We start from the raw sequence: 54,619 nt of genomic DNA on the forward strand, positions 1-54,619 counted from the left end.
GCCACCATCAGCGCCTCACCGCCCGGATCCTCGACGATCCGCGCCGCCGTCTCGCCGTCGAGATCGAGCACATAGGCCAGATGCGCGGCAAAGGCCGCCGCGCCGCCGGCGAGCGCGGCATCGACCAGCGACTTCAGCACCGCCGGCTTGAAAGCGGCATTGAGAATGGAGTGATCGCCCTTGCGCACCAGATCCGCGAGGGCGCGGGTCTCGGCCGCGGCGAGCGCTTCCATGCGCCCGCCCTCGTCGAGATCGAGAAACAGCGCGAAAAGCAGCCGCGCGGGCAGCACATGCTGGCGCGCAAGCGGCGCGGCAAGGCCGGGCAGCAGGTCGGCGCGGCCGAGCACGGCGACAAGCCCGTCCTCGTCGAGCGCCACGTCCTTGCGCGCCAGCAAGGTGGTGACCGTGTCGGGCGCGGCGTGGCGAATGAGCGCAACGACGACGGAAGGCTCGAGTTCGGCGCGGCGGGCGACGCAGGCGCGAATGCGCTCCGGCCCGCGCGCGGCGCAACCGATCAGGGCGACGGCGGACAGAGGCCTAGGGCTGGCAAGGGCAAGGGCTGCGACGGGAACGCTGGGGTCGGCGACAAGCTGTTCGAGACAGGCGACGGGCGTCTCCGGATAATTGGCGACGAGACCGGCAATCGACAGCCGCAGCTCGGGCGGCGTGTCGGGCAGAAGCTGGCGGAAAAGCTCGACATAGATGCGCTGCTCGCCCTGGTCATGACCAGAGCGAGACACATAGAGCTCCGTCGCCGCCTGCAGAAGGTGGGACCTGCGCTCGTCGTCCGGTTCCATGGGAAGATCCACGACGCCGTCCATCGCCTTCCTGGAGTGCTCGCCGCCTTCGGCGGCCGGATGCTTCGGTGATTTCGACACGACCGGGCTTGCTTGTGCCACGTTACGCCATACACGCCGGCCGGGTGGGCACGCCCCGGCCAACTGCCTCAAAGTGACACAAAACCGTTAGCGACTTGTTAACCGTGACTCGTTCCTACTGACCTAACGGCAGATAGTTCCTCGTCACCTGCCAGGGTTGGAACCCGGGCCTGCCGCCCGGCTTTCGAGACTCATGGAGGATGCAATGGGTACAGTTCTGATTTTCCATCTCTCCCGTCGTCCCGCGCGCAACATGCTTCGCCCGGGAACACGGCGATCTGAGGGCCGAGGCGAGGTCGTGATCTTTCCCGGCGTGCGCATGGAGCGCCACGGAAGCGACGCGGGCCTTGATCTGGCCGCACGAATCGGGCGCAACAAGGAAAGCGCCCCGCGTCTCGGCGCGGAACTCGACCCGGGCTTTTCGTACTGACGACCCGCGACAGGACCGAAGCCGGGCTTTCGGGGGCTTGAGGCCCGCACGCCGCAGCCCCGCGGCCGGACGCGCCCGGACGGGAAAGATTGAAGGGTGACCACCGCCACGCGCACCGCCCCTGCCGTCTTGCGACCGCGTGCGCCTCGCCGCGCGCAGCGGCTCGCACTTGGCCTCGCAGCCCTGGCGCTTGGTGCCGCGACCGGCGGCTGCCAGCGCCCGACGGGCGACTTCGACCGCGCCGCGCCGTCCGTCGTTCACGACCTGTTGATGCCGGAGGCCGGAGCGCAACTTGCCGCCAACCGCGGCGAACCGGTGTCGCGGTTCAACCTCACCGACGACGAGCGCGAGCTGCGCGAGAGAGGCTGGACGCTGATCCGCCCGCCCTCGACACAGGACTGGATCGAGGGCTCTCGCACCGAATTGATGCGAACCCGGATCCTGCCCGAGACCGGGACCGCCGACCCGGGCCTCTATTACAAGTACCTGCGCTCGGACCGCTACCGCTCCAGCGAGGCGCGCTATGACAAGGTCGCCGCGGACGCGCGCGGCGATGCCGATCTCGTCCCTCCCTTCTGCGAAGTGGCGACACGGGTGACGGCGGCCGACCAGGAGCGCCTCAGGGCGCTCGGCCGGCGTGACATCACCTCGCAAGAGGAACTTGTCGGCGCCCAGGCGCGCGTCTGGGAAAACCGCCGCTACATCGACTGGGCCGGTCAGGCCCTGCGCTACCGGCTGGTGTCCTACCGCAACGCCATCGACTCGCTTGAGGTCGAGACCCCTTCTCATGACAAGGTCTGGGACGCCAATTCCGCCTGGAAGAAACTCGCCGCGGAGGTCGTGCAGCTCGAAAAGGGATGCGACGTCGGCAACCGCTATGGCCAGGAAGAACCGACCCGTCCTTCGCGCATCTACAAGAACTGGGGCACGGAGCGCCCGCCCCCACAGAAATAGCGCAAGCGCGTCGGGGTCCCCTTCATCCGAAGCCGCCGGGGCCCCGCTCCCCGTCGCACATGAGCATTCACCACCAGCTTGAAACGGATCCGGCGGCGCCTTCTGGCGCCGCCGGATGTGTTTTTCCTTGATCGCGAGTGCGGGCGCGCGCGCTCCTCAGGCGACGGCTGCGACCTTGCGGACGAAGTCCTCGACCTGGTTGCGCAGCTGCGTCGCCTGCACCGCCAGATCGCCCGAGGCGGAGAGCACCTGCTCCGCGGCGGCGCCGGTGTCATTGGCGACGCGGGTGACGTCGGAGATGTTCGACGTCACCTCACTGGCGCTGGCGGCGGCACGCGCCACCGCGCCGACGATTTCCTGGGTCGAGGCAGTCTGCTGCTCAACGGCGGAGGAGATCGAGGAGGACGCCTCGTCGATGCGCTGAATGGTTTCCGAAATGCCGCCGATGACGTCGACCGCCCGTTCCGTCGAGGACTGGATCGCGGCAACCTTGTCCGAGATATCGGCGGTCGCCCGCGCGGTCTGGTCGGCAAGCTGCTTCACCTCGGCGGCGACGACCGCAAAGCCCTTGCCGGCCTCGCCGGCCCGGGCCGCCTCGATGGTGGCGTTGAGGGCCAGAAGGTTGGTTTGCGCGGCAAGGCCGGAAATCATCTCGACGACGCCGCCGATCGAGGCGGCAACGGTGCTCAGCTCAGAGACGATGGTAGCCGTTGTCTCCGCCTCGCGCACGGCGCCCTTCGACAGCGCTGCCGACTGATGGACCTGACGTCCGATTTCCGAAACCGACTGACCGAGTTCCTCGGCCGCGCCGGCGACGGAGGCGACATTCTCGCTCGCCTCGCCGGCGGCATGCACCACCGCCTCGGAGCGCGAGGACGTGTGCTGCGCGGTGTCGGTGAGCTGGCGCGCGGTCGCCTCCAGCTCGGTCGCCGCTCCCGAGAGCGTGCCGGTCAGCGCGTCCATCTGGCGATTGAACTCGGAGCTCATCTGAGCGAGCAGCTCGGCGCGCTGCTTGGACGTCTCGGCGGCAAGCGTCGCCTCATGGACATTGACCAGCGAGCCACAGGCACGGATCGCCTTGCCGGTCGCGTCATGCACGATGCCGCCGGTCGCACGAAACCAGCGATACTCGCCATCCGCACACTTCAGCCGGTAGGTCACGTCGTAAAAGGACTTTTTGCCCGGAACCTTCTTCAGCGCACCGCCGAAGGCGGCAAAGGTCGGTGCGACATCATCGGGATGCAGCTTGTCCGACCAGCTCTCGCACTTGTTCGGGAAGTCGGCCTCGGAGGTGTAGCCGACAAGACGGCGGAACTCGTTGGTCCATGTCCACTTACTCTTCGGATGAAGCGCATCCTCGTTGACGAGAACCGCATCCCACAGCCCAACGCCGCAGAAATTCCCGAGAACCTCAATGAGTTCGTCGCTCTTCGACTTCATCCGATTGAACATTCCGCTCTCCATCAGGGCCCTAAAGCGGACCGCTACCTTGCCTCCCGTGCGCACGGGCAACCGACACCGCTTCCGCGATACCAACCGGACACCCGGCCGGATATCCGGCAGATCGTGGTATTTCTCCGAGAAATCCTCGTTAAAACACGCAGCAGGCGCGCACTGATAATCGTCATATTTCTCTAGACTCGTAAAAAATGAAATAACGTAGAGTTTCGATCTGATCTCGGCAGTACCCGCCCTCAGCTGTCGGACACGACTTCCCAGAACAGCCGCGCCTCGCGGTCCTCGATCTCCACGACCCAGATATCGGGATCCATCCGCCGCTCGGACGCCAGGCGCGCCGCGACCGCCTCCCTGTCGCCCTGCGCGATCAGCTTCTCGAACAGGCGCTCGCCGGCGGTCGTCTCGTCGAAGTAGCTCTGCGGGGCCGGACCATAGAGGTCGAGCGTGCCGTCCAGCCTGTCGGCGATCAGGTAGATGGCGCCGGCTTCCGGCGAGCCGCGCGCGGCAACGCTGGCGTAGGCATTCTCGCCGTAGCATCGGCGCACGAGCGCGGAGACCCAGAAGTCGGAGGTCAGTCGCATGACAGAAGGTCCGTTCGGTTTGGCCGCACGCGGAGGATCGCGGCGGGTTTTCGCGCGGACGCAGCCTAGCGGCCCGCCCGCTCCGCGTCACCTTCTGCGCACGCGGTCCAGCTCGCGCTCGAGCACCGGGCCGATCTCGCCGGTGATCGCGAGGCCCCGGTCGAGTTCGAAGCGGCGGATGGCATTGGCGGTCTGCTCGCCGAAGAAGCCGTCCACCGTGATCGGGCCGTAGCCGAGATCGGCAAGCGCCCCCTGCACTTTCGAGATCCGCGCCCGCTCCGCGCTTACGGCGGCCGGGTTCTGCGGCGGCACGGCGGCCCCGCCGCTTGCCGCGATCAGCGAGCCGATGTCGCCCGGTCCCGAGGACGCCGGGGTCGCCGGCGCGGTTTCGGGAGCCGCCGACGACGACTGCCCCTGCTGCGGCGGCAGCGGCGGCACGGGGATCGCGCCACCGGAAACGCCGTCGTCCATCGCCAGGCGGGCCAGCAGCCTGTCGTCGATGGCTCCTGTTTCGGGAATGCCGCGTGCGCGCTCCCAGGCGCGCACGCCGCGCTCCGTCGCAGGGCCGACGAGCCCGTCGAGCGTTCCCTCATACATGCCGAGGCGGCGCAGTTCGATCTGCACTTCGCGGACCAGCTTCTGGCGGCGCAGCGCGGTCGGGTCCGGGGCCTGCTGGCCCACGTCCTGCATCGATACCGGCATATCACGCGTGTGCACCAGCGGGGCCTGATGGCGGGTCGTCTGGAAGAAGGTGGCGTTGGCGACGATCAGCGAGGCGGTCAGCGCCATCACCAGCGTTCCGCCGGCTGCCACCGGATTATCAAGCGCCGCCGCGCCGATCCCCGAGCCCATGCCCATGCCCGTACGGCCGTCGTCGCGCGCCGAGCCGCCCGCCGGGCGTCGTCCCTGCGTCTTCGGGGTCTTCGGGGCGTCGCCCCTGCGGGATCGGCTCATCGTCCGCGCTCCGCGCTCATGCGATGTCCTTCCAGGCGGCGGACGACCTGCCGGCGTCGCTTTCGGCCGCGTCGGAACGGCGCGCGCCCGGATGCGCGCCGCGATTGGCGCGCGCAGTGGTGGTCGACGCCTTCAGCGGTGCGCATGCCGCCGTGCCACGCGACCGGATCGCGCCTTCCGGCAGATTGGGAAGCAGCACGGAGATGCAGGCGCCCTCGCCAAGGCGGCTTTCAATCTCCACATGGCCACCATGCAGGTCGACCAGCGCATTGACCACGGCAAGGCCGACGCCGGCGCCCTCGCGCTCCTCCGACTCGGCCAGCCGGACAAAGGGCTGCATGACCCGCTCGCGGTCCTCGGGAGCGATGCCGATGCCGGTGTCGCGAACGCCGAAGACGAGGCCGGCCGGTCCCTTGCGGGCGAAGACGACGACGCGGCCGCCCTCGGGCGTGAACTTGAGCGCATTCGAGATCAGCTTGAGCGCGATCTGCCGGCAGGCGCGCGGATCGGCAATCGCCGGGCCGAGCTGCAGCGGCATGTCGGTGGCGATGGTCTGCCGACGGGCGGCCGCGTCCGGCTCCAGCGCGCGGCGGCAATCGTCGAGGCAGGCGCGCAGGTCGAAACTTTCGGCATGAAGCGCGACATCGCCCGCTTCCAGCCGCGCCATCTCCAGCATGTCGTCGAGAGATCCGAGCAGGTGGCTGCCGGAACGATGGATCAGGCCGGCGTAGTCGGCGATGCGGGCTTCGTCGAGGCCGGCGCGCGGCATCGCCCGCATCACCTCCGAAAAGCCGAGAATGGCGGAAAGCGGAGCGCGCAACTCGTCGCCGACGGTGGCAAGGAAGCGGGCGCGTGCCTGCAAGGCGTCCGCGGCGGCAGCGCGCGCCGTGTCGCGCTCGGCTTCCGCGACCTTGCGCGCGTCGATATCGCGCAGCGCACAGACAAGCGCCTTGCTCCCGGCGGGCAGACCGGCCAGCGGCAGCAAGGCCGGCGCCGGCGCGGGGTTGCAGTCGAGCGCCACCCAGCCGTAACCCGGACGGCCCGGGTCGCCCGGACGGCCATTGCCCCGACGCAGGCGCAGCTCCAGCGTGCGCGGCCTGCCGTCGGCCAATGTGTCGGAAACGGTCTTGAGGTAGAGCGGGCGGTCGGCGACATGCAGCCGTTCGAAGAAGCGCTCACCCTGGATGTCGACCGGCCCCAGGCCCAGCACCGCACGCACCGAGGGCGTCACCGACTGGAGCCGGCCACCGGAGAGAATCACCGCCACCGCGTCGCCGCGAAGCGCTGCGACCTGCTCGTGCCGGGCTTCCGCTTCCTGCGCCCGCTGGCGTTCCATGGCAAGTTCCTCGCGGGCGCGCAGGGCCAGCAGCGTTCCATAGAGAAGCGCGGCGGCGGTGGCGATCGCGGCGAGCGTCGTGCCCGAGGGCGCAGGACCGACAAGAGCCGGCACGCTTTCGGCGAAGACGGCAAGGGCCGCGAGAAGCGCCAGCGCGAGAGCCAGCAGCGCCATGATCGTGCGCCGCGACCCGGCCAGCACCGCCTCCAGCGGCACCAGCGCCAGGAAGGCAAGCACCGGCGAGGCGAGCCCGCCGGTCATGGCGGCAAGCGCGGCGATGAAGAGGGCGAAGAACCCGGCCGAGACCGCTTGACCGCGCGCCAGTTCGCCGGTGCGCGAGACATACATGGCCAGCGGCAGGTGGGCGGTGAGCCAGGCGAAGGCCAGCGCCAGCGCCGGTGTCGTCGCGCCATGGAAGGCAAGGCTCAGGGGCAGCAGCGCAAGCGCCAGTCCCCCGAGCGCCAGATGGCGGAGAATGAACAGCCGGTGACGTCGGCCGGCCAGCGCATCGCCGGCCACCTGAGGGTGCACCAATCCTTCGAGAAAGCCGCGCGCGAACGACAGCCCGCGCGAAAGGTCCGGTGTCATGTCGGTTCTGTCGGCACCCTTGCCGCCCATCGAAAACTTCATGCCGCGATGGTCACAGGAACGGTTTAAGGAAGCGTGAAACGCGGCGCTGCCGCGGGGCGCCCGAAGACGGGGATACGCTGAATTTCCACGACTTTTCCCCGACGTCGCGGGCTTGCGACAATTTAGATAAAATTTGAATCGAATTTTCGAAAAACACGACTCTAATTTGCCGAAAATGCTGCCTGCTGGCTCAACCGCGCGTTGGAAGGTGCGTGCTAGAGTGACTGCCATGACGGAGATCGACGACCGTTCCGCCAAATGAGAAACGGCGATCGCCTCCGCAGTGACAGGTTATCAAGGGCAGCAAACATGTACTTCCTTCTGAAGTCGGCCTTCTGGATCGGGCTCGTGCTCCTGATCCTGCCGATCGACACCGGACCGGAAAGCACGGAAACGCCGGGTCTCAACCCGGTCAACGCCTTCTTCGCCGCACAGTCGACGATCAGCGACCTCAGCGGCTTTTGCACCCGCAATCCGGCCGCCTGCGAAACCGGCGGCCAGGCCATCGCCCGCATCGGTGCCAAGGCCCGGGTCAGCGCGCGCATGATCTATGACTATCTCGACGAGGAGACCGGCGACGGCCTCGCGCCGGATACGACGGTCACCGGCGGAACCAACACGCTGACGGCCGAGGACCTTGCTCCCGAATGGAAGCTGGTTCCGGTCGCGGCCAACACCGAGCCGGCCGGCGCGCCGGCCACCACGCTCGCGGCGGCCCCGGACCAGCTTGTCCCGCACGGTCCCGTCGCGCTTCCCCGGCCCAAGCCCCGCGCCAGCGACCGGCCGGTCTGACCCTTGCGGCCGCTTCCCCGCCGCCCGGCCTTTCGGGCTGACGGAGAAGCGGCCGATATCTTCCGGGCGGAGGAAAATCCTCCACCCGACATGCACTTGCCGGCGCCTCATGTCCCGATGCAAGCGCCAAACCCTTGGCGGGTTCTCCGCCCCCGCGGGCGAATTGCTGCCCTTTTCGCCCGCGGGTCTTCTTTTTCCCTGTCCCCGCGCGGTTTGCCAGACGCTGTCTTGCCTCTATATAAGAGCGCGAACCGACACCTGACCAAACGGCGCACGATGATCCCTCCCCTTTCCGAAATCCTCGACAATTTCGAGTTCCTCGAAGACTGGGACGACCGCTATCGCTATGTGATCGAGCTCGGCCGGATGCTGCCGGAGTTCCCGGAGAGCGAACGCACCGATGCCAACAAGGTGCGTGGCTGCGCGTCGCAGGTGTGGCTGACGAAGACACTCCAGAACGGGAACGACAGCGCGCCGATTCTCGTCTATCAGGGCGACAGCGATGCCCATATCGTCAAGGGGCTGGTGGCCATCGTGCTCGCCACCTATTCGGGCCGGACGGCCGCGGAAATCGCCGAAACCGACATCGACGAAATCTTCGCCCGCATCGGCCTGAAGGAACATCTCTCCCCGCAGCGCGCCAATGGCCTCAAGTCGATGGTCGAACGCATCCGCGCGGAAGCCCGGGCCGCGCTGGCACACGCCTGAGCTTCGGGGTCCTGCGCGCGGGAGCCAGCCGCACGGTCAGGCCCGCTCGGCGTAGCCGTAGTGGCGGGCAAGGCGCGTCAGCGCCAGAGACAGGATGATCTTGGCGGAGCGCGCCGGCCAGCCGCGCTCTTTTTCCACCTGCTCCAGCCCCTTCAGCTCGCAACAGACCGCCAGAAGAACCGGCGTCAGTTCCTGACCGACGGCGCGAAGCGCGCGCTCCACACGTTCGCGCGCGGCGACAGTCTGGTCGCTGAGATCGGCGACCCCGCCGCGCCCCGCGCCGCGCCCGCCATCGATCCGACCGGTGGCGATCCCCTCCCATGACGGACGCGCCAGACCGGGCACGATCTGGCCGAAGGCATGGTCGGCCCGCAGGCGCTCTCCGGCGGCAAACTGCGCCTCATCGATCAATGAGCGGCCATCACGGCCGCGCCGTGTTCTCAGCCATGCGAGCGGGCTTTCGGCCAGGTTGACCTCGGCCATCAGGACCGCGCCACCGGGCTCTGCAAATCGGCGCGTGCCCCGCAGCTGATGTTGCACGCGAAAGCCGTCCGCCCCGCCCCGCAGCCGGTCGAGACGGGCAAGGCCCAGGTCCGAGATCCGCACCCCCGCCCCAGCGCGCTCGACCAGCCCGTCCGACGCCGCCCGATCGAACAGCGCCCTTGAGCAGGCAAGCCCGCCGCCGCCTTCGAGCGGGTGGAGCGCCAGGTTCGCGCCCTCGGGGGAGAGCCGCCAGCCGGCGGATGCCCGCAACCTGCCAAGCAGCCGGTCGAGCGCACGCTCGCCAACATCCCCCGAACGCGCGCTCGACAGTCCGTCCGCCATCACGCATGCCCCCGGCGCGCAGGAAGGTGGCCGAGGCTGGCTCCGATGCCTTCCTCAAGTATCGCCAGAAGCCTGTCGAAGGCTGCGTCGTCGCGCCGGTCCTCCACCAGCCGGCAGGCATGGGCGACCGTGGTTCTGTCGCGACCGAAGCGCGCCGCGACCTGCGTCAGCGACTGCCCCAGCAACACATGATGAAGATACATCGCGACCTGGCGGGCAAGCGCGACATGGGCCGGCCCCCTGCTCGCCCGCTCGATATCCTCGCGCGCCACATCGAACGCCGACATCACATAGGCATCGATGATCGTTCCCGCGCCACGCGGCCTCACAAGCCGCCCCCCACCCGCCGGCGCTCCCGGCTGTCCAGGCAATGCCCCGCCCAGGATCAGGCCTTCTCCAATCATTGCACACCCTCCAGACAATCTTAGGTTTATATTCCTATACAATTACGCGAATTTCTCGCGCAAGGGGATAAGTCCCCGCGCCCTGCCTCTCAGACGTGCCTCACGGCCGGGAAATTCCCGGCCCGCGCGCACGGGCCCAAGATGTCTGTTCCAGGAACCGCAACCGACGGCGACACGCGCAGTCCCGTGCCGGGGCACAGCCTTGCCCCAGCCTTCCGCGATACAGAAGGAACCGCCCACCATGACCGGAAGAAAAGACGCCAGCCCATTGCCGCTGCCGTCCTCGCCGGCGGCGGCAAGGGCGCTGTATCGGCGCGTCGTCACGCGTCTCGGCGGAGATCCGGGCAAGAAGGATCCGGTCTCGACGCTCGACTGGCTGGCAAGGGAGGAGCGCCGCGAGCTGGAGCGCGGGCGCGCGGGGTCGTGGATGTTCGACGCCAACCGCCTGGTGGCCTTGCAACAGGCACAAGCCCTGGCACGCCATACGCAAAATGTGGCCGACCCAAAGCCTCACGGCGAATAGCCGCCGCCGTGGCGGGCGCGAACGCCCCGGATCGCCCCTGTGTCAAAACGCAGAGAAGCCGGCGCGGGAGGGCCGCGACGGCTTCTCTGGACGATCATGTTCCGGCCGGGTTACCCCAAGGCCGGGACCTGCTGGATCACTTGCCGCGCTTGCGCTGCTGGCCCAGACCCATCTTCTTGGCCAGCTCCGAGCGGGCAGCCGCATAGTTGGGAGCAACCATCGGGTAGTCGCTCGGCAGGCCCCACTTCTCGCGGTATTCTTCCGGCGACATGTCGTAGTGCGTACGCAGGTGACGCTTCAGCGACTTGAACTTCTTGCCGTCCTCGAGACAGATGATGTAGTCGGGCGTGACCGACTTCTTCACCGCGACTGCCGGGCGAAGCGGCTCCGGCTCAGGCTCGACCGCCGCGCTGCTCGTGCGGTGCAGCGCGTTGTAAACCTCGTTGATAAGGCTTGCCAGATCGGCAGATGCGACCGTGTTGTTGGACACATAAGCCGAAACGATATCGGCGGTCAGGTCAATGATGTTGTCGTCGGCGACTGTCTCAGTCATTTTCTACCCACCAGTTATGTCGGAACAGACAGGAAATAGACCGACAAAAAAGATCGGGAAATTGGCTCCGCGTACTGTGGCAGTACTGCGAAAACCACGATTCCATCCACGATTCTGCCGATCAAAAGGCATGGCAGTCGTATATATCGCCACTTCAATGGCGACAAGAGAAATCTTCCAGATTTCAATTGAACGAAATCGCATTCCGGCGCGATATCAACGCTACGTGTTAGTTTTCATCGCAGGTTGCACAAGCAGATTGCGAAGAATTCATGGCAAGAAACGAAAATGGCTCATGGCACTGCCGCAAAGCAGTGCCATGAAGGCGCTGCGTCAATCCTCGCCGCGCGGCATTTCATCGATATGCGTATCCGCGCAGGGGCGGTAACCGACCTCCAACGCAGCTTTTGCGAGCAGATGGGCGGCCACCGGTGCGGTCAGCAGGAAAAAGACCACGCCGGCAATCGCCCGGGTCACCACGTCGATCTCATGGGCATGGATCGCCAGCGCGATCAGCATCAGTCCCGAGCCGAGCGTGCCGGCCTTGGAGCCGGCATGCATGCGCATGTAGACATCCTTGAGCCGCAGCAGGCCGATGGCCGCGATCAGCGAGAAAAGCGAGCCGACGACCAGCACGATACCGACGGCGATTTCGAACAGCGGGTTCATCGGCCAGCCTCCCTTTCGGTGACGGTATCGCGGACCTCGTCGACAATCGTCGCGTCCTTGGCGCGCCCGCGATTGAGCACGAAACGGGCGAAGGCGACGGTCGCCAGAAACCCGACCAGTCCAAGCGCGATGGCAATGTCGAGGTAGAGATAATAGTCGGTCTGAACGCCGATGGCGGCGATGAAGCCGATGCCGACGGCGACCAGCATGTCGAGCGCAACCACCCTGTCGGGCAGCGTCGGCCCGCGCACGATGCGCACGACGATCAGGGCGAAGGACACGGTCAGCACCGCCAGCGAGATCGCAACGCAGGCATCGAGGAACTGGCCGGAGAATGCCGCGAGACTGCTCATCGGAAGGCCTCCAGAATCTTGCGCTCGAACCCGTTCTTGATGTCGTCGATCGTCGCCTGCGGATCCGGCACGTCGATGCAATGGATGTAGATGACCTTGCGGTCCTCGGACACGTCGACGGACAGGGTGCCCGGCGTCAGCGTGATCAGGTTGGCAAGCATCGTGATCTCGAAATCGCGGTCGACGGTCAGCGGATAGGCGATGATGCCCGGCTTCAGGTTCATGCTCGGCGACAGGACGATGCGCGCGACACGCAGCGCCGAAAGCACAAGCTCATAGATGAACAGAAGCGCCAGGCTGGTGACGCGCCAGACGCGCTCGCCATATCTGACGGTGCCGACCTGCTCGCGGATCAGGTAGAGCGCGAGCGCGCCGAGGGCAAAGCCGAACACCAGGTTGACGACGGAGAAGCTGCCGGTCACCGCGCCCCAAGCGAGCGCCATCAGCAGATTGATCAGGAAAAGACCGGTCATTGCGCTGCAACTCCCAGGACGGAACGGATATAGCCGGTGGGATCGATCAGCGTTCCCGCGCCCTTGCCCGCAAGCTGCATCATCGGCTCGGGCTGGACGCCCAGAACGATGACGATCGCCAGGAGCAGCAGGATCGGAAGCCAGACATTGGCCGCCGTCGCCCCCCGCTCGGGGACATGGAAGGCGGTCACCGTACCGTCTGCGGTTCCTTCCGCGCCACCGCGCCAGAAGGCATAGATCCACACCCGGCCGATGGCGATGGTCGTCAGCAGGCCGGTCACGAGAATGGCGGCGGCGATCCAGCCGTGGCCGCCACGCAACGCGGCGTCAACGAGGATCACCTTGGGCCAGAAGCCCGAGAAGGGCGGCAGGCCCGAGACCGCGAAGCCAAGCATCAGGAACACGGCGGCAAGAGCCGGGCTGACCCGGTAGAGACCGCCGAGCTCACGCAGCGAATAGGAACCGCCGAGCGCGTTCATCATGCCGGCCGCCATGTAGAGCGCGGTCATGACCACGATCGAATGCACGGCGTAGAAGATCGCGCCCGAGAGCGCCGGCGCCGTGCCGATGGCAAGACCGGCGAGCATGGAGCCAATGCCGGAAATCACCAGATAGCCAAGCAACCGGCGCAGGTCCGTCTGCGCCAGCGCGCCAAGCACGCCGGTAAGCATGGTGGCGATGGCGACAACCGCGATAAGATCGGCGAGCTCCACGCGCGCGTCCGGCAGCAGCAGCACGAAGATGCGCAGCAGCGCATAGACGCCAACCTTGGTGAGCAGGCCGGCGAAGACCGCCGCCACGACGATGCGCGGCGTGTGGTAGGAGGCCGGCAGCCAGAAGTTCACCGGGAAGGCCGCCGCCTTCATGGCAAAGGCCAGGAAGAAGAGAACGGCGACGGTCATCAGCGGGCCGCTGGTGCCAATGGCCCGCGCCTTGATGGCGATGTCGGCCATGTTGAGCGTGCCGAGGATGCCGTAGAGCAGGCCCGTCGCCAGCAGGAACAACGTCGTCGCGATGATGTTGAGCAACGCGTACTTGACGGCGCCATCGAGCTGCGCGCGCTCATTGCCAAGCACGATCAGGCCGAAGGACGAAATCAGCAGCACCTCGAACCAGACATAGAGGTTGAACAGGTCGCCGGTCAGGAACGCCCCGCAGACACCCGTCATCATCAGCATCAGGAACGGATAGAACCCGTATCGCCGGCCGGAGGAATCCACGTCCGAGATGCCGTAGACGGCGGCGCAAAGCGCGACAACCGAGGCGCTCAGGGCAAGCGTCGCGCCCAGCGCGTCGACGGTGAAGGCGATGCCGAAGGGGGCGAGCCAGTTGCCGGCGACCATCGTCAGAACGCCGTGATCGAGCACCCGCAGGAGCAGGCTGGCACAGACAACCACCAGCAGCGTCAGCACGGTGATGGCGATCGCCGGCTGGATCCTGGTGTTCTTGCGCGTCATCACGCAGAGCGCGCCGCCCATGGCGGTGAGCACGAGCGGGGCCACCATCAGCCAGTCGGCGGCGGCCACCGGCTCCATGCTCATCGCATTGGAGATATCCACGGTGAGTTCGGTTGCTGCCATTCTCAGTACCCTTGCGGCGGCGAAGCTTCACCGGTCGGCTCGGCGACGCGCATCTCGCTGGCGTCATCCGTGCCGAGCTCCTGGTAGGCGCGGAAGGACAGCACCAGAAGGAAGGCGAAGAAGGAGAAGGAAATCACGATGGCCGTGAGGATCAGCGCCTGCGGCAGCGGGTTGGCGATCGTCTCGGCGGGAACCATCTGGTCCCCGGGAATGATCGGCGGAACCTCCCGCAAAAGACGCCCGGCGGTGAAGATCAGCAGGTTCACCGCATTGCCGAGAATGGCGATGCCAAGCAGGACGCGCACCAGCTGACGCGACATCAGCAGATAGACCGCGACGGTGAAGAACAGGCCGATCAGGATCGAAAGTGCGGCTTCCATCAGTCGCTCTCCCTTTCCTCGAGCGCGAGCGCGATCGACGTGATCGAGCCGACGACGACGAGATAGACGCCGATGTCGAAGAACATCGGGGTCGACAGCGCCACCTCCACGTCGGCCACCTGCACGTACCACCACTGGCTGGTCATGAAGGGCTGCCCCCTGAACAGCGACGGCAGGCCGGAGATGCCGGCAAGAAACACACCCGAGGCGGAAATGCTCATCGGGTGAAAACTGATCGCCCGCCGCACCGCGGCCACGCCACAGGCGATGCCGTAGATGGCGAAAGCCGAGGCGGCGATCAGGCCGCCGATGAAGCCGCCGCCAGGCTCGTTATGGCCGCGCAACAGCACGAAGATCGAGAAGAGCACCATCAGCGCCGCCAGATAGGGGGCGATGGTGCGAAAGATGACGGTTCTCATACGCGCGCCTCCTCGTGCTTCTCAATCGCCTCATCGCCAGCCGCCCGGTCGAGCGCGAAGGCGCGCTCCCGTTTCGGCCGCACGCGGATCAGCGCCAGCACGCAAAGTCCGGCGAGCATCACGACCGAGATCTCGCCAAAGGTATCGAAGCCGCGGAAGTCGACCAGGATCACGTTGACGATGTTGCGGCCGTGGGCAATCGTCCGGCTGTAGGCCTCGAAGAAGTCCGACAGCGAGCGGTCGAACGGCATCTGTGTGATGCGGATCAGCAGCGCGGCGAAGCCGATGCCGACACCGGCGGCAATGACGCCGTGCAGGACGCGCGGCAGCATCGGCCGATGGTCGCGCGGCTGCAGATTGAGCCGGGTCATGACCAGGGCCAGGATCACCACCGACAGCGTCTCCACCATGAACTGGGTGAAGGACAGGTCCGGCGCGCCGAAGAGCATGAAGATCAGCGCAACCGCGAAGCCCTGGATGCCCAGCGAGACGATGGCCGTCAGGCGGGTGCGGGCAATGAGCACCGCATAGAGGCCAGAGGCGGCGATGGCCAGAACGCCCCATTCGTAGAAACGGAAGCCCGGCATGGAGATCGCCGCCGGCCAGTTTCCGGTTGCGATCAGCGGCACAAGCAGCGCCACGGCCACGAACAGGAACGTCAGCGTCATGTAGACGTCCATGCGCCCGCCCTGAACCAGCCGGGTGAAGCGCGTCGACAGTGTGACAATGCCGGCGATGAACTGGTCGAACCCACGGTCCGGCCCCCAGCCGATGGCGGAAAGCACGGCGGCGATGACCGCCCGCAGCCGGTCGAGCGAGAGATAGAGCACCACGCCGAGCGCAATCGTCGTCAGCGACAGGATCAGCGGCGCGCCGATGTGGTCGGGCACCAGGTGCAGCACCACGCCGGAAGGCGCGCCAAGGATCGAGGTCACCACCGGAGCAATGAAGAGCTCGCCCGTCGTATGGGCCAGCAGCGCGGCGGCAAGCCCCGTGAGCGACAGCACGACGGGGCCGGCGAAAAGCAGCACCGGGCCTTCGTGGGCATGCTTGGGCGTCTCCACCTTCGCCCCCAGGAAGGGTTTGATGACGACAGCGGCGGCGATGACCAGCATCATCGCGTTGCCCAGCACCGCGGTGGCGGTGATCAGCATCGTCGCGGTGGACGGCAGGCCCGCCCCCTCGAAGGTGCCGGCGTACATGTACTCCTTGGCGATGAAGCCGATGAAGGGCGGCAGGCCGCACATCGACAGCGCCGCGAGACAGGCGGCGGCGAAGGTCACCGGCATGGCGCCCCTGAGGCCGCCGAGACGGGTGATGTCGCGGGTACCGGCCTCATGATCGACGGTGCCGGCGACCATGAAGAGCGCGCCCTTGAACAGCGAGTGGGCGAGCAGATAGAGCGCCGCGCCCTCGATTGCCTTGTCCCAGCTCGTGCCCGTCAGCATGACAAGCAGACCGAGCGAGGCCACTGTCGTGTAGGCGAGCATCAGCTTCAGGTCGGTCTGGCGGATGGCGAGCAGCGTGCCGATGATGAGCGTCACGCCGCCGAACAACGGCAGGATCGTCGTCCAGAGCATCGTGTCGCCAAGCACCGGATGCATGCGCATCAGCAGATAGACGCCGGCTTTCACCATGGTCGCGGAGTGCAGGAAAGCGGAGACGGGCGTCGGCGCTTCCATGGCGTTGGGTAGCCAGAAGTGGAACGGGAACTGCGCCGACTTGGTAAAGGCGCCGCCGAGCACCAGCACCAGCACCAGCGCATAGAGCCCGTTCTCGCGCAGCATGTCGCCGGAGGCGAGAACGCCGCTCATCGAGGTCTCGCCGGTGAGGTTGATGATCAGCAGGAAGCCCGCCAGCAGCGAAAGGCCGCCGCCGCCGGTCACCACCAGCGCCTGCAGCGCGGCGCGGCGCGAGGCCGCGCGCAGATGATCGAAGCCGATCAGCAGGAAGGAGGTGATCGAGGTCAGTTCCCAGAAGATGAACAGCGTGATCAGATCATTGCCGAGCACCAGCCCGAGCATCGCGCCCATGAACAGGAACAGAAAGGAGAAGAAGCGCCCCTGATGCGGATGGCCCTTCAGATAGCCGCCCGCATAGAGAATGATGAAGGTGCCGATGCCCGAGATGAGCAGTGCGAAAAGCGTCGACAGTCCATCGATCAGGAACGACAGGTTCACCCCGTAGTAGGGTGCCCAGGATATCGCGGGCATGAACCGGGCGCCTTCGGCGACCTCGGGAGCCAGGCCCGCGAAATGGAGGAAGATGCCGGCCGGAACCAGCGCCAGTGGCCAGGCGGCGTTGTGGCCAAGGGCGCGCGTCAGGAACGGCGCGACGGCAGCTGCCACGAACGGAGCCAGAACGGCGATGAAAGTCGCCTCGAAACCTAGGAGCGGCATGGGCCTCCTCAGGAAAATGGTCGCACAACGAGAGCGCACAGGATCGTGATACGACCTTGTAAAGGCGCGCTGGTTAAGAAATTCGCCTCACATATAACCGCCACACTTTCCCGGGCAAGCGATTATCGGCACATTTCGCGAAGCTTTTCCGAAGTTTGCGCCGCCCCATTGCGAGGGCGGAAATACGTTCCTATTTGTGATGATCGCCCCCACCTTGACGAAGAGGACGCTCGACATGGCCGATGCTGCCGACAAGCCGAAACTCGAGAAGAGCGAAGCCGAATGGCAGGCGCAGCTTTCGCCCGAGCAATTCCACGTTCTGCGCCGTGCCGGCACCGAGCGGCCCTTTTCCGGCCCCTTCTGGAACACCTTCTCCAACGGCCTCTATTCCTGCGCCGGCTGCGGCACGCCGCTGTTTCGCTCGGACACCAAGTTCGACGCCGGATGCGGCTGGCCGAGCTTCTTCGAGGCGGTGACACCGGATGCGATCACGGAGATCGTCGACCGCTCGCACGGCATGGTGCGCACGGAAATCCGCTGCGCCACCTGCGACGGACACCTCGGCCACGTCTTCCCCGACGGCCCGCCGCCGACCGGCCTGCGCTATTGCATGAACGGCACCGCAATGACCTTCGAGGAGGAGTGAGGGCGGGCAGGTCACATCCCTCCCCGGCGCCCCGCCCCCTTAATCGTCATGGCGAATGATGCCGGTGACCGCACCGGCGAAGATCGCCGCGACGACCCAGCCCAGGATCACGAAGACCTTCTGGGCGGTGTGGGTGAAAGCGCCCCATCCGCCGCGCGCCGGAGACGGCGCCCAGGCCGCTTCCTGTCCCAGATCGACCAGCGGCAGCACCACATCGACGGCGTAAAAGAGCGGATTGAAGGTCTCGTAGTCGCGCCCGGCGCCGGTTTCGGAGGACCAGTCCGCGGGGGCTCGATCTCTTGCGGACAACGAGATGTCGGCACTCTCAGTTTCCGCTGGAACCTGCGGATATCACGGCCATTTCGGAAATGACGTTTGCAATCTCTTCCACGTTCTCAAGCGACATTTCGGAGCTGCCCGATCGCAGCAGATAGGACTGTTGAGCAACGGCAAATGCCAAAACCTGACCGATGATCGCGTGCGCGCGTATTATGATGGTTCCATCGTCCGCACGATGGTTGTTCAGTCGCGCAACAATACTGCTGACGGCTTTGTGTATCGGCTCGATGAAGCTTCGGAAAAGGAGATCGAAGTTTTCTGTTGGCCGAAGCTGCTCCCTGACGATCAAGATGGTGCGATCGGTCGACCGGCCGGGCGACAGGATCAGGAGCGTGAAGGCGCGGATCAGGGCGCGCAGGTTTTCCAGGCACAGAGCCCGCGACATCGTTTCGATCTCTGCGGCGGAGATTTGCAGCAGGCCCGTTGAGGCCAATCCATCCGCGATTTCCCTGGCGGTTTCTTCGAGCACGGCGGCGTAAACGCCTTCCTTGCCGCCAAAATGGTAGGGTATCGCGGCCTGATTGACGCCCGCTGCTTCGGCCAGGGTGCGTGTGCGCACACCGTCCATGCCGAACTCGGCAAAGAGTTTTAGTCCTGCATCAATCAGTTTCGCGCGTGTAATTTCCGAAGACTTGCTCTGACTCTCGATCCTGCTGCTCATCGTCTGGACTTTTTATGTATTGGAAAGCGCCCAACCGTGAATTCGGTCAGGCGCCTGCCTTGTTTCAACCGGCTCTCATTACGTTGGTCGAGTTCTGATTGAGCTCAATGCCTCCATCGGCGCCAACGAGAACGGTTCCACCCAGATTTGCCAGATGCCTGCCAAACGCGCAATTCGTTTCAAAGGCGAAGGACATGCCTTCCTGCAGCGGCAAGTCGCGCCATGTGGTCGGAAGGCGCCCGATCGAACCGTAAGCCGACGCTTCCGGCAGAGACTCCGGCCCAGGGGCCGATCCGAAGCCAATTGGCCCGTAGGGATTGATGCTGTGGATCAGGGGATGGACATGCCAGCCGCCGGAGGCGAGCAAGGGCGCTTCCATGATGTCCACGACTTCGCCGAATGTGCGCCCGGGACGCAGGGCCTGCAGCCCTTCCTCGTAGCAGGCCCTGGCAACGGCTGCGGCGCGTTCAAACTCCGGATGCGCCCTTCCCACCGTTATCGCGGGTTGGTGCTGGGTTTCGTACATGCCGTAGAATGCGAAGACCTCGGCAAGAACCACGTCACCTTCTTCGATCACCCTGGGTGGTTGGGCGCGATACGTCCAGGGAGCCGGTCCCCAGCCGATGAACTCGTGTCCGGACCCGAAAAGGACCTCCGCGGTAAAGCCGGCGTTGCGCAGGCATTCGGCTGTGGTCGCGGCGACGATATCAGCCTCACTCACGCCGGGCTTGGTCGCGGCCCTCATCGCTTCGCACATCTTTTCACCGATCCCGGCGGCATGTCGAATGAGGGCCAGCTCCTCCGCGCTATGCGCTGCGGTCAACATGAAGTACTCGCGATATACCGGCTTGAATTCGGCCTTGGGAAACGCCTCTCGGACGGCGTTCCATATGCCGAACGGAATGGCTCCGTCGAAGTAGAAGGGCGGATAGGGCTCCAGACCGATCACACCGACCTTCCCTGTGAGGCCAATGCGATCCAGGAGCGAAACCAGGTGCGCGCCGCTCTTGCCCACGTAGATCTGCTCGGGCTCAAGCCACTGCTGATCGCCACGCAAGCGTGCTTGCATGTGGTCGGATACGGCCATCGGAGCAAACGCAAGCACCACCGGCGGCTCATCTCCCTTGAAGACGACAATGGACCCCAGCCGATCATTGGTAAAATAGCTGTCGGGAGCGAAAGGGGCCGGAGCGGAGGACTCTCTGTCGCCATAGACAATGAGCCCCTCGACGCCGGCTTTCTTCATGATTTCACGTGCCGTTCCCCATCGCCGGTCACGCTCGGCGAGCGAAAGACGTGGCGCCGCATCCAGGTGCAGCGGCGCAGCACCCTCACTTGTGGTCGGGGTTGCGCTGGTGGCATTGGCCGAATGCAGATTGCTCAGCATGGCCGCCGCGGACAGTCCCAAAAAATCTCGGCGTTTCATGACATCCTCATGGAGACGTTGAACGCCTAATTCGTAATTCATTCGAATGAACAATTCAAATGAATTAATCATGCCTCCGGTCATATACCCCTGCTTGGCCCGGCAGGCTGACTTTCGAGAGGTGCGAGATCAAAGGCGGCGGATCTTTCGGGCGATTTGGGCCGGGCCCTCAGACGTCGAGACGCGCCAGGAACGCGGCGATGGCGGCGACAAGTTCGGCCTCGCGCATGCGATGCAGCATGTGTCCGGCCCCGGCCATCAAAAGCAGCTCCCCATGCGCGCCCGCAATGCGGCGGGCGTGGGCGGGTGAGCCGTACTCGTCGTCGACGCCATGGATGGCGAGCAGCGGACAGGTCACCTCCGCAAGAGCCGCATCCAGTGTCCAGTCGGCGAAGGCCGGATCGAGCCAGGTGCGGGTCCAGAATTCGACAACGAAGCGGGCCTTGTCGCCATGATGGCGCGCAAGCCGGGCGAGGCTCTCGGGCGTTCGGAACACCGCCTCCGCCGCGCGCACCCCCTTCAGCGTGCGCTCCTCGACAAAGGACTGGGCGGCAATGGTGACCAGCGCGGCGCATGCGCCGCGCATCCGAGCCGCCGTTTCCACGGCCATGCCCCCGCCGACGCTGTGACCGCAGGCGACAAAGCGGCTGAAGCCGAACGCCTCCTGCAGCAGCGGAACCGTATCGAGGCCCTCACGGGCGATGAAGTCGAAGCCGGACCGATGATGCAAGGGATCCGAGCGGCCGAACCCCAGCCGGTCAAAGGCGATGATCCGCCGCCCCGTTGCCATGGCGAGCTGTTCCGGAAAGCTCTTCCAGAGCGCGACACAGCCAAGGGATTCATGAAACAGAACGATCGGCGCAGGCCCTCGCGCGCCCGTCGACCCGAGCGCCTTCGGGGTCCACGCGCGCGCGAAACGGTGGGCTCCGTTCGGGCCGACCCTCCTGTCACGAACCCAAACGTCCTCCGCGACGATCCCCCCTCCTGCCCCCATCACTCCGCCGCCTCGCAAGGCCGGACGCGCGCCTGCGCCTCGGCGATGCGGGGCATGTTGACCTCGATCCAGTCGGCAAGTTCGCGCACACGCTCGCCCGCCTCGCACCCGAGCTCCGTGAGGCTGTATTCGACATGCGGCGGCACCACCGGATAGGAGCGGCGCGCGACCAGCCCGTCGGCTTCCAGCAGCTGCAGCGTCTGCGACAGCATCTTCTCGCTAACGCCCCCGACCTTGCGCCGGAGTTCGGCGAAGCGGAAGGTTCCCTCGCTCAACCCGAGAAGAACCAGCACGCCCCAGCGGCTGGTCGCATGCTTGAGAACCTCGCGCGAGGGACAAGCCACGCTGAACAGATCCCCCCGGCGCATGCGCTCCGACAGCGGCAGAGGCGCTTCGTCCTGGAAGCCAGGCGCGGGCGCTCCCGTCTTCCCGGCTTTCTCTTTCGTCATCCGCGTCTCCTTTCGGTGGCACGTTCCGGAGGAAGGCCATCTTTTTAAACTAACCTTTTTGTGCGTACTTACAAATCGAAAGTACGTGCTTCATATGGGGTGTATCGACGTTGCCCGAAAGGAGCTTTTCCATGATCGCAGTAACCGGCGCCAGCGGCGCTCTCGGACGCCATGTCATAGATGCGCTGCTCGAGACCGAAGCCCCCTCCTCCATCCGCGCCATCGTCCGCTCGCCGGAGAAGGTCGCAGACCTTGCCGCACGCGGCGTCCAGGTGGTGCGTGGAGACTATGACGCGCCCGAAACGCTCGGCACGGCGCTCGCCGGGGTCGACAGGCTGCTCATCATTTCCTCAAGCGAGATCGGCAAGCGCACGCCGCAGCACCGGGCGGTGATCGAGGCGGCGAAGGCGACCGGCGTCGGCTTCATCGCCTACACGAGCCTGCTCCGCGCCGACACGTCCCCGCTCGCTCTCGCAGAAGAGCACGTCGCGACGGAGGCCATGCTGGCGGAGCTTTCCGTGCCGGTGGCGGTGCTGCGCAACGGCTGGTACCTTGAGAACTTCCATTCGGCCATCGTCTCCGCCCCGGAGCTGGGCGCAATCGCCGGCGCCTCGGGAGAGGGACGCATTTCCGCGGCCTTGCGCGCCGACTACGCGGCCGCCGCCGCCAGCGTCCTGCGCGATCCGCCGACGGCGCAGACGGTCTACGAACTGGCCGGCGATACATCGTTCACCCGCGCGGAACTCGCCGCGGAAGTGGCCCGCCAGTCCGGCAAGCCGGTCGTCTACAACGACATGTCGCAGGCCGAGTATGCTGCCCTGCTCATAAAGGTCGGCCTGCCGGAGGGCTTCGCCGCGATCCTCGCAGATTCCGACGCCGGAACAGCGAAGGGCGCGCTCTTCAGCGACGACCGGACGCTGTCGCGCCTCGCCGGTCGGCCGACCGGCACGCTGGCGGCAGCGGTCGCGACGGCGCTCGCCGCAGCGAAGTAATCCGCCGGACATGATAGACAAAAGCCGGCGCGGAGAGTTCCCGCGCCGGCCTTTTCCTCTTGTGAGCCTATCCCATCATGACCGAGACACCCGGCCCCGCCCTGACGATCACCTACTGCCGCCAGTGCGGCTGGATGCTGCGCGCGGCGTGGATGGCCCAGGAGTTGCTGTCGACATTCTCGGAGGAGATCGGCTCCATCACCCTCGTTCCCGCGACCGGCGGCACCTTCACCATCACCTGCGACGGACAGCCCGTCTGGGACCGCAAGACCGACGGCGGCTTCCCGGACGCCAAACACTTGAAACAACGCGTCCGCGACCTCGTCTGGCCTGACCGCCCGCTGGGGCATTCAGACGGTCACAAGCAGGAGGAGTGAGCGGGAGAAGGCAATCCGCATGAGCCACATTTCAGGACATTGACGGACGGTCTATCCGCCGTGGTCCACGGCCTGAAAGACTTCCTGGGCTGCGTTGAGGCCGTTGATGGCGGCGGGCAGGCCGCCGTAGACGGCCATCTGCCAGATCGCCTCGATGATCTCCGTACGGCTGGCGCCGGCGGCGAGCGTGTGTTCGATGTTGATCTTGAGTTGCGGGCCCGTCTGGCCACCCAGAACCGTCAGCGCCGCTACCGTGCAAAGCTGGCGTGTCTTCAGATCGAGTCCTCCGCGCGCATAGTGGCGGCCGTAGGCCCATTCGATCAGGCTCTCGGCGAAGCCCGGGAGCAGATCGTCGTAGCGCTCGGCGAGCACGGCTTCGAGGTCCGGGTTCAGCCGTGCGGCGAGGCCCCGCCCTTTCTCCAGCGCGGCGCTCATGATGCCCTCCCCCGATGACCTGCCGCGGACGACAGCGCCTCGCTGAGCGGCGCGACCGGGTCATCGACCTCTCCGCTCTCGATCCGGCGATAGAGATCAACCTTGTCATCGAGCAGCTTCAGCGTTTCGCCCAGGCGGTCCAGATCGGCCGCGACCTTTTCGCGATGCCGCTCCAGCATCTCGCGGCGTTCGCGCACCGAGGCAACGCCGGGGTGGGTGCGCAGGTCGGCGTAACGCAGTCGGTCGCGCATGCCGAGCCCGGTCGCCTTCAGCCGGTCGAGGAAATCGAGCCAGCCGAGGATCGCCGTGTCGTAGATCCGCCGCCCGCCAGAATCACGCAGAGGCGCGGGAATGAGCCCGATCTTCTCGTAGTAGCGCAGGGTATCGACGCTCAGGCCGGTCCGCTGTGCAAGGTCACCGATCATCATCACGCAGCCTCCGCCGTCGACACTCCGAAGGCCGCTTCCAGTCGGGCCGTGTCCTCGAAAAACAGATAGTGCTCGATCTTCCCGTCGCAAAGCCTGGCTCGCAAGGCCCAAGTGGACACGAACAGGCGTCCGGTGTGGCGAACACGGTGCCGGAAGTGCCCCGATGCGAAGCCGAGCTTTGGGCTTTCCAGAAAGTCCTCGACCTCGAAAGCCTCCGTTTCGAAGGCCGCACGCAGCTCTCCAAGGAAGGCCCGCATCCCCTCCCGCCCGCGATAGGTACCGTAGATCGGCAGGCGCGGATCGGATGTCGCGCGAACCCCGACGATGGTCGCGTCCGCTGCGATGAAGGGCAGAACCCTCTCCGCGTCGCCGCTCGTCAGGGCTGAGAAAAACGCTTCAATGACGCTCATGGAGCTGTCTCCTGTTGGAACCAGCTTCGGACCCTGGGAGCTGGAGCGCGCTCCAGGTCAAGAGGAAAATTTCAATCGGCCTCCTCCTGACACCGTGCTGTCAGCATGTCTCGCCTTTATGGCGGACAAATGCGGAACGCGGGGTTTTCGCGCGCCGGGTTTCGGACCATATTGCGGTCATGGCCAAGCGACCCTCCTCCCCGTCCCGTTCCGCCCCCGATTCCGAGACCCGCGACGCCCGCGACGAAGCTGGCCCTGCGGGCTTCGGCGAGGCACCGCAGGCCGCTTTCGAGGGCGCGCCGCTTTCCGGGGGCGTGTCCGACTGGGCGCGGCAGATCGAGGAGGACACCGCGGCCGGAGCGAAGAAGCCCGCGGGCGGCAAGACCGCCGCGAGCGACAAGAGTAAGACGGCGAAACCCGCCCGCTCGGCGCGTGGCACCTCCATGGGGGCGACGAGCGATCCGCGCGAGCGCGCCGCTGGCGGCCTGAACCCGGTTTCCGGGCTCGACATGAGTCTTGAAGAGGCCGAAGCACTGCTGGCCAAGCAGGTCGCGGAGACCAAGAAGAAGCGGAAAGGCAAGGGCAAGGCGGCCGCGCCGGTGATGTCCGACGGCACCACGGGCCATACGGCCACCGTCGAGGCGCTTTCCGCGCTGATCGAGAGCGGCAATCCGCTGCACAAGAATGGCGAGGCCTGGGTGCCGCACCGCCCGTCGCGGCCGGAGAAGTCCGAAGGCGGCGTTGAGATCAAGCTCGTCTCTGAATACGAGCCGAAGGGCGATCAGCCGACCGCCATCGCCGATCTCGTCGAGGGGCTGTCGGCCCAGGACAAGACGCAGGTGCTGCTTGGCGTCACCGGCTCGGGCAAGACCTACACAATGGCGCAGGTGATCGCCCGCACCCAGCGCCCGGCGCTGATCCTGGCGCCCAACAAGACACTGGCGGCCCAGCTCTACGGCGAGTTCAAGAGCTTCTTTCCCAACAACGCCGTCGAGTATTTCGTCTCCTACTACGATTATTATCAGCCGGAGGCCTATGTCCCGCGCACGGACACCTACATCGAGAAGGAAAGCTCGGTGAACGAGCAGATCGACCGGATGCGCCACTCGGCCACCCGGGCGCTGCTCGAGCGCGACGACGTGATCATCGTCGCCTCGGTCTCGTGCATCTACGGTATCGGCTCGGTCGAGACATACACCGCCATGACCTTCGCGCTGGAGGTCGGAGAGCGCATCGACCAGCGCCAGTTGCTCGCCGATCTCGTGGCACTGCAATACAAGCGCAATGACGCCGCCTTCCAGCGCGGCACCTTCCGCGTTCGCGGCGACACGGTGGAGATCTTCCCGGCCCACTACGAGGACCGGGCCTGGCGCGTGTCGCTGTTTGGCGACGAGATCGAGACGATCACCGAGTTCGATCCCCTCACCGGCCAGAAGCAGGCCGAGATGAAGTCGGTCAAGGTCTACGCCAATTCGCACTACGTGACGCCCAAGCCGACGCTTGCCCAGGCGGCCAAGTCGATCAAGAGCGAGATGAAGCAGCGGCTTGAGGAGCTCAACGCCCACGGCCGGCTGCTCGAGGCGCAGCGGCTGGAACAGCGCACCCTGTTCGACCTGGAGATGCTCGAGGCGACGGGCTCCTGCGCCGGCATCGAGAACTACTCGCGCTATCTCACCGGGCGGGCGCCGGGCGAGCCGCCGCCCACCCTGTTCGAATACCTGCCCGACAATGCCATCGTCTTCGCCGACGAAAGCCACGTCACCATTCCGCAGATCGGCGGCATGTACCGGGGCGACTTCCGCCGCAAGGCGACGCTGGCGGAATACGGCTTCCGCCTGCCCTCATGCATGGACAACCGGCCGCTGCGTTTCGAGGAATGGGATGCGATGCGGCCCCAGACCGTCTGCGTGTCGGCGACACCGGGCGGCTGGGAGATGGAGGAGGCCGGCGGCGTCTTCGCCGAGCAGGTCATCCGCCCGACCGGCCTCATCGACCCGCCGATCGACATTCGCCCCGCCACATCTCAGGTCGACGACCTGCTCGGCGAGGTGCGCGAGATGGCGGCGAAGGGCTACCGCACGCTGGTCACCGTGCTGACCAAGCGCATGGCCGAGGATCTCACCGAGTATCTGCACGAGAACGGCGTGCGCGTGCGCTACATGCACTCCGACATCGACACGCTGGAGCGTATCGAGATCATCCGCGACCTGCGCCTCGGCGCCTTCGACGTGCTGGTCGGCATCAACCTCTTGCGCGAGGGCCTCGACATTCCCGAATGCGCGCTGGTCGCCATTCTCGATGCCGACAAGGAAGGCTTCCTGCGTTCCGAGACTTCGCTGATCCAGACCATCGGCCGTGCGGCGCGAAACGTCGACGGCAAGGTGATCCTCTACGCCGACCGCAAGACCGGCTCGATGGAACGCGCCATCGCCGAGACCAACCGCCGCCGGGAGAAGCAGGAAGCCTACAACGTGGAGCATGGCATCACGCCGGAGAGCGTGCGCCGCACCATCGGTGACATCCTGCAGTCGGTCTACGAGCAGGACCATGTGACGGTCGAGGCCGGCTACGCCGAGGACGGCAATCTCGTCGGCCACAACCTCAAGGCCCACATCGAGGATCTGGAAAAGAAGATGCGCGAGGCGGCCGCCGATCTCGAATTCGAGACCGCCGCGCGCCTGCGCGACGAGGTCAAGCGCCTGCAGCAGACGGAGCTGGCGCTCTCCGACGACCCGCTGTCGCGCCAGTCCGCCGTGGACGGCAAGACAGGCGGCTACAAGGGCGACAAGAAGTACGGCGCAAGCGCCAACATGCCGACGAAGTCAAAGGCGCGGAAGAACACGCTCGACGAGATGACCGTTGGCCGGACGGAAGTGCCGCTTGCCTCGGGACCGCTTCCGGCCAAACCCGGCGGAGCCCCCGAGGACGACGCGAAACCACTGGTGCGGGGCAAGATCGGCACAGGGTCCTACGAGGATCCGGCGGACGAAAAGCGCCGCCGCGGCCGCTCGAAGAAGAGTGGTCGCCCGGGGCAGTAACAAAGCTCACCACGGATTCGCCAGGCGGGCAAATCGCGATATTGCTCATGCGGCCCGGCTGGGGCAGACTCGGCGCATGAAGATGCTTGTGATCTGCCCTCTCCTCCTCGTCGCCGCCCTTGTTGCCACTCCAGCACGCGCGCAGCAGATGCCGACCTGTGCCACCGGCGGAGCATCGTCGGTGATTATCAACGGCAAGCCGGCCCTGCGGCTCTCGGATGTGGCGAGTTGCCCGCTGGGGATGTTCGAACCAGTTGCCGGCGTTTCAATCGAGGGCGAGCCGGCGGTGCGTCTGGTGGCGCCACGCGAAGGCTGCATCGGCGGCGGATCTGCGGATGTGATCATCGGCGGCGCACCCGCCGGCCGCGCCGGGGACGTTACCTGCCTGCCGAACTAGCACCGGGATCCCTCCCCGCCGCATTGGCACCATGCCGGCGAGGCCCGCCCGTTGGCTGGGCGATGTCAAGCGCCACTGCGCGGGATTTCCTCCGCGCCGGCGCCCAATGATGACCGGGGCAGACAGGTGAACGGGGGCGCGCGGGGGCGCCCCCGGCATCTCATGTTTCGGAACGCTCGATCCACTTGGGCGTTTTCGGCGCCTCATAGGCGGCGAAGGCGGCAAGCAGTGCCTCGGGCTTCTCCTCGACCAGAACCATGTCGCGCATCTCGGCGCGGACAAAGGCCTCGTCCCGCTGCTTGTCGAGGAAAGCCAGCAAGCCATCGTAGAAGCCCGCGACGTTGAGGAAACCGCAAGGCTTGCGATGATAGCCGAGCTGGCCCCAGGTCCAGATCTCGAACAGTTCCTCCAGCGTGCCGGCACCGCCCGGCAGGGCGATGAAGGCCTCCGAAAGATCCGCCATCTTCGCCTTGCGCTCGTGCATCGATCCGACGACGTGCAGCTCCGTAAGGCCGGTGTGAGCGAGTTCCTTTTCCTGCAAGGCCCGGGGCAAAACCCCGATGACCTCGCCGCCGGCGGCGAGCGCGCCATCGGCGACCGCCCCCATCAACCCGACCTTCGCTCCGCCGTAGACGAGGCGGCCACCGGTGCGGGCAATCGCCGCTCCGGTCGCGCGCGCCATCTCCTCATAGACCGGAAGCCGGCCCATGCTGGAACCGCAGAAAACGCAGACAGATACAGCCACAGGTCAGCCCTCTGCCAGTTCGGCAAGCACGCGGGCCCAGGAGCGGATGCCCTTGTGGTAGCTGGACATGTCGTATTTCTCGTTGGGCGAATGCACCTTGTCGTCATCCAGGCCAAAGCCGATCAGCAGCGAATCCATGCCGAGCATGGTCTTGAAGTCGCCAACGATCGGGATTGAACCGCCGCACCCGATCAGCGCCGCCTCGCGCCCCCATTCGTCGGCCAGCGCCTTGCGGCCCTTGTTGAGCGCAGGGCTGTCGAAGTCGAGGCGCAGCGCCGGCGCGCCGCCGTGCTTGGAGAAACTCACCGTGCAATCGTCCGGCAGGTGCTCGCGCACATGGGTGCGGAAGGCGAGCCGGACCTGATCCGGATCCTGATCGCCGACAAGGCGGAACGAGACCTTGGCATGGGCCTGGGACGGGATCACCGTCTTGAAGCCGGCGCCTGTGTAGCCGCCCCAGATGCCGTTGATCTCGCAGGTCGGGCGCGTCCAGATCTGCTCAAGAGCCTTGCGGTCGGTCTCACCGGCCGGGGTCTCCAGGCCGACGCCACCGAGGAAGGTGGAATGGTCGAAGCCGAGCTTGTCCCAGAGTGCCGTTACGTCCGCCGGCATCTCGATGACACCATCGTAGAAATGCGGCAGCGTCACCCGGCCGTCCTTGTCGTGCAGGCCGTCGAGGACCTTGACCAGAGCGTGAATCGGATTGAGCGCGGCGCCGCCGTACATGCCCGAATGCAGATCGCGGTTCGCCGCCGTGACGGTGATTTCCTCGCCGACGAGTCCACGCAGCATGGTGGTGATGGCCGGTGTCTCGCGGTCCCACATGCCCGTGTCACAGACCAGGGCCAGGTCGAGCGACAGCTCGTCCTTGTTGGCCTCGAGGAAGGGATGGAGCGAGGGCGAGCCGGATTCCTCCTCGCCCTCGATCAGGATCGAGACCGAAATCGGCAGGCCGTCTGTCTCGGCAATCCAGGCGCGTGCCGCCTCGACGAAGGTCATGAGCTGGCCCTTGTCGTCCGCCGCGCCACGCGCGACGATGACCTTGGACCCGTCCTCGCGGGTGGCGATCGACGGCTCGAAGGGATCGCGCTCCCAAAGCTCGAGCGGGTCGACCGGCTGCACGTCGTAATGGCCGTAGAACAGCACATGCGGGCCGGGCTTGCCCTCATCCTTGCGGTGACCGACGACCATCGGATGGCCGTGCGTGTCGCGCACCTCGGCGGGAATGCCGATCGCCGTCAGCTCCCGGGCGAGCCAGTCGGCGGCGGCCCGACAATCCGGCTTGAAGGCGGGATCGGTCGAGATGCTCTTGATCTTGAGCAGATCGAACAGGCGGTCGAGGGAGGCGTCGAAGTCGGCGTCGATACGGGAGAGAACCCGGTCGAGATCGGACATGGAAGAAGGCTCCGGAGTGATTTTTGCGAACCTGCGCGGCGAACGGCGCAAAGCTGTGGGAGCCAAAGATGGCCACAGTTCTTCTTCGGAGGCAAGCCGGACACGCCAACGGCCCCCCGAGAGGTTCGGGAGGCCGCTGGCCGCGGGGAAGTCGCGCCGCCCCGAAGGGCGACACGCTCAGAAGTTGCTCGCCTCGACGCAGGCGGTGGACACATTCGCCCCGTCAATCGCGCTGCCGTTCACCGAGAAGACGTTACCCGCCGCCTGGTTCAGCGAGGTCGCCATGTAGGGCGAGCGGCCGCAGGGAACGTCGGTGCCGGTGGTGGTGATACCGCCGTTGAGATTGCTGAAGGCGCCCATCATCCAGAAGCCGGCATTGCCCGCCTTGTCGATCGTGACGTTCTCGAATTCCAGGTTCTGCGAGGCATTGAGCATCTGCATGAGCTGGATGCCGATCAGATCCACATCCGAGATGGCGATGTTGCGGAAGCTGGAGTCGCGCACCTCCTGCACCATCATGCCGCTGTTGGTGGCGCCCGCGATCACGAGGTTCTCGAAGGCATAGCCCTTGTTCGATTCAGAACCGACGATGATCGAGCCGTCGCCACTGAAGCCGCTGATGTTGATGCCGCTGCGCTTGCCGGCATTGGTCACCGCACCGAGGCCGGTCAGGCTGGAGTTGCGGTAGGCAATGTCCCCCGAGGCGACAAAGGCGACGCCATCGGCGCCCGTGCGCTCGATGTTGACGCCGTCGAGCTCGGCGTTGTGGACATAGTGGAAGACCACCGCTTCCTTGCTCGTGTTCGACAGGTTGACGTTGGTCAGCACCAGATTCTCGGAAACATTGGCGAAAACGCCCATGCCGACCGTGTCGGCGGTCACGTCGCTGATCGTCGCACCGTCAACCCGGTTGAGGCGGATGGCCACGCCCTTGACCGTCGAGGTCGGGTTGAAGTTGCTGAAGCCGTCCGCGCCGGAGAAGCTGACGTTTGAGAAGCGGACGCCGGAAATGGTGAGGTTGGAGGCGTTCTCGACGTTGATGCCCCCCGATCCAACGTCGGTGATGGTCAGGTCGGCGAGCGTGACATTGTTCGCTCCGTCCGCATTGACCGCCGTCCGGCCGCCGGACAGGGTGAAGCCCGTCAGGCGCGCGCCCTCGGCCATCTCGAAGATGTCCGTCGTCGTGCTCGTGCCGTTGATGCGGGTGTCGCCGACGCGCATCGTACGGCCGGTCAGCGGATTGCGCACGTTGAAGGCACCCGCGACACGCTGGCTTGCCGTGAGGCTGATCGTGCCGGACACATCGATCCGCTCGCCCGCGCCATAGACAAAGATCTGCTTGGCCGCACCGGCGGTCTCGATGTCCTGCTCAAGCGTCGCGCTCGAGGCATCGAGGATCTCGAGGTTATCGAGGGCCGTCCCGGTGGCGGCATCGATCCCGGTCACGGCATCGCCAAAGGCGCCGGCCTGCGTCACCACATCGACGTCGCGAACCACGGTCTCCGTCATCCGCATCTCCAGCGGCGTCAGGTTCGAGCCGCCGTTGACGCCGAAGACACGCTGCAGCGGCAGGCGCAGGCGCGCACCGAAGAAGCCCTGGTTGCCGCGGGGCTCGTCATACTGGTACTCGGCAAGCAGGCTGACGCGGCTGCCTTCGAACAGCACGTCGTCGATGCGGTACTCGGCGCGCACGCGCGGTCCCCATACCGTCTCCGTGCGGTCCTCCCAGAAAGCGTAGCCGCCGCCATAGATCCAGAACTGGTCCTTGCCGTCGGCGGTGAGCTGGAGCCCCTTGAGAAGCGCGCCGGCTTCCGCGTCAAACCCGCGCATGGCCCGCTCCTGGCCCTCGCGCACGGTGATCGCGCCCGAGCCGACCGCGACGCTGTCATGGGAGGCGAGCGTCTGGCGGGTCTTGCCAACCGGCAGATAGGCGTTGGCGCGCAGCGTCAGGCTCTCGGTCATCGCCTCGGCACCGAGCGTGATCTGCTTGAAGTGATTGTTGTACTGGGACCGGCGATAGTCAAAGAAGCCGTAGGCGCCAAGGATCCACCGGTTGTCGATGATCTGGCGAATGCCGAGACCGGCATTGAGCTCCTGCGAACCCTGCTTGCCGAAGGCGCCACGGATATCCGTGTAGATCAGCCTGTCGAAGGTCTGGAACAGGGGCACGAAGAGCGAGGTCTCGCCAATGGCCGTCTTGGTGCCGACCTTGCCGCCGACTTCCAGATGCGCGCTCCATTTGGCACCCTCGTCCGCCATTGCCGGCAGACCGAGAAGAAGCGGCGAGCAAAGAGCCGTCGCCTGCAGGAAGCGGGACCGCGCACCGCTCGTGCGGGCGCGTCGGGGGGCGGTGTGTCGTCTTGTGTCAGCGTTTCTGGTCATGGTGGCGCAGGGCGGCACTCCGGCAGGCGAGCGACAGGATAGCCCTGCCGTCACGCCGGATGCGCGCACGGTTTCCGTGATTAGCATTGCAGGATTTACGGAGGTGGCCTTGCGTCTCTGGCTAGGTCATTCCGAGCGGTTCCGCGCGGCCCGTCGGACCGGCGATGCGCCACGGATAGAAGATCAAAAAACATGAGTCAATGACTCATGATTGTAGCTTTTCCATTGTATTAAAAAGATAAATCGCGTCGCTATATCCGTTTGGACACAAGCCTTACAGAACGCAGCGTCAATTGCGAGCGCAGACAGCCATGCCCTCTCCCACGGCTGCCCACGTTTTCCCCACCCTTGTCAAAACCCGCGTTTCAGGGACCCCATGATACCGCGAACCAGCGCCCGTCCGAGAGCCGAGCCGACGGAACGGGCAACGGACTTGGCTGCCGTCTCGACGACGGAATCAGAGCGCGAGCGACGCGTGGGCGCACGCGAGCGCCGAGGCTTGGGTGTGTCGTCGCGACCGAAATCCGGTATCGAGAAGCCGGAGCGGGTGCGCTTCGTCGTCCCGCGACGCGCAACCTCCTGTTCCTCGCGCATCTGCTGGCGTTCTTCCAGCCGCGCGGCTTCCTCGGCCCGCCGCTGCAGCACCTCGAAGGCCGACACCCGGTCGATGGGATCGTCGTAGATATGCGCCAGCGGGCTCGCGGCAAGAATCTCGCGCCGCTCCGCGTCGCCAATCGGTCCAAGCCGCGACGACGGCGGGCGAACCAGCGTGCGCTGCACGATGGAGGGGATGCCCTTGCCTTCCAGGGTGGAGACCAGAGCCTCGCCGACACCGAGTTCCATGATGACCTGGCTGGTGTCGAGATCCGGGTTGGGACGGAACGTCTCGGCCGCCGCCCTCACCGCCTTCTGCTCGCGCGGTGTATAGGCGCGCAGCGCGTGCTGGATGCGGTTGCCGAGCTGGGACAGCACCGTCTCAGGCACATCGAGCGGATTCTGCGTGACAAAATAGACGCCGACGCCCTTGGAGCGGATCAGGCGAACCACCTGCTCGACCTTCTCGAGCAGCGCCTTGGGCGCCTCGTCGAAGAGCAGATGCGCCTCGTCGAAGAAGAAGACCAGGCGAGGCTTCTCGGGATCGCCCACTTCGGGCAGTTCCTCGAAGAGCTCGGAAAGCAGCCAGAGCAGGAATGTCGCGTAGAGGCGCGGCGCGCCCATCAGCTTGTCGGCAGCCAGCACCGACACGACGCCGCGCCCATCGCGGGTCGTGCGCATCATGTCGCGGATGTCGAGCGCCGGCTCGCCGAAGAACGCTTCTCCGCCCTGGCGCTCAAGCACCAGAAGCTGGCGCTGGATCGCGCCGACAGAGGCCTTGGACACATTGCCATAGACCCGCGACAGTTCCGAAGCCCGCTCCGCCACATGGGCGAGCAGCGATTGCAGGTCCTTGAGATCGAGAAGCAGCAAGCCCTCGTCGTCGGCCAACTCAAAAGCGACGTTGAGGACACCTTCCTGAGTCGGGTTGAGATCCATCAGGCGCGACAGCAGCAGCGGCCCCATCTCGGAGACCGTCGCGCGGATCGGATGCCCCTTCTCGCCGAAGATGTCCCAGAAGATCGTCGGGAAGTCCTCGTAGACGTAATCGGCCTCGAACCCGATCTGGCGGGCGCGCTTTTCAAGGAAGTCCTTTTCCTCACCGGCGGCCGCGATGCCGGAGAGGTCCCCCTTCACGTCGGCGCAGAAGACGGGAACGCCGGCACTGGAAAAGCCTTCGGCCAGGATCTGAAGCGATACGGTCTTGCCCGTGCCGGTGGCGCCCGTGATCAGCCCGTGCCGGTTGGCCAGCTTGAGCGTGAGGTATTCCGGCTTCGTAGAGCCGCCGATAAAGATCTTGCCCGCGTCTTCCAGCATCGCACTCCAGCCCCGACAGCCCGGCACGCGCCCGGACTTCTTCCGCACGGCCCGCTCCGGCCGGCCGCTCCTGTCATGTAACGTGCCGCAGGGGTCGTGTATAGCTGTTGTGGATCGGCCCGCGCTGGTGTCAGATACACGAATTCATATCTTGATTCTGGAGGATCGAATGGACGAAATCATCAGCCGCATCGCCTCGGCCGCCGGCATCAGCGAGGATGTTGCGCGTGAGGCCGTCACGATTATCCTCAACTTCCTCAAGAAGGACGGCCCGCAGGAGCAGGTGGACAAGGTGCTTGCCGCCATGCCCGGCGCCGAGGCACTCGTCACCGAGGAAGAGCGCGGCGGCGGCATGCTGGGTGGCATGTTTGGCGGAGCGATGGGCGCCATGGGCGCGCTCAACAAGCTCAACAGCGCCGGCCTCGACATGGGCGAGATCCAGACCGTCACGCGCGAACTGGTGAAAGTGGCGCGCGAACACGCCGGCGACGAGCTGGTCGACAAGGTCATCGATGGAATTCCCGGCCTCGGCCAGATCGTCTAGGCACGGGCGAACAAGGAACAGGCAGGGAGCGGCGGCGCGCCGGGGCAACGCGCGCCGATCCGCAGAAGGTCCGTCAATCATGGTCCAAGGACCGGCACCACGGAGAAGAAGATGTCCTATTCCATCGACGAGATTGAGGGTATCGGCCCCGTCTATGCGGAAAAGCTGACCGCGATCGGGATCAAGACCACAGCAGCCTATCTGGAACGGGCCAAGGATCCCAAGGGACGCAAGGCACTCGCCGAGGAAACCGGCATCGATGACAAGCGCATCCTGAAGTGGGCGAACATGGCCGACCTGATGCGCATCAGCGGCGTTGGCGAGGAATATTCCGAGCTGCTGGAAGCAGCGGGCGTCGACACGGTCAAGGAACTGAAGCACCGCAACGCCGCGAACCTGGCCGCCAAGATGAAGGAAGTGAACGAGGAGAAAAAGCTCGTTCGTCAGCTTCCGAGCGAAAGCGCGGTCGAGAAATGGGTGGAGCAGGCGAAGTCGCTCGACCCGATGATGACCTACTGACGCGACCTGGCAAGGGCGCCCGGGTCAACCTGGCGTCTTTGCCCTGCTGTCGACTGAAGCTGTTCCAAGCACCGGCGTCGGCTGTGTTTTTGCAAGGCCTCCCCATTTCACGCGAGAGTGCCTTGCCGCCGCGACGTCCCGGCCGATCCATACGGGAAATTCCGCTGGCACCCGTTGCCGTTTGCCGGTCAGGTGCCTATTTTCCCTTGTGAGACAGGCATCCGCGACACACGCTCGCGGCGTCGCCGCTCTGGCCCGCCAGCCGCCTCACGCGGCACGGGTCATCTCAATTAACTCGCGCAGGTGCACGGCTGCGCGTGCCCGCCGCACTTGCGGGCCGCCGAGCCGCGCTCGCCCTGCACATCGAACTGCCCGACTTACTCGGAGGACGTCACTATGGCTTTTGAACTCCCGGATCTTCCCTACGCCTATGATGCGCTTGGCCCCTACATGTCGGCTGAGACGCTCGAGTACCACCATGACAAGCATCATCAGGCCTATGTGACCAACGGCAACAAGCTGCTCGAGGGATCGGGTCTCGAGGGCAAGTCTCTCGAGGACGTCATCAAGGAGAGCTTCGGCAAGAACGCCGGCCTCTTCAACAACGCCGCGCAGCACTTCAACCACATCCATTTCTGGAAGTGGATGAAGCCGAATGGCGGCGGCACCAAGCTTCCGGGCACCGTTGCCTCGAAGATCGATTCCGATCTCGGCGGCTATGCCAAGTTCCGTGAGGACTTCCTCGCCGCCGGCGCCGGCCAGTTCGGCTCCGGCTGGGCCTGGCTCGCCCTCAAGGACGGCAAGCTGGAAATCATGAAGACGCCGAACGGCGAGAACCCGCTGGTCCATGGCGCTGCGCCGCTGCTCGGCGTCGATGTGTGGGAGCACTCCTACTACATCGATTACCGCAACGCGCGCCCGAAGTACCTCGAGGCCTTCGTCGACAACCTGATCAACTGGGAGTACGTCGAGGAACTGCTCCAGAAGGCCTCCTGATCAGGTTCGCCCGGCACGCAAAGCCGGAGCAAGCAGATAGAAAAGGCGGGACCCAAGGGTCCCGCCTTTTTCGTATCTACCAAGCAGGAGGCCGAAGGCGCGCGATCACGCGCCCTTGCGGCAGGACTGCGTGAACACCTGCAGGAAGTAGCCCGACATATAGGTGAGGAATGCCTGGCACTCGGCCTGGGTCTTGAAGCAGCCTTCGCGCGAATACTGGCTCACGCGAAGGTCCACCTGCTTGCGCCCGCCGATAAGGCCGCGCCAGACGTTCTGCGCCCCGTATTTCTGCGACATCGCCTTGCAGTCGTACTGGGTGCCGTAGGTCTGGGGCACATAGGCCGGGTCATGAGTCGGCGCGAAAAGCAGATCGGACAGGATGCCGGCATTGGCCGGCACGGCCTGCGCGGCGGCAAGGGCGACGGCAAGACAAAGGGCGGTCGACGTCCTCGACAGGCGGTTTCGCATAGTGGCCTCTTCTGGTCTGTTCATTGGGCAAGGTGCCCGGCCGCGTGCCGGCGCCTCATGAGGTGATCCCGCGCTTTCACGCGCCTTCCCGGCATTTTTCAAACTAAAATGCGGCGGGAGAAGGGGGAAATCGCATGCGACAGCCTAGCGCCCATCCCTTTCGGCAATCTTATCGCATGAGGCAGGTTTCGAAGGGTCCATACTGTTTTCGCCGCCTCCGCACCAATACCGATGCGCTTGAAATGATTTCATTTAATCATTATATTCGAAATATAGAATTCACTTATGCGTTGTCACGCCCTCGCCAAGGAAAGAGATCCATCATGTCCCTCGTTACCAGCAATGTCGGCGGTGTCGACCGCGCTCTCAGGATCGTGGTCGGCCTGGCGCTGATCGCGTTCGCACTGTTTGGCCCGGCGGATGTCGCATGGAAATGGGTCGGCTTCATCGGCGTCGTGCCGCTGGCGACCGGGCTTTTTCGCTGGTGCCCGGCCTATACGCTCTTCGGCATCAAGACCTGCAGCACCAGCTGACCGGCACCCGGATGTGAACCGGATCCGGAGAGATGTGCCAGCCGCGAGCCCCATGCGGATGGCACGAGGACATTCCGGACCCGGAAAGCGGGCGGAGCGCCATGCTCCGCCCGCTTTCTTTGTTATACCGGCTCACGGCTTGTGGAAGGTGACCTCTACCGTTCCGATCACGAAGCCGTATTTCATCACATTGGCCGTGTTTCGCACCGTCTTGCGGTCGACCTGCGTCAGCGTGTCGTAGAACCGCAGCGCGACGGGGCCGTCGGCCGTCTCGACCGTTGCAGGATAGTCGAAGCGCAGCCGAGAGCCGCCCGAGCGGATGTTGACGGGCGTCAGCACGTCGGACCGCGAGGCGATATAGCGGTCGGCCGCGACCTTTTGAAAGAACCAGACCTTCGTGTCCCGCTCGCCATCGGCGTAGCGGAAATCCTCGCGCAGACGCAGGGTAAAGGTCTTCGCGTTCCAGGTACCCCGGGTCACCACGGTGAAGGGACGCCTGACGCCGGCAAAGTCGCTGACAAACACGCCCTCACCCACCGTCCGGCCCTGGAAGAATTCCTCGAGAACCAACGGACGGGCTCCGGCGGCCGAGGCGGCGCTTGCAGCGATCAGGGACAGAACGAAGACCGCGGCAAGCACGGCGAACCAGGCGCGTACGCTTCGTCGCGCGGCTTCCTGGCAGAAGACGAGAACAGGCATCGACGGTCTCCCGGATCGCTTGAGGGACAGAGGCGGCGTCATCGCACCGCCTCTTCCCTTTCCTACGCGCCTGAGCCCATCGTGGATTGCTTCTTCAGCCCGCCCGGCCCGCGACCTTCAATGCGAAGGCATAGACGAGGGCCACTTCCTTCAGCCGGTCGAAGCGGCCGGAGGCTCCGCCGTGACCGGCTTCCATGTTGGTCTTCAGGTAGAGCGGCGCCTGGTTGGTGCGAAGCTCACGCAGGCGGGCGACCCACTTGGCGGGCTCCCAGTAGGTGACGCGCGGATCGGTCAGGCCACCAACGGCAAGGATCGGCGGGTAGTCCTGCGCGGCGACATTGTCGTAGGGCGAATAGGCCGCGATCGTGCGGTAGTCCTCCAGCGAAGCGAGCGGATTGCCCCATTCCGGCCATTCCGGCGGGGTCAGCGGCAGGGTCTCGTCGAGCATCGTGTTGAGCACGTCGACGAAGGGCACTTCCGCGATAATGCCGCCAAAGGCCTCCGGCGCCATGTTGGCCACCGCGCCCATCAGCATGCCGCCGGCGGAACCACCCTGCGCCACGATCCGGTCGGAAGAGGAGAAGCCCTCACTGGCGAGATGCCTTGCGGCGGTGATGAAATCCCTGAAGGTATTTTCTTTCTGCGCCCGTCGCCCGTCCTTGTACCAGCGAAACCCCTTGTCCTTGCCGCCGCGCACATGGGCAATGGCATACACAAAGCCGCGGTCGACCAGCGAGAGGCAATTGGTGTTGAAGCTCGCAGGAATGGTAATGCCATAGGAGCCGTAGCCATAGAGAAGGCAGGGTGCCGACCCATCGAGCGGCGTGTCCTTCCTGTAGATGAGCGACACGGGAACCGTCTCGCCGTCGGCGGCCGGCGCGTGAATGCGGCGCGTGACATAGTCGCCCGCGTCATGGCCGGAGGGCACTTCCTGGGTCTTGCGCAGCGCCCGCTCGCGCGTCTCCATGTCGTAGTCGAAGACCTGCGCCGGCGTCGTCATCGACGAATAGGAAAAGCGGATGCGGTTGGTGTTGAACTCGTAGCCATCCGACAGACCGAGCGAATAGGCCTCCTCGTCGAAGGAAATGGCGTGTTCCAGGCCGTCGGCAATGCGCCGGACGACGATGCGCGGCAGGCCGTCCTCACGCTCCAGCCGCACCATGTGCTTGGCGTACACCGTGTGCGACAGGATCAGCCGCCCGCTCCGGTGTGGTACCAGGTCCTGCCAGGCATCGCGCCCCGGGTTCGACAGCACAACTTCGGCCGCGGCCGTTGCGATGCGGAAGTCCTCCGCGCCATCGGCATTGGTCAGGATGTAGAGCGTGCCGGCACCGTCATCGTCGACCGTGTATTCCGTGCCGGTCTCGCGCGCAGCGACCAGGCGCGGCTCGGCGGTCGGCGTGTCGGACGGAATCAGCCAGGTTTCCGACGTTTCGTGATCATGGATGTCGATGCTGATGAACCGGCCCGACTGGGTCTTGCCAACACCCATGAAGAAGCCCGCATCCGCCTCCTCGTAGACAAGAACGTCCGCGCTCGTCGGCGTGCCGATCTCGTGGCGGAACAGCTTCGAGGGCCGGTGATTGTCGTCAAGCCGCACATAGAAGACATAACGTCCGCAGGCGGACCAGACGCCACCGCCACCGGTGTCCTCGATCACGTCGTCGAGGTCGCGACCGCTCTTCAGGTCGCGGATCTTCAGGGTGAAGAACTCCGAGCCCTTGTCGTCATAGGCCCAGGCGAGCCTGCCATGATCGGGCGCGTGCATGGCGCCGGCCAGACGGAAATAGGCTTTCCCCTCGGCCTCACGGTCACCGTCGATGAGGATTTCCGCACCCGCACTGGAATCCTCGCCGAGCCGGTCGCGCTCGATGCGCACCAGCCGCGGATGCTGGCCTCCGGCCACGTAGGAAATGCCGTAGGCAAAGGGGCCGTCAGGCATCGGAACAGAGCTGTCGTCCTCCTTGATCCGGCCTTTCATCTCGGAAAACAGCGTGTCCTGAAGGACCTGTGTGTCGGCCATGGCGGCTTCGAGATGGGCGTTCTCCGCCTCGAGATAGGCACGGATCTCCGGATCCAGTGTTTCCGGTGCGCGCATGACCTCCTGCCAGTTGCCGGCGCGCAGCCAGTCGTAAGGGTCCTCGCGCGAGATGCCGTGGATCTCGTGGGTGACCGGGTGCTTGCGGGCCTGCGGAACGGCGCTCTCGGAAGCGGCGTCGGGACGGGCGGCGGACGTTGGGGAGGCTGTGTCTTTGAGCATGGGGCGGAATTAGTCATTCGCGGGACGTCTGGCAAGGGCTGGCGATGATGCTGCGGCGCAAGACAGGATGCACCCCAATCCGATCTGTGCTATTGCCTTGCCCGAAGAGTGGGTGACGTCCTGCGCACGCAGAACGGCCGGCCCCTCCAGCACCCGAAGACCGCGGGGAGCCCGACGCGGGCACCTCCAGCAAGAAGCGAGCGGTTCGCGCGCGCCCTGAAGGCCGCACCGCTCCGGAGCCGCCGCCATGAGCGACCGAAACACCACCACGCTGAACCCGGAAGCGCGCACCCGCGTCGAGCGCCCGCGCCTCTACAAGGTTCTCCTGCTGAACGATGATTTCACGCCGCGCGAATTCGTCGTGGCCGTGCTCGCGGCCGAGTTCCGCATGAGCGAGGACGAGGCGGCCCGCGTCATGATCACCGCGCACCAGCAGGGTGTCTGCGTCGTTGCCGTGTTCCCGCGCGACGTCGCCGAGACCAAGGCCTCGCGCGCCTCCGACGCAGGCAAGGCCAACGGCTTCCCGCTGCGCTTCGAGACCGAACCGGAAGAGTGAACCGGGCAACCGCTGCCTGCCAGGGCGGACGGGTGGTTGGCAGAGGAGCGGATCAGGCCAGCGCGAGCAGGCCGTTCAGATCGTTGAGCACCGCGGCGGGCGGCAGGTCGGCGTATTCGTCAGCCGCGCCTGCGCGGTTGATCCACACCGTGCGGAAACCGAACGCCGTCGCTCCGGCAACGTCCCACCGGTTCGAGGACTGGAAGGAGACCGTCTCCGGATAAATCCGGAAGTGATTGGTGACGATCTCATAGACGTCCTGACTGGTCTTGTAGGTCTTGAGCAGATCGACCGAGAAGACCTCGTCAAGCAGATCGCCGATACCGGCGGCGCTCACGGCGGCTTCCAGCATCGCCGGCGAGCCGTTCGAAAGGATCGCCAGCCGGTGGCCGTCATCCTTCAGCCGCTTGAGGACGGTCGGCACCTCCTGATAACAGTCGAGCTTCCAGTAGGCCTCCAGAAGCCGGGCCCGCAGCGCATCGTCGCTGTGGCCGACGATCGACATCGCCGTATCGAGCGCCTGTTCCGTCAACGCCCAGAAGTCGAGATAGCGGCCCATCAGCGCCCGGGTCCAGGAATACTCGAGCTGCTTCTCGCGCCAGATCGCGGACAGCCTCTGCGCCTGCGGAAGATCGCCCGCATGCCGTCGCACCGCGGCATGAACGTCGAAAAGCGTTCCATAGGCGTCGAAGACATAGGCAGAGATCGGGCGGGCGGCGGTATGCGACATGAGAGGTCCTTGGCGGGAAAGCCGGTTTTCCGGAAACCGTCGCAGAGTGACCGCGCGCAAGTCGCGAAGTCAATGGCCCAGTCCCGCCAGCAACCAACACCTGTTTGTGAAATCCCCGTCACGGCGCGGGATGGCGCCCCATCGTCGGCAACGCCCCTACGGACGAAGCAGGCCCCGCGCCAGCCGAGCCCTTCCTTGAAGAACCGCCGTGCTTGCGCGACATCGGGCACGCCGAGGGAAGGGCAGGAAAAATTCTCCTCGCGATATGGTGTTTCACGCCCCTGTGAGAGCCATGCAAGGCGACTTGAAAAACAATCCATTCGTTTTTCCACCGGATGGGGGCAAACGCTTGACCTTGCCGGCCTAAGGGCGTTCGATCCGTTTCACGAAATGACCTCGCAACGGATCGGAGAAGAAGATGGCCGAGTGGTCGCAGACCTGGAACTGGATCGACGGTGACTGGATCGAGGGCAACGCCCCGATCATGGGAACCCGCAGCCATGCAGCCTGGCTGAGCTCCAGCGTATTTGACGGCGCGCGCGCATTCGAGGGCGTGACCCCGGATCTCGACCTGCACTGCCAGCGCGTGAACGATTCCGCCCGCGCTCTCGGCCTGAAGCCGACGATGCAGGTCGGGCAGATGATGGAGCTGGCTCGGGAAGGCCTGAAGAAGTTCCCCTCCGACGCCGCCGTCTACATCAAGCCGATGTACTGGGGCGAGACCGAAGGCATCGGCACCATCGCCGCCGATCCGGAGGGAACGCGCTTCGCGCTTTGCCTGTTCGAGGCCGGCATGGCGCCGAAGGACACGGCGATCAGCCTGACGCTGTCGCCGTTCCGCCGGCCGACGCTGGAGACCATGCCCGTCAACGCCAAGGCCGGATGCCTCTACCCGAACAACGCGCGCGCCATCGTCGAGGCGAAGTCGCGCGGCTTCGACAACGCCATCGTGCTCGACATGCTCGGCAATGTCGCGGAACTGACCACGGCCAATGTGTTCATGGCCAAGGACGGGGCGGTGCATACGCCGGCGTGGAACGGCACCTTCCTGAACGGCATCACCCGCCAGCGCACCATCAAGCTGCTGCGCGATGCCGGCGTCGACGTCTACGAGCGGACGCTCGGCTATGGCGACTTCCTGGACGCCGACGAGATCTTCTCCTCCGGCAACTACTACAAGGTGGTGCCGGTCAAGCGGATCGAGGACCGGGAGATGCAGCCGGGCCCGATCGCGGCGCGCGCGAAAGAGCTTTACTGGGACTTCGCCCACGGCTGAGCGTGGTCGCGGCACCGGGACAACAACAAGAAGAGGCGGGCGGAGAAATCCGACCCGCCTTTTTCCTTGATGGAACCTCAGGCGCGTTCCGCGAAGGGTCCCACGAGAAGCGCGGCGAGAAGAAGCACCGCCGCCGCCCCGAGCGAAGGCCAGTAGAAGCTGCCCGTCGCATCGGCAATCAGTCCGGCCAGCGTCGGCCCCACCATCTGGCCGACGCCAAAGCAGGCGGTCATGACCCCAAGCAGGCGGCGCGGGTCACCGGTGGACAGGCGACGCGCCTCGACGAGGCCGAGCGACGTGATGCCCATGAAGGTGCCGCCGAACAAGATGGCGGCGATCGCAAGGCCCGCCACGCCGGGAACGAGCACGCTTGCCGCGATACCGATCGCCTCGAGAACACAGGCAAGCGCGAACCCGCGACCAAGACCGATGCGAGCGGCAATACGCCCCCACACCCAGACCGAGATCGCGGCCGAAAGGCCGACGGCGGCCCAGGCCGGTGCTTCGAACGGAGCAAGGCTCTCGGAGGCGCGCAGGATGCTTGTCAGGAAGGTCGCCGTCACGACATAGCCGATGCCGAAGAGCCCGTAGGCGAGCGCAATGCGCATCAGCGCCGGCGGAATGCGTGCAGGGGAGCGGCGCTTCGTGCCTGCATCCGCTCCCACAGGGACCGGAGCCCGTGCGGCCTCCGCTTCCGCGCGCATGCCGGGCGCCAGACAGACCCATGCCCCGCAGCAAAGCGCGAGCGAGAGCAGTCCCGAGCCCTCCCACAGCCCGCGCCAGCTCCCTCCTCCGTGCGCAAGGCCGCCCACGACAACCGCCGAGAGGGCAATACCGATCCCGACGCCGGCAAAATGCACATCGCCAAGCTTCGCGTTGCCGCCGGCGGCCAGGTTCTCCAGCACGAAGGTCGAGGAAAAGACCAGCACGCCGGCGCTGGCCAGCCCCCCCAGGAAGCGGATCGCGGCAAGGAAGACAACGCCATCGTCCAGCGCCATCATGCCGGTCGTCAGCACGCTGCCGGCCAGGCCGACGGCAAAGCCTGCCTGGAGATGGCGACGGGGAAAGGCGGTCGCGCCGAGCGCGCCCAGAAGATAGCCGAGGAAATTTGCGGACGCGACGAAACCGCCCTGGGCGGCGGTGAGCGGTATCGTCTCTGCCATATAGGGAAGGATCGGTGTGAGGACGAAACGACCGATCCCCATGGCCGCCGCAAGGCACAGGAAGCCGCCCATCGCGAGACGGAAGGGCGAGACTGCCGGGTTTGTCATGATGCGAGAAAGCTCCCGTAGTCGCCGGCGGGCGCCGACAGCCGGATGGTTGGCCTGCAGACTAGAAGGGATTTTGTCCGGGTGAAAGACGGAAGCAGGCATGCCCTTGCAGCAGCAACCGCAACGAAAAAGGCCCGACGCAAGCGCCGGGCCGGAACAGGACGACCAGTGCCGCGCTAAAGGCGGATCTGACCGTAACGCAGCGCCTCGACGACCGTGTGGGTCTTGTTCGAGGCGTTGAGCTTCGCGCTCGCGTTCTGCAGATGGGCGTGAACCGTGCGCTGGGAAATGTCGAGCAGCTCCGCAATGTCGCTGGCAGTATTGCCCAATGCGGTCAGCTCGAGCACCCGGCGCTCGCGGGCTGAGAGATCGCCCGGGCGTTGCGTGGTGATCGCGCCAAGCTCGATCAGCCGGCGGAAGGCCGCGTTGCAGATCAACTCGAGATTGGCCAGCTCGATCTTGCCACCCTCGAGATGGGCGCCGCCGCCCAGCACGAGCGCCTGGAAGGGCTGAGCCTCCATCACCGGCACCACGACGACGCGTGTGTCGCCGCCGAGCGAGGCAAAGAGCTCGGAATGGCTGGTTTCTCCGGCGGTCACGTCCCAGATGAAGGGGCGGTTGCGCATCAGGCCGAGCATCAGCGCGCCGTCATGCGTGTCGAGCTCGGAACGCTCAATGCCGCCAGCACGGTCGTCAGCCCAGCGGAAGCGGTGCACGAGGCCGTTGATCGGCCGGTTCGGCATCGGCAATCCCGTGATCAGGATGTGGGTCGCCCCCATGCGGCGCAACTGCGCTTCGACGATGTCGAGAACATGCTTGGCCGACTGGGCCTCCGCGATCGCCAGCGCCTTTGACTGCAGTTCCATCGGTTCGGCCATCTGTCTCCGCCTTTCCGTCATACCCAGGCGCCCTTCCGTCACGCGCCGGAAGCCGCCATGCTAACGGCGAGAATCTGAACAGCTTCTTTGCAGCCGCCCGGATCCGCCATGCGTTCAATCGCGCCCCAACGCTCCGTCAGGAAAGGCACCGCACCCACCGATGACCCGCCTCCCACCCGAAAACGGCACGTTACCGGCCAAGAGATAGAGAGTAGAAGATACAACGTTAAATACGCATAATCTACGTCTACTCTCGGAAGAACTCACATTTCCCGGCCAGATTCGCTCGAGTCTCACCAGCCGGCAACAACTTTTGCGGGCAGCACCCTGCGGACTTCTGCAGCGTGCCAGCGGCTTCGGGACCGGAGGCGAACAGGACCGAGCCTCTTCCTGCCCCCGCACCGTCCACCGTCGGGCCGATTCCCGCTTTGCCTGCATTACCTTGTCTATTTATGTCGAATTACGGGCAATCGTCGCAACCAAAAAATGGGCAATAGCGAGCAAATACACCCAAGGTTGTCGCCCCTTGGTGATTTCGACATGAGGCAAACTGCCTGAAATCCGCCAGAGCCGCCCTGAACGCGCAAGAAAGGTGCGTCCCTGCGCATGTTGGGGATCCGATGCCCGGCACCAGGCTGGCGACAGCGAATGGCGGGGACGCCTGCCACACTGGGCCTTTTCGAGCGCCGGTGCGAGTGCTATGCCATCACCGTCGCTCCGCAGCGCTCGCGTGCCCCGCCCTTTAGCGCCCGCCCACGGCAGCGCACGCGCTCCTCGCGCACCGGAGGGCAGCTCCTGACGCAAGATCCGAGAGTTTTCATGACCCTTCAAAAAACCGTCGCGGCCCTTTCGCTCATCTCGAGCTTTCTGCTCGCGGCCTGTTCCCCGACGATGGAGATGGATGGACCGGTCACGGTTGCCCGCACCTCCGACGTGACGCTGGTCCAGATCACCGCAAGCGGCGCCGGCGGACTTAACGCGCAGACGCCCTACTCCAAGAAGGCGATCGAGGCGGCCCTGCCCGGCTTCACGGCGGAAGGCTTTCAGTCGGCAACGGAAGACCGAACCGAATGGGCCATGGGCGCGTTCAATTCCGACGGTTTCCAGGTGCTCCAGATCTTCAAGGGAGACGGCGGCAAGATCCGTGAAGTGCATGGTGTCACCCACCACCTAACCGGCCCGAACGGCGAGCGGATCGGCATGACCTTCGACGAGATCGGAACGCCGCGCAGCTCCTGCCGCGATGGACGCAACCTGTGGCGGGGCATGGCGATCTGTCAGGCGGCGGGGACGAAGAACGTCACCCTCGTCTATGCCATCTCGCAGTACGACGGCCCGTTCGACCGGCTGCCGCCGGAGGCTCAGCTTCGCAAGGCTGCCCTTCAGCGCATCATCTGGTACAACCGCTAAGGCACGCCGTCCCGAAACGGGACATCGATGCTGGCATGAGGATTGCGCCTGTCCCGTGAAGGACAGGTGCATGATCCAGAAAAGATACAGGTCAACCGTCGCGCATTCCATGACCCGCCGAGCCCTGCTCGGCGGCGGGCTTGCTGCGACCGCCACGCTTCTGATCCAACCGGCCGCGGCTCAGCGGATCGCGGACCTTCGCGGAACCATCGACGCCGGCGAGTTCGGCGTGCGCCCCGGCGCTGCGGACGACCAGAGCGCACTGTTGCAGCGGGCAATCGATGCCGCCGCCAAACGCGGCCGGGCCCTGTTCCTGCCAGGCGGGCGCTACGCGGTCGCCAACCTGCGCCTTCCCTCCGGCACTCGGCTCGTCGGCCTGCCCGGACAGACCCGTTTCGACTATCAGGGCGGCGGACATCTGATCTACGGAGAACGCGCCAAGTCCATCGGCCTAGAGGGCATTCATTTCGACGGCGGCAACCGCGCGCTTGGCGAATACACGCCGGGCCTGCTGCATTTTGCCGACGCAAGCGACCTTGAGGTTACAGGCTGCACGGTTTCCGGCAGCGCCAAGGCGGGCATCGCCCTGGACCGGACGTCGGGCCGCATCCATGCAAACACGATCTCGGGCGCGCGCCAGGCCGGTGTCAGGTCCATCGAGGCGACGGGGCTCGCGATCACCGACAACCTGGTGCGCGACTGCGGCAATGCCGGCATCCTCGTCTACCGCTGGAACGAGGGCGAGGACGGCACCATCGTTTCCGGGAACCGGATCGAGAAGATCGCCGCCATCGACGGAGGAACAGGGCAGAACGGGAACGGCATCAACGTCTTCCGCGCCCATGGCGTGATCGTGCGCGGAAACCGGGTCGCCGACTGCGCCTTCTCGGCGATCCGCTCGAACTCCGGTTCGTCGCTCATTGTCGAGGGCAACTCCTGCCTGCGTTCGGGCGAAACGGCGATCTACTCGGAATTCGCCTTCCAGGGCGCCGTCATCGCCGACAATCTCGTCGACGGCGGAGCCATCGGCATTTCCATAGCCAATTTTCTCGACGGTGGACGGCTCGCCACCTGCTCGGGCAATGTGATCCGCAATATTGCAAATGAAGGCCCCTACCCTGCCGAGGTGCAAGGCTTCGGCATCGGCATCGCCGTGGAAGCCGATACGGCAGTGACAGGGAATGTCATCGAGAAGGCGGCGAGGATCGGACTGCACATGGGCTGGGGGCCGTATCTGCGCGATGTCGCGGCAACCTCCAACGTAATCCGCGACTGCCCGACGGGCATTGCGGTCACGGTCGTCGAGGAGGCGGGCCCCGCGCTCATCGCCAGCAATCTGATCTCGGGCGCAAGCGCGGGCGGCGTCGTCGGCTATCGCTGGAAGGACCCGGTCACCGACGACCTGACGCAGGCAGGCGCAAAGACCTACCCGCATCTGTCGCTGTCGGGAAACCTCGTGAGCTGAGGCCTTTGGCTATCCGGCAGCGCGGCGCATGCCCTGAAAAGCCTCGCGCACGGGGCGCACGTCGCCCACGTGTATGCCGTTCCAGTTCTCCAGCCTCGGCTTCAGCCAGGGCGCCAACGCCTTGCTCTCGTCCTCGTCAAGCTCGATCAGCGCCTCGATGACGGCAGCCATCATGGTCTCGGAGGCACGCGTCGCGCCATCCTCGCACTTGAGCGCAACGCCCAGGCCCTTTTCCGGGATCGAGGCAATGAACACACCTTCGGCGCCCGTCTTGACGAAGACACGGCCCGCCAATGCGCCCATCACCTGCGAACAGAAACGCCCCGTGCCGGCGACCATGAATGGATTCTCGACGCAGGCGTCATAAAGACGGGCGGTCGCATCGGCGCGGATCGGATCGAGCCCCTCGCCGGTGCCGAAACAGGCGAACCCTTGCGCCAGACGGTCGAGCGGCATGGCATAGGTCGGGATAGAGCAGCCATCGGTGCCGCGCGCCATGTCAGAAAGCGACATGCCGATCATGCCCTCCATGGCGGCGCGGGCCTCCATCTGCACCGGATGATCCGGCTCGATGTAGCCTCGGGTGGCAACGCCGAGCGTACGGGCGAGCCCCAGAAAACCGGCGTGCTTGCCGGAGCAGTTGTTGTGCAGCGCGCAGGGGCAGACGTCGGCGCGGTGCAATTGGGCGACATCCTGCATCCGCTTCGGCCAGTGCGTGCCGCACTCGAGCGCCTCCTCGTCCAGACCGGCCTTGACCAGCATCACGCGCGCGGAATTGACATGCACCTCCTCGCCATTATGCGACGAACAGGCAAGCGCCAGTTCCGCCGGGCTCAGATCGAGCGCGTCCGCCGCCCCTGATTCCACCAGCGGCAAGGCCTGAAGGGCCTTCACCGCCGAGCGCGGGAACACGGGGCGCGATACGTCGCCAATGGCGGTGATGGTCTTGCCGGCGGCATCGACCACGGCGACGGTGCCGCGATGGCGACTTTCGACGGCAGTGCCGCGCAGCACCTCGACCAGAACGGGATTTTCCATCTCAGTCCTCTCCGGCGGCGACGCGGGCGGCAGGCGCGGACACGCCCGCCAGACGGCGTCCCTCGACCCATGTCCCCAGCCGCTCCAGTGCGGCATCGAGCACCTCGTCGCGCTTGCAGAAGCAGAAGCGCACGAAGTTCGTCGGCGCATCGGCGACATAGAAGGCGGAGACGGGAACGGCGGCAACGCCCGCCTCCTCCACAAGCTGGCGGCAGATGTCGACGTCGGTGCCCTCGAGCCCGAGCGTCGACACGTCGCAGGTCGCGAAATAGGTGCCCTCGCAAGGAAGGACACCGAAACCGAGGCCGGCAAGCCCGGTCAGGATGCGGTCGCGCTTGGCCTGCATCGAGCCGGCCAAGTCCTCGAAATAGCTGTCGTCCTTGCCAAGACCGTAGGCAACGGCGCGCTGCAGGTTCGGCGGGGTCGTGAAGGTGACGAACTGATGCGCCTTGGCAATCGGGTCGAGCAGGTTCGGCGCGGCCGTCACATAGCCGACCTTCCAGCCGGTCAGCGAGAAGGTCTTGCCGGCAGAGCCAATGCGCACGCTGCGCTCGCGCATACCGGGGAAAGCCATCAGCGGGCGATGGACACGGCCGTCGAACAGCAGATGCTCGTAGACCTCATCGCAGATCGCATAGACGCCGTGCTCGTTGCACAGTCTTGCGATCGCCGCGAGCTCCTCCTCGGCGAAGACCTTGCCGGCCGGGTTCATCGGGTTGTTGAGCAGGATCGCCTTGGTGTTTTCGGTAAAGGCGTTCTCGAGAGCCGTCAGATCGAGCCGCCATTGCGGCGGGGTGACGCGCAGGCGCACCGGAATGCCGCCCGCCCGCTTCACCAGCGGCAGGTAGCAGTCGTAAAGCGGTTCGATGAGAATGACTTCGTCGCCCGGCTCCAGAAGCGCAAGGAGCACATCGGCAAGCGCCTCGGTCGCCCCGGAGGTGACCATCACTTCGCTCTGCCAGTCGACGTCGATCCCGTAGAATCGGCTGTTGCTCTGCGCAACGGCCTGTCGCAGCTCCGGCAGCCCCAGCATCGGCGGGTACTGGTTGGGGCCGGTGATCAATGAGTCGGCCGCGATCCTGCGCACGTCTTCCGGACCGTCGACATCCGGAAAGCCCTGTCCGAGATTGATCGCGCCGTGAGCCATGGCCAGTCGCGACATTGTCTCGAAGATCGTGGTGGGCAGGCCGGTGAATACGGGATTGGTCGGCTTCATATCTGGCTCGGTTCCTCGCCTGACGCGCCGCGCGTGACGATTGCGGCGCGGAGGCTTTGTAGCCACTCCCAGCGCCGGCGTCGAGCGCGGAACCCGCGCGCATCGGATTCCGCAACGTAAGGCATTGAATAGAAAGTGAAAACAGATCGAAGATCGCACCATACGTGACGGAGGTCACAGGATTGCCCGACCACTCCGCTAGTGTCGCTCACGGGTCAGGTGGCGCATCGCGCCGAGCCGTTCCCCCCGGCCAATCGCCAGACCCTGGCAGGCCTTCCATCCCTTGCTTGCCGTCACCCGATCCGGCTCAGGCTTGCGGGAGGAAAGCGCCGCCACCCGACCCCGGTGCGCCCTGCACCGGGGTCGCTTCGTTTCATCCAGGCGCGTTTCAGCGAACCAGAATGTTGCGGAACTGCCAGGGATCGCTCTCGTCGATGTCTTCGGGGAAGAGCCCCGGACGACCGTCAAGCGGGGTCCAGTCGGTGTAGTATCCCTTGACCGGCCCCAGGTAGGGGCCCTGAACCTCGAGGCAGCGGCGATAATCCATCTCGTCCGCCTCGACGATGCCTTCCTTCGGGTTTTCCAGAGCCCAGACCATGCCGGCGAGCACGGCGGAGGTCACCTGCAGACCGGTGGCGTTCTGATAGGGAGCGATCTCGCGCGTCTCCTCAATGGAAAGCTGCGAGCCGTACCAATAGGCATTCTTCTCGTGGCCGTAGAGCAGCACGCCAAGCTCGTCGATGCCGTCGATGATCTCGTCCTCGGTGAGGACGTGCAGCGTCTCCTGAACCTTGCCGGCCGCGCCGAAGAGCTCGTGCAGCGACAGCACCGCATCGTTCGCCGGATGGTAGGCGTAGTGGCAGGTCGGGCGATACTTGACCTTGCCGTCTTCCTTCACGGTGAAATAGTCGGCGATGGAGATCGACTCATTGTGCGTGACGAGGAAGCCATACTGAGCGCCCGGCGTCGGGCACCACGTGCGCACGCGGGTGTTGGCGCCCGGCTGCTCCAGATAGATCGCCGCCTTGCAGCCCTTCTTGTGCCTGCGGGCGTTCTTCGGCATCCATGTTTCATGAGTGCCCCAGCCAAGCTCGGAAGGCTGAAAGCCCTCGGAGAGGAACCCTTCGACCGACCAGGTGTTCCAGAAGGCGCCCATCGGCTTGGGCTTCTTGGCGCGCTGGGTATCGCGCTCGGCGATGTGCACGCCCTTGACGCCGACCTTCTTCATGAGCTTCGCCCAGCCCTTGCGGTTGGTCGGCTCCTCGAACTTGATCCCGGTGTCGCGGGCGACGTCGACCAGCGCCTGCTTGACGAACCAGGACACCATTCCCGGGTTTGCGCCACAGCAGGAAACGGCCGTGGTGCCGCCAGGGTTCTTCTTCTTTTCGCGGCGCACGGTCTCGCGCAGCGCGTAGTTGGTGCGCTCCTCGTTGCCCGCACTCTCGTCGAAATAGAAGCCGAGCCAGGGCTCGACGACAGTGTCGATGTAGAGCACGCCGAGTTCGCGGCAAAGCTTCATCAGGTCGAGCGACGATGTGTCAACGGAGAGATTGACGCAGAAGCCCTGGCCCTCGCCCTCCGTGAGCAGCGGTGACAGCACCTCGCGGTAGTTCTCCGGCGTAATCGCGACCTTCTCGAAGCGGTAGCCGCGCTCGTCGACAAGAGCGCGGTCGGTATCAACCGGATCGACAATCGTCACGCGCTTGGTGTCGAAATTGAAATGCCGCTCGATCAGCGGCAGCGTGCCGCGGCCGATCGAACCGAAGCCGATCATGACGATCGGGCCGGAAATGGTTCCGTAGACAGGGTGGCTCTGCCCGGAAGCGATCTCGGCCGCCGGCTTCCGGCTGGCGCCACGCTTGGCGGGCTTTTTCGCGGCCGTGGCCGTCTCATCGGTCATTGCGGGCTTCCTCTCGTCGTGGAAATTCGCTGCGGCGGCGCGCGACGGCGCCGCCATATCGGGAACATAGCGCCGACCGGCCGCATTCGCGACCGGTCGGCTGGATATGGATGGATGATGGCGTCAATCAGATGACGTAGGAGCGCAGCGGCTTGAACCCGTTGAACGCGACCGAAGAATAAGTCGTCGTATAGGCGCCGCAGGCCTCGATCAGAACCTTGTCGCCAATGGACAGGCTGACCGGGAGTTCATAGGGGGTCTTCTCGTAGAGCACATCGACGCTGTCGCAGGTCGGGCCGGCGAGCACGCAAGGGGTCTTGCGATCATCGTCCTTGTCCGTGCGGATCGGATAGCGGATCGCCTCGTCCATGGTCTCCGCAAGGCCGTTGAACTTGCCAATGTCGAGATAGACCCAGCGGATCTCATCCTCGCTGGCGGACTTCTTGGAGATCAGAACCACCTCGGCCTCGATCATGCCCGCATCGCCAACCAGGCCACGGCCGGGCTCGATGATCGTCTGCGGAATGCGGTTGCCGAAGTGCTTCGACAGGCCGCACAGGATCGCCTCGCCGTACCGCGGCACGCCGGGGACATCCTTCAGGTAGCGTGCGGGGAAGCCGCCACCAAGGTTGACCATGGACAGCGTGATGCCGCGCTCGGCCATCTCGCGGAAGATGCCGGCTGCCGACGCGAGCGCCGTGTCCCAGGCATCCACATTGGCCTGCTGGGAGCCGACGTGGAAGGAAACGCCATGAGCGGTCAGGCCCGAGCGATGAGCATGCTCGAGAACGGCCGGAGCCATCTCCGGCGCGCAGCCGAACTTGCGCGAAAGCGGCCAGTCGGCGCCGGCGCCGTCGCACAGAATGCGGCAGAAAACCTGAGAACCGGCGGCGGCGCGGGCGATCTTGTCGACCTCGGCCTCGCAGTCGACGGCAAAGAGGCGAACGCCCAGCTCGAAGGCACGCGCGACATCGCGCTCCTTCTTGATGGTGTTTCCGAAGGAAATGCGCTCCGGGCCGGCGCCGGACGCCAGGACCATCTCGATCTCGGCGACAGAGGCACAGTCGAAGGACGAGCCCAGGCGCGCCAGGAGCTCAAGGATCTCCGGCTCGGGATTGGCCTTCACGGCGTAGAAGACGCGCGTGTCCGGAAGGGCACGCTCGAAGGCCAGATAGTTGTCGTGCACGATATCGAGGTCAACAACGACGCAAGGCTCGTCGTCTCGTCGCTGGCGGAGAAAGTTGCGAATGCGCTCGGTCATGTCAGTCACCCGTTCCGAACTGCGTCACAGGATCGCGAATGCACGGCGTCGGCCGGTCCGCTTTGGAGACGGACAGAACACGCGTTGCATTTGCGAGCGATCGGGCTCGAAACCACAGCATGATGCCATGGCACGGCCGTACCGCGATTGATGCCTTGGATTGGATCGGGTTTTCCGAACCGCACAGCGGGCAATGATGTAACAAGTGCCTCTTCAGTGACCCCGGGACTTGGAAACCCGGCAGAGACCAAAAAAGCCCTCTTACGTCGTTGCTTTAAGCCGTCCGTTTTGCTGCTCTCTCCGGAATGATCCGGGCCCTATGAGCAGCTGCCACCTTTCGGTTGGACGACCACGGGCACGTGCGAATTTGGGCAAGGGGAGATATGAATCAGGAGGCCGTAACAATCAAGGAAAAACTCGTTTTTCACCTCATGTTTTTTATGACAGCCGCCAAGGCGGCGCCAAGCGGCAAACGTTGCGGCGTCAAAGGTTTCCCTCTCCCCGACGCGCGTCGTCGCCGGAGCGGAAACCCGCTCCGGCGACGACTGCCGGACAGGTGGCTGTCCGCAAGCGTCAGCGGGTCTCGGCCGCCGGCGGCTGACCGGGGCCGCCCGGCATGCGCGGTCCACCCGGCATGCCATGGTGCGGCCTGCCCTTGCCCATACCCATGCCATGCCGGCCACGCGGACGGTCGGCAAAGGAAAGCGCGCCGTCGCCGTTGCGGTCCATGCGGCTCACCAGGTTCCTGGTCGGGCGCTCCGCCTCGTCCGTGGTCACGGCGAGATCACCGTTGCGGTCGAGGAACTGGAACATGCGGACAATGCGACCGTCGGCGCGCTCCAGCCAGATCGTGGAGAACTCGTCAAGCGTCAGGACCTTGTCGCCATTGGCGTCGGCCTTGGCGAAACGCTCCGCACGGGCGGCGCGAACCTCATCAGACGTGACCTTGCCGTCACCATCGGTGTCGAAGCGCTCCATGGCCGGGCCGTTGCGCTTGCCCCAGCGCTGGCCGCGCTTGTCGCCGCGCTCCTCGTCGTCATCACGCTCGTTCATCCGGTCGAGGCGAGACAGCATGCGCTCGGCACGCCGGTTGTATTCCTCCTCGGTGACCTTGCCGTCGCCGTCGCGGTCGAGGCGCTGGAAAGCCCGCACGCGCGGCGTGACCACGACCTCGGCATAAGCTGCCCTGAATTCCTCGAGCGTGACGCGGCCGTCGCCATCCTTGTCGGCGAGCTTGAAGAGTTCCTCGCGCTTGGCGTCGATCTCAGCCTGGGT

General features: G+C 65.5%; 56 protein-coding genes (1 of these 56 cut by a window edge). 18 read left to right on the forward strand and 38 right to left on the reverse strand.

Features of this window, described 5'->3' with window-relative positions; translation table 11 throughout:
• A partial coding sequence (locus tag ACN0WF_RS15590) for a DUF2336 domain-containing protein (protein ID WP_417773700.1) occupies positions 1–878 on the reverse strand: 878 nt, incomplete at its 3' end.
• 205 nt (positions 879–1,083) lie between these two features.
• Between ACN0WF_RS15590 and ACN0WF_RS15595 the strand changes: the two genes are divergently transcribed.
• Positions 1,084–1,308, forward strand: a complete 225-nt coding sequence (locus ACN0WF_RS15595) for a hypothetical protein (RefSeq protein WP_417773701.1) — start codon at positions 1,084–1,086, stop codon at positions 1,306–1,308.
• A gap of 96 nt (positions 1,309–1,404) precedes the next feature.
• Complete coding sequence (locus ACN0WF_RS15600; RefSeq protein ID WP_417773702.1) at positions 1,405–2,262, forward strand: hypothetical protein; 858 nt, start codon at positions 1,405–1,407, stop codon at positions 2,260–2,262.
• Positions 2,263–2,418: 156 nt separating this feature from the next.
• On the opposite strand, the gene ACN0WF_RS15605 is transcribed toward ACN0WF_RS15600, so the two are convergent.
• The 4 genes from ACN0WF_RS15605 to ACN0WF_RS15620 form a co-directional block, all read right to left on the reverse strand.
• On the reverse strand, positions 2,419–3,714 hold the full coding sequence (locus tag ACN0WF_RS15605; RefSeq protein ID WP_417773703.1) for a PAS domain-containing methyl-accepting chemotaxis protein: 1,296 nt from the start codon (positions 3,712–3,714) through the stop codon (positions 2,419–2,421).
• Between the two features lie 242 nt (positions 3,715–3,956).
• On the reverse strand, positions 3,957–4,301 hold the full coding sequence (locus ACN0WF_RS15610; protein WP_417773704.1) for a DUF1491 family protein: 345 nt from the start codon (positions 4,299–4,301) through the stop codon (positions 3,957–3,959).
• Positions 4,302–4,388: 87 nt separating this feature from the next.
• Positions 4,389–5,255, reverse strand: coding sequence for a peptidoglycan-binding domain-containing protein (locus ACN0WF_RS15615; RefSeq protein ID WP_417773705.1), 867 nt, complete (start codon positions 5,253–5,255; stop codon positions 4,389–4,391).
• Positions 5,256–5,271: 16 nt separating this feature from the next.
• A complete protein-coding gene (locus tag ACN0WF_RS15620; RefSeq protein ID WP_417773706.1) occupies positions 5,272–7,221 on the reverse strand; it encodes an ATP-binding protein in 1,950 nt (649 codons plus the stop codon).
• Positions 7,222–7,530: 309 nt separating this feature from the next.
• Between ACN0WF_RS15620 and ACN0WF_RS15625 the strand changes: the two genes are divergently transcribed.
• A complete protein-coding gene (locus ACN0WF_RS15625; RefSeq protein WP_417773707.1) occupies positions 7,531–8,013 on the forward strand; it encodes a DUF5330 domain-containing protein in 483 nt (160 codons plus the stop codon).
• 276 nt (positions 8,014–8,289) lie between these two features.
• A complete protein-coding gene (locus ACN0WF_RS15630; protein ID WP_417773708.1) occupies positions 8,290–8,721 on the forward strand; it encodes a SufE family protein in 432 nt (143 codons plus the stop codon).
• A gap of 36 nt (positions 8,722–8,757) precedes the next feature.
• On the opposite strand, the gene ACN0WF_RS15635 is transcribed toward ACN0WF_RS15630, so the two are convergent.
• A complete protein-coding gene (locus tag ACN0WF_RS15635) occupies positions 8,758–9,546 on the reverse strand; it encodes a DUF6456 domain-containing protein (protein WP_417773709.1) in 789 nt (262 codons plus the stop codon).
• Positions 9,546–9,950 carry a helix-turn-helix domain-containing protein gene (locus ACN0WF_RS15640; RefSeq protein WP_417773710.1) on the reverse strand — a complete coding sequence of 135 codons (405 nt, stop codon included), beginning with the start codon at positions 9,948–9,950 and terminating at the stop codon, positions 9,546–9,548. Before ACN0WF_RS15640 ends, ACN0WF_RS15635 begins: the two co-directional genes overlap by 1 nt.
• Positions 9,951–10,191: 241 nt before the next feature.
• Between ACN0WF_RS15640 and ACN0WF_RS15645 the strand changes: the two genes are divergently transcribed.
• A complete protein-coding gene (locus ACN0WF_RS15645; RefSeq protein WP_417773711.1) occupies positions 10,192–10,473 on the forward strand; it encodes a hypothetical protein in 282 nt (93 codons plus the stop codon).
• A 136-nt stretch (positions 10,474–10,609) separates the two neighbouring features.
• On the opposite strand, the gene ACN0WF_RS15650 is transcribed toward ACN0WF_RS15645, so the two are convergent.
• The 8 genes from ACN0WF_RS15650 to ACN0WF_RS15685 form a co-directional block, all read right to left on the reverse strand.
• Entirely contained in the window at positions 10,610–11,026 is a 417-nt protein-coding gene (locus ACN0WF_RS15650) for a MucR family transcriptional regulator (protein WP_417773712.1), read from the reverse strand.
• A 333-nt stretch (positions 11,027–11,359) separates the two neighbouring features.
• Positions 11,360–11,695, reverse strand: coding sequence for a monovalent cation/H(+) antiporter subunit G (mnhG, locus tag ACN0WF_RS15655; protein WP_417773713.1), 336 nt, complete (start codon positions 11,693–11,695; stop codon positions 11,360–11,362).
• On the reverse strand, positions 11,692–12,048 hold the full coding sequence (locus tag ACN0WF_RS15660; protein WP_417773714.1) for a cation:proton antiporter: 357 nt from the start codon (positions 12,046–12,048) through the stop codon (positions 11,692–11,694). Before ACN0WF_RS15660 ends, mnhG begins: the two co-directional genes overlap by 4 nt.
• Positions 12,045–12,521: a Na+/H+ antiporter subunit E gene (locus tag ACN0WF_RS15665; protein WP_417773715.1), complete on the reverse strand. Its 477-nt coding sequence runs from the start codon at positions 12,519–12,521 to the stop codon at positions 12,045–12,047. The genes ACN0WF_RS15660 and ACN0WF_RS15665 overlap by 4 nt, the downstream gene beginning before the upstream one ends.
• Positions 12,518–14,101 (reverse strand): Na+/H+ antiporter subunit D, encoded by a 1,584-nt coding sequence (locus ACN0WF_RS15670; protein ID WP_417773716.1) that lies wholly within the window; start codon positions 14,099–14,101, stop codon positions 12,518–12,520. The genes ACN0WF_RS15665 and ACN0WF_RS15670 overlap by 4 nt, the downstream gene beginning before the upstream one ends.
• 2 nt (positions 14,102–14,103) lie before the next feature.
• A complete protein-coding gene (locus ACN0WF_RS15675) occupies positions 14,104–14,481 on the reverse strand; it encodes a Na+/H+ antiporter subunit C (protein ID WP_417773717.1) in 378 nt (125 codons plus the stop codon).
• Positions 14,481–14,900, reverse strand: coding sequence for a Na+/H+ antiporter subunit B (locus ACN0WF_RS15680; RefSeq protein WP_417773718.1), 420 nt, complete (start codon positions 14,898–14,900; stop codon positions 14,481–14,483). The genes ACN0WF_RS15675 and ACN0WF_RS15680 overlap by 1 nt, the downstream gene beginning before the upstream one ends.
• A complete protein-coding gene (locus ACN0WF_RS15685; RefSeq protein ID WP_417773719.1) occupies positions 14,897–17,299 on the reverse strand; it encodes a putative monovalent cation/H+ antiporter subunit A in 2,403 nt (800 codons plus the stop codon). Before ACN0WF_RS15685 ends, ACN0WF_RS15680 begins: the two co-directional genes overlap by 4 nt.
• Positions 17,300–17,534: 235 nt before the next feature.
• Between ACN0WF_RS15685 and msrB the strand changes: the two genes are divergently transcribed.
• Complete coding sequence (gene msrB, locus ACN0WF_RS15690) at positions 17,535–17,945, forward strand: peptide-methionine (R)-S-oxide reductase MsrB (RefSeq protein ID WP_417773720.1); 411 nt, start codon at positions 17,535–17,537, stop codon at positions 17,943–17,945.
• A 39-nt stretch (positions 17,946–17,984) separates the two neighbouring features.
• On the opposite strand, the gene ACN0WF_RS15695 is transcribed toward msrB, so the two are convergent.
• The 5 genes from ACN0WF_RS15695 to ACN0WF_RS15715 all read right to left on the reverse strand — a co-directional run bounded on the left by ACN0WF_RS15695 (position 17,985) and on the right by ACN0WF_RS15715 (position 21,814).
• Positions 17,985–18,254 carry a hypothetical protein gene (locus ACN0WF_RS15695; protein ID WP_417773721.1) on the reverse strand — a complete coding sequence of 90 codons (270 nt, stop codon included), beginning with the start codon at positions 18,252–18,254 and terminating at the stop codon, positions 17,985–17,987.
• Positions 18,255–18,270: 16 nt separating this feature from the next.
• Complete coding sequence (locus tag ACN0WF_RS15700) at positions 18,271–18,945, reverse strand: CerR family C-terminal domain-containing protein (RefSeq protein WP_417773722.1); 675 nt, start codon at positions 18,943–18,945, stop codon at positions 18,271–18,273.
• A 64-nt stretch (positions 18,946–19,009) separates the two neighbouring features.
• On the reverse strand, positions 19,010–20,455 hold the full coding sequence (locus ACN0WF_RS15705; protein ID WP_417773723.1) for a M24 family metallopeptidase: 1,446 nt from the start codon (positions 20,453–20,455) through the stop codon (positions 19,010–19,012).
• A gap of 85 nt (positions 20,456–20,540) precedes the next feature.
• Positions 20,541–21,365, reverse strand: coding sequence for an alpha/beta fold hydrolase (locus tag ACN0WF_RS15710; protein WP_417773724.1), 825 nt, complete (start codon positions 21,363–21,365; stop codon positions 20,541–20,543).
• Positions 21,365–21,814: a winged helix-turn-helix transcriptional regulator gene (locus ACN0WF_RS15715; protein WP_417773725.1), complete on the reverse strand. Its 450-nt coding sequence runs from the start codon at positions 21,812–21,814 to the stop codon at positions 21,365–21,367. Before ACN0WF_RS15715 ends, ACN0WF_RS15710 begins: the two co-directional genes overlap by 1 nt.
• 131 nt (positions 21,815–21,945) lie before the next feature.
• Here ACN0WF_RS15715 and ACN0WF_RS15720 point away from each other — a divergent pair, with 131 nt between their 5' ends.
• Together ACN0WF_RS15720 and ACN0WF_RS15725 are read left to right on the forward strand one after the other, a co-directional pair.
• The gene (locus ACN0WF_RS15720) at positions 21,946–22,806 is read left to right on the forward strand and encodes an SDR family oxidoreductase (RefSeq protein ID WP_417773726.1); all 861 of its coding nucleotides are present in this window, start codon (positions 21,946–21,948) and stop codon (positions 22,804–22,806) included.
• A 77-nt stretch (positions 22,807–22,883) separates the two neighbouring features.
• Positions 22,884–23,183: a SelT/SelW/SelH family protein gene (locus ACN0WF_RS15725; protein ID WP_417773727.1), complete on the forward strand. Its 300-nt coding sequence runs from the start codon at positions 22,884–22,886 to the stop codon at positions 23,181–23,183.
• 51 nt (positions 23,184–23,234) lie between these two features.
• Here ACN0WF_RS15725 and ACN0WF_RS15730 read toward each other — a convergent pair whose 3' ends face one another.
• From ACN0WF_RS15730 to ACN0WF_RS15740, 3 genes are read right to left on the reverse strand one after another with little or no spacing between them, the layout of a single operon-like run.
• Positions 23,235–23,618: a carboxymuconolactone decarboxylase family protein gene (locus ACN0WF_RS15730; protein WP_417773728.1), complete on the reverse strand. Its 384-nt coding sequence runs from the start codon at positions 23,616–23,618 to the stop codon at positions 23,235–23,237.
• Positions 23,615–24,046: a MerR family transcriptional regulator gene (locus ACN0WF_RS15735; protein WP_417773729.1), complete on the reverse strand. Its 432-nt coding sequence runs from the start codon at positions 24,044–24,046 to the stop codon at positions 23,615–23,617. Before ACN0WF_RS15735 ends, ACN0WF_RS15730 begins: the two co-directional genes overlap by 4 nt.
• Positions 24,046–24,456: a nuclear transport factor 2 family protein gene (locus ACN0WF_RS15740; protein ID WP_417773730.1), complete on the reverse strand. Its 411-nt coding sequence runs from the start codon at positions 24,454–24,456 to the stop codon at positions 24,046–24,048. Before ACN0WF_RS15740 ends, ACN0WF_RS15735 begins: the two co-directional genes overlap by 1 nt.
• Before the next feature lie 179 nt (positions 24,457–24,635).
• Between ACN0WF_RS15740 and uvrB the strand changes: the two genes are divergently transcribed.
• Entirely contained in the window at positions 24,636–27,494 is a 2,859-nt protein-coding gene (gene uvrB / locus ACN0WF_RS15745; protein ID WP_417773731.1) for an excinuclease ABC subunit UvrB, read from the forward strand.
• A gap of 76 nt (positions 27,495–27,570) precedes the next feature.
• Positions 27,571–27,891, forward strand: a complete 321-nt coding sequence (locus ACN0WF_RS15750; RefSeq protein WP_417773732.1) for a PAAR domain-containing protein — start codon at positions 27,571–27,573, stop codon at positions 27,889–27,891.
• Between the two features lie 160 nt (positions 27,892–28,051).
• Here the strand turns inward: ACN0WF_RS15750 and ACN0WF_RS15755 are convergent, their stop codons facing one another.
• The 4 genes from ACN0WF_RS15755 to ACN0WF_RS15770 all read right to left on the reverse strand — a co-directional run bounded on the left by ACN0WF_RS15755 (position 28,052) and on the right by ACN0WF_RS15770 (position 34,324).
• Entirely contained in the window at positions 28,052–28,636 is a 585-nt protein-coding gene (locus ACN0WF_RS15755) for a TIGR00730 family Rossman fold protein (protein WP_417773733.1), read from the reverse strand.
• Positions 28,637–28,639: 3 nt separating this feature from the next.
• On the reverse strand, positions 28,640–30,031 hold the full coding sequence (locus ACN0WF_RS15760) for a dipeptidase (RefSeq protein WP_417773734.1): 1,392 nt from the start codon (positions 30,029–30,031) through the stop codon (positions 28,640–28,642).
• 177 nt (positions 30,032–30,208) lie between these two features.
• Complete coding sequence (locus tag ACN0WF_RS15765) at positions 30,209–32,290, reverse strand: inverse autotransporter beta domain-containing protein (RefSeq protein WP_417773735.1); 2,082 nt, start codon at positions 32,288–32,290, stop codon at positions 30,209–30,211.
• A gap of 474 nt (positions 32,291–32,764) precedes the next feature.
• Positions 32,765–34,324 (reverse strand): helicase HerA-like domain-containing protein, encoded by a 1,560-nt coding sequence (locus tag ACN0WF_RS15770; RefSeq protein ID WP_417773837.1) that lies wholly within the window; start codon positions 34,322–34,324, stop codon positions 32,765–32,767.
• 169 nt (positions 34,325–34,493) lie between these two features.
• Here ACN0WF_RS15770 and ACN0WF_RS15775 point away from each other — a divergent pair, with 169 nt between their 5' ends.
• From ACN0WF_RS15775 to ACN0WF_RS15785, 3 genes are all read left to right on the forward strand, one after another.
• The gene (locus ACN0WF_RS15775; RefSeq protein ID WP_417773736.1) at positions 34,494–34,868 is read left to right on the forward strand and encodes a DUF2267 domain-containing protein; all 375 of its coding nucleotides are present in this window, start codon (positions 34,494–34,496) and stop codon (positions 34,866–34,868) included.
• 111 nt (positions 34,869–34,979) lie between these two features.
• Positions 34,980–35,387 carry a DUF4332 domain-containing protein gene (locus tag ACN0WF_RS15780; protein ID WP_417773737.1) on the forward strand — a complete coding sequence of 136 codons (408 nt, stop codon included), beginning with the start codon at positions 34,980–34,982 and terminating at the stop codon, positions 35,385–35,387.
• 396 nt (positions 35,388–35,783) lie between these two features.
• A complete protein-coding gene (locus ACN0WF_RS15785; RefSeq protein WP_417773738.1) occupies positions 35,784–36,383 on the forward strand; it encodes a superoxide dismutase in 600 nt (199 codons plus the stop codon).
• 105 nt (positions 36,384–36,488) lie between these two features.
• Here the strand turns inward: ACN0WF_RS15785 and ACN0WF_RS15790 are convergent, their stop codons facing one another.
• Positions 36,489–36,851: a hypothetical protein gene (locus tag ACN0WF_RS15790; RefSeq protein WP_417773739.1), complete on the reverse strand. Its 363-nt coding sequence runs from the start codon at positions 36,849–36,851 to the stop codon at positions 36,489–36,491.
• 323 nt (positions 36,852–37,174) lie between these two features.
• Between ACN0WF_RS15790 and ACN0WF_RS15795 the strand changes: the two genes are divergently transcribed.
• Positions 37,175–37,384 carry a DUF2892 domain-containing protein gene (locus tag ACN0WF_RS15795; RefSeq protein WP_417773740.1) on the forward strand — a complete coding sequence of 70 codons (210 nt, stop codon included), beginning with the start codon at positions 37,175–37,177 and terminating at the stop codon, positions 37,382–37,384.
• 132 nt (positions 37,385–37,516) lie between these two features.
• Here ACN0WF_RS15795 and ACN0WF_RS15800 read toward each other — a convergent pair whose 3' ends face one another.
• Both ACN0WF_RS15800 and ACN0WF_RS15805 read right to left on the reverse strand, forming a co-directional pair.
• Positions 37,517–38,083, reverse strand: a complete 567-nt coding sequence (locus tag ACN0WF_RS15800; RefSeq protein WP_417773741.1) for a DUF3833 family protein — start codon at positions 38,081–38,083, stop codon at positions 37,517–37,519.
• A gap of 94 nt (positions 38,084–38,177) precedes the next feature.
• The gene (locus ACN0WF_RS15805) at positions 38,178–40,343 is read right to left on the reverse strand and encodes a S9 family peptidase (RefSeq protein ID WP_417773742.1); all 2,166 of its coding nucleotides are present in this window, start codon (positions 40,341–40,343) and stop codon (positions 38,178–38,180) included.
• Positions 40,344–40,590: 247 nt separating this feature from the next.
• On the opposite strand from ACN0WF_RS15805, the gene clpS reads away from it, so the two are divergent.
• On the forward strand, positions 40,591–40,899 hold the full coding sequence (gene clpS, locus ACN0WF_RS15810; protein ID WP_417773743.1) for an ATP-dependent Clp protease adapter ClpS: 309 nt from the start codon (positions 40,591–40,593) through the stop codon (positions 40,897–40,899).
• A gap of 52 nt (positions 40,900–40,951) precedes the next feature.
• Here clpS and ACN0WF_RS15815 read toward each other — a convergent pair whose 3' ends face one another.
• Positions 40,952–41,629 (reverse strand): haloacid dehalogenase type II, encoded by a 678-nt coding sequence (locus tag ACN0WF_RS15815; protein WP_417773744.1) that lies wholly within the window; start codon positions 41,627–41,629, stop codon positions 40,952–40,954.
• 418 nt (positions 41,630–42,047) lie between these two features.
• On the opposite strand from ACN0WF_RS15815, the gene ACN0WF_RS15820 reads away from it, so the two are divergent.
• On the forward strand, positions 42,048–42,905 hold the full coding sequence (locus ACN0WF_RS15820; RefSeq protein WP_417773745.1) for a branched-chain amino acid aminotransferase: 858 nt from the start codon (positions 42,048–42,050) through the stop codon (positions 42,903–42,905).
• Between the two features lie 77 nt (positions 42,906–42,982).
• Here the strand turns inward: ACN0WF_RS15820 and ACN0WF_RS15825 are convergent, their stop codons facing one another.
• Complete coding sequence (locus ACN0WF_RS15825; protein WP_417773746.1) at positions 42,983–44,176, reverse strand: YbfB/YjiJ family MFS transporter; 1,194 nt, start codon at positions 44,174–44,176, stop codon at positions 42,983–42,985.
• A gap of 176 nt (positions 44,177–44,352) precedes the next feature.
• Positions 44,353–45,054 (reverse strand): response regulator transcription factor, encoded by a 702-nt coding sequence (locus ACN0WF_RS15830; protein WP_417773747.1) that lies wholly within the window; start codon positions 45,052–45,054, stop codon positions 44,353–44,355.
• 819 nt (positions 45,055–45,873) lie between these two features.
• Here ACN0WF_RS15830 and ACN0WF_RS15835 point away from each other — a divergent pair.
• A complete protein-coding gene (locus ACN0WF_RS15835) occupies positions 45,874–46,464 on the forward strand; it encodes a DUF1131 family protein (RefSeq protein WP_417773748.1) in 591 nt (196 codons plus the stop codon).
• A gap of 70 nt (positions 46,465–46,534) precedes the next feature.
• A complete protein-coding gene (locus tag ACN0WF_RS15840) occupies positions 46,535–47,929 on the forward strand; it encodes a TIGR03808 family TAT-translocated repetitive protein (RefSeq protein ID WP_417773749.1) in 1,395 nt (464 codons plus the stop codon).
• Positions 47,930–47,938: 9 nt separating this feature from the next.
• Here the strand turns inward: ACN0WF_RS15840 and ACN0WF_RS15845 are convergent, their stop codons facing one another.
• From ACN0WF_RS15845 to ACN0WF_RS15865, 5 genes are all read right to left on the reverse strand, one after another.
• Positions 47,939–48,967, reverse strand: coding sequence for an asparaginase (locus ACN0WF_RS15845; protein ID WP_417773750.1), 1,029 nt, complete (start codon positions 48,965–48,967; stop codon positions 47,939–47,941).
• Between the two features lies 1 nt (position 48,968).
• Positions 48,969–50,183: an aminotransferase gene (locus ACN0WF_RS15850; protein ID WP_417773751.1), complete on the reverse strand. Its 1,215-nt coding sequence runs from the start codon at positions 50,181–50,183 to the stop codon at positions 48,969–48,971.
• Positions 50,184–50,571: 388 nt separating this feature from the next.
• Positions 50,572–51,957 carry a homospermidine synthase gene (locus ACN0WF_RS15855; RefSeq protein WP_417773838.1) on the reverse strand — a complete coding sequence of 462 codons (1,386 nt, stop codon included), beginning with the start codon at positions 51,955–51,957 and terminating at the stop codon, positions 50,572–50,574.
• Positions 51,958–52,210: 253 nt separating this feature from the next.
• Positions 52,211–53,344, reverse strand: a complete 1,134-nt coding sequence (locus ACN0WF_RS15860; RefSeq protein ID WP_417773752.1) for a type III PLP-dependent enzyme — start codon at positions 53,342–53,344, stop codon at positions 52,211–52,213.
• Positions 53,345–53,917: 573 nt separating this feature from the next.
• On the reverse strand, positions 53,918–54,619 hold the 3' portion of the coding sequence (locus ACN0WF_RS15865) for an EF-hand domain-containing protein (protein ID WP_417773753.1). Its footprint extends 258 nt past the window's final position; the window shows 702 of its 960 coding nt (coding positions 259–960); its start codon lies off the right edge, out of view; its stop codon occupies positions 53,918–53,920.

The organism is Stappia sp. (assembly GCF_048268045.1).
Classification (GTDB): Bacteria; Pseudomonadota; Alphaproteobacteria; order Rhizobiales; family Stappiaceae; genus Stappia.

What these genes read in the sequence shown, in the direction of transcription:
- ACN0WF_RS15665 (WP_417773715.1), bottom strand. Translation starts at nt 12,521, where the DNA reads ATGACCGGTCTTTTCCTGATCAATCTGCTGATGGCGCTCGCTTGGGGC.
- ACN0WF_RS15730 (WP_417773728.1), bottom strand. Translation starts at nt 23,618, where the DNA reads ATGAGCGCCGCGCTGGAGAAAGGGCGGGGCCTCGCCGCACGGCTGAAC.
- ACN0WF_RS15740 (WP_417773730.1), bottom strand. Translation starts at nt 24,456, where the DNA reads ATGAGCGTCATTGAAGCGTTTTTCTCAGCCCTGACGAGCGGCGACGCG.
- msrB (WP_417773720.1), top strand. Translation starts at nt 17,535, where the DNA reads ATGGCCGATGCTGCCGACAAGCCGAAACTCGAGAAGAGCGAAGCCGAA.
- ACN0WF_RS15605 (WP_417773703.1), bottom strand. Translation starts at nt 3,714, where the DNA reads ATGTTCAATCGGATGAAGTCGAAGAGCGACGAACTCATTGAGGTTCTC.
- ACN0WF_RS15795 (WP_417773740.1), top strand. Translation starts at nt 37,175, where the DNA reads ATGTCCCTCGTTACCAGCAATGTCGGCGGTGTCGACCGCGCTCTCAGG.
- ACN0WF_RS15760 (WP_417773734.1), bottom strand. Translation starts at nt 30,031, where the DNA reads ATGTCCGATCTCGACCGGGTTCTCTCCCGTATCGACGCCGACTTCGAC.
- ACN0WF_RS15660 (WP_417773714.1), bottom strand. Translation starts at nt 12,048, where the DNA reads ATGAGCAGTCTCGCGGCATTCTCCGGCCAGTTCCTCGATGCCTGCGTT.
- ACN0WF_RS15860 (WP_417773752.1), bottom strand. Translation starts at nt 53,344, where the DNA reads ATGACCGAGCGCATTCGCAACTTTCTCCGCCAGCGACGAGACGACGAG.
- ACN0WF_RS15780 (WP_417773737.1), top strand. Translation starts at nt 34,980, where the DNA reads ATGTCCTATTCCATCGACGAGATTGAGGGTATCGGCCCCGTCTATGCG.
- ACN0WF_RS15845 (WP_417773750.1), bottom strand. Translation starts at nt 48,967, where the DNA reads ATGGAAAATCCCGTTCTGGTCGAGGTGCTGCGCGGCACTGCCGTCGAA.
- ACN0WF_RS15630 (WP_417773708.1), top strand. Translation starts at nt 8,290, where the DNA reads ATGATCCCTCCCCTTTCCGAAATCCTCGACAATTTCGAGTTCCTCGAA.
- ACN0WF_RS15830 (WP_417773747.1), bottom strand. Translation starts at nt 45,054, where the DNA reads ATGGCCGAACCGATGGAACTGCAGTCAAAGGCGCTGGCGATCGCGGAG.
- ACN0WF_RS15855 (WP_417773838.1), bottom strand. Translation starts at nt 51,957, where the DNA reads ATGATCGGCTTCGGTTCGATCGGCCGCGGCACGCTGCCGCTGATCGAG.
- mnhG (WP_417773713.1), bottom strand. Translation starts at nt 11,695, where the DNA reads ATGAACCCGCTGTTCGAAATCGCCGTCGGTATCGTGCTGGTCGTCGGC.
- ACN0WF_RS15680 (WP_417773718.1), bottom strand. Translation starts at nt 14,900, where the DNA reads ATGAGAACCGTCATCTTTCGCACCATCGCCCCCTATCTGGCGGCGCTG.
- ACN0WF_RS15800 (WP_417773741.1), bottom strand. Translation starts at nt 38,083, where the DNA reads ATGCCTGTTCTCGTCTTCTGCCAGGAAGCCGCGCGACGAAGCGTACGC.
- ACN0WF_RS15820 (WP_417773745.1), top strand. Translation starts at nt 42,048, where the DNA reads ATGGCCGAGTGGTCGCAGACCTGGAACTGGATCGACGGTGACTGGATC.
- ACN0WF_RS15620 (WP_417773706.1), bottom strand. Translation starts at nt 7,221, where the DNA reads ATGAAGTTTTCGATGGGCGGCAAGGGTGCCGACAGAACCGACATGACA.
- ACN0WF_RS15715 (WP_417773725.1), bottom strand. Translation starts at nt 21,814, where the DNA reads ATGACGAAAGAGAAAGCCGGGAAGACGGGAGCGCCCGCGCCTGGCTTC.
- ACN0WF_RS15705 (WP_417773723.1), bottom strand. Translation starts at nt 20,455, where the DNA reads ATGACCGGAGGCATGATTAATTCATTTGAATTGTTCATTCGAATGAAT.
- ACN0WF_RS15635 (WP_417773709.1), bottom strand. Translation starts at nt 9,546, where the DNA reads ATGGCGGACGGACTGTCGAGCGCGCGTTCGGGGGATGTTGGCGAGCGT.
- ACN0WF_RS15765 (WP_417773735.1), bottom strand. Translation starts at nt 32,290, where the DNA reads ATGGCGGACGAGGGTGCCAAATGGAGCGCGCATCTGGAAGTCGGCGGC.
- ACN0WF_RS15750 (WP_417773732.1), top strand. Translation starts at nt 27,571, where the DNA reads ATGAAGATGCTTGTGATCTGCCCTCTCCTCCTCGTCGCCGCCCTTGTT.
- ACN0WF_RS15720 (WP_417773726.1), top strand. Translation starts at nt 21,946, where the DNA reads ATGATCGCAGTAACCGGCGCCAGCGGCGCTCTCGGACGCCATGTCATA.
- ACN0WF_RS15645 (WP_417773711.1), top strand. Translation starts at nt 10,192, where the DNA reads ATGACCGGAAGAAAAGACGCCAGCCCATTGCCGCTGCCGTCCTCGCCG.
- ACN0WF_RS15610 (WP_417773704.1), bottom strand. Translation starts at nt 4,301, where the DNA reads ATGCGACTGACCTCCGACTTCTGGGTCTCCGCGCTCGTGCGCCGATGC.
- ACN0WF_RS15670 (WP_417773716.1), bottom strand. Translation starts at nt 14,101, where the DNA reads ATGGCAGCAACCGAACTCACCGTGGATATCTCCAATGCGATGAGCATG.
- ACN0WF_RS15840 (WP_417773749.1), top strand. Translation starts at nt 46,535, where the DNA reads ATGATCCAGAAAAGATACAGGTCAACCGTCGCGCATTCCATGACCCGC.
- ACN0WF_RS15735 (WP_417773729.1), bottom strand. Translation starts at nt 24,046, where the DNA reads ATGATGATCGGTGACCTTGCACAGCGGACCGGCCTGAGCGTCGATACC.
- ACN0WF_RS15710 (WP_417773724.1), bottom strand. Translation starts at nt 21,365, where the DNA reads ATGGGGGCAGGAGGGGGGATCGTCGCGGAGGACGTTTGGGTTCGTGAC.
- ACN0WF_RS15640 (WP_417773710.1), bottom strand. Translation starts at nt 9,950, where the DNA reads ATGATTGGAGAAGGCCTGATCCTGGGCGGGGCATTGCCTGGACAGCCG.
- ACN0WF_RS15775 (WP_417773736.1), top strand. Translation starts at nt 34,494, where the DNA reads ATGGACGAAATCATCAGCCGCATCGCCTCGGCCGCCGGCATCAGCGAG.
- ACN0WF_RS15770 (WP_417773837.1), bottom strand. Translation starts at nt 34,324, where the DNA reads ATGCTGGAAGACGCGGGCAAGATCTTTATCGGCGGCTCTACGAAGCCG.
- ACN0WF_RS15675 (WP_417773717.1), bottom strand. Translation starts at nt 14,481, where the DNA reads ATGGAAGCCGCACTTTCGATCCTGATCGGCCTGTTCTTCACCGTCGCG.
- ACN0WF_RS15595 (WP_417773701.1), top strand. Translation starts at nt 1,084, where the DNA reads ATGGGTACAGTTCTGATTTTCCATCTCTCCCGTCGTCCCGCGCGCAAC.
- ACN0WF_RS15700 (WP_417773722.1), bottom strand. Translation starts at nt 18,945, where the DNA reads ATGAGCAGCAGGATCGAGAGTCAGAGCAAGTCTTCGGAAATTACACGC.
- ACN0WF_RS15805 (WP_417773742.1), bottom strand. Translation starts at nt 40,343, where the DNA reads ATGCTCAAAGACACAGCCTCCCCAACGTCCGCCGCCCGTCCCGACGCC.
- ACN0WF_RS15625 (WP_417773707.1), top strand. Translation starts at nt 7,531, where the DNA reads ATGTACTTCCTTCTGAAGTCGGCCTTCTGGATCGGGCTCGTGCTCCTG.
- ACN0WF_RS15850 (WP_417773751.1), bottom strand. Translation starts at nt 50,183, where the DNA reads ATGAAGCCGACCAATCCCGTATTCACCGGCCTGCCCACCACGATCTTC.
- clpS (WP_417773743.1), top strand. Translation starts at nt 40,591, where the DNA reads ATGAGCGACCGAAACACCACCACGCTGAACCCGGAAGCGCGCACCCGC.
- ACN0WF_RS15650 (WP_417773712.1), bottom strand. Translation starts at nt 11,026, where the DNA reads ATGACTGAGACAGTCGCCGACGACAACATCATTGACCTGACCGCCGAT.
- uvrB (WP_417773731.1), top strand. Translation starts at nt 24,636, where the DNA reads ATGGCCAAGCGACCCTCCTCCCCGTCCCGTTCCGCCCCCGATTCCGAG.
- ACN0WF_RS15790 (WP_417773739.1), bottom strand. Translation starts at nt 36,851, where the DNA reads ATGCGAAACCGCCTGTCGAGGACGTCGACCGCCCTTTGTCTTGCCGTC.
- ACN0WF_RS15615 (WP_417773705.1), bottom strand. Translation starts at nt 5,255, where the DNA reads ATGAGCCGATCCCGCAGGGGCGACGCCCCGAAGACCCCGAAGACGCAG.
- ACN0WF_RS15725 (WP_417773727.1), top strand. Translation starts at nt 22,884, where the DNA reads ATGACCGAGACACCCGGCCCCGCCCTGACGATCACCTACTGCCGCCAG.
- ACN0WF_RS15685 (WP_417773719.1), bottom strand. Translation starts at nt 17,299, where the DNA reads ATGCCGCTCCTAGGTTTCGAGGCGACTTTCATCGCCGTTCTGGCTCCG.
- ACN0WF_RS15835 (WP_417773748.1), top strand. Translation starts at nt 45,874, where the DNA reads ATGACCCTTCAAAAAACCGTCGCGGCCCTTTCGCTCATCTCGAGCTTT.
- ACN0WF_RS15815 (WP_417773744.1), bottom strand. Translation starts at nt 41,629, where the DNA reads ATGTCGCATACCGCCGCCCGCCCGATCTCTGCCTATGTCTTCGACGCC.
- ACN0WF_RS15785 (WP_417773738.1), top strand. Translation starts at nt 35,784, where the DNA reads ATGGCTTTTGAACTCCCGGATCTTCCCTACGCCTATGATGCGCTTGGC.
- ACN0WF_RS15825 (WP_417773746.1), bottom strand. Translation starts at nt 44,176, where the DNA reads ATGACAAACCCGGCAGTCTCGCCCTTCCGTCTCGCGATGGGCGGCTTC.